Here is a 56,024-nt window from a genome sequence, read left to right as displayed (position 1 = left end):
TGAGAAATGGCATCCCGCGTCAGGATTTGCCCCGCATTTTGACAGAAAAACAGTAGCAATTGGGTGTCAGCCGGTGTCAATTTAGTGGGAACCGTTTCCCAACGGATTAACAATTCACGCTCAGGGTCAAACAGGCAGGAACCAATCATGAAAGTCTTTTTGCCATTGTTTAAGTAAAGACGCAAGATGTTGCGCACCCGTATGAGCAATTCTCTGGGGTGGAATGGTTTAGTCAAGTAATCTTCCGCCCCCAGTTCCAGCCCTTGAATCCGCTCTTGGTCACTGGATTGCGAAGACAGGATCAGCACCGGCATGTGGGGGCAGTTTTCCTTAATCCATTGCAGCCAATACAAGCCATTTTTGCCCGGCATAATGATGTCGAGAATGATTAAAGCAGGGGTATGTTGGGGGAGGATTCTGCTTGCCTCTTCTCCATTTTTAGCGTGGGTTACTTGAAAACCTTGCTGATGCAGAAATTGCCCAAGCAGCTCTTGAAGGACTAAATCATCATCCACAATTAGGATGCTGTGACCCTCGCATGTTGTTAAGCCATTGTTGCTCATACTTCTTCTTTATGTCGGTGATTAGCCCTAAGCCAGCGTCTAGATATTACAGGTAGTTTAGCTGCTGGAACGGAAAATACTAAATTAAAATATCCCAAATGGCTATTTTCTCTGCTATTGAGTGATTATTATTCGCTGCGTAGTGCATCGACGGGCGGCAAAGCAGATGCCCGCTGTGCTGGGGCAAAGCCTGCCAGCAAGCCCGTGACTATCGCCACGCTTTCCGCCAATAGCACGTATAGCCAGTCGATTTTCACCGGCATTGAGGGCATAGCCGCGTGTAATAGCCACGCAATACTGATTCCGACCACCATTCCCGCAATCCCCCCTAGACCTGCCAATGCCGCTGCTTCCAGCAAGAACAGGCGTGTCACTTGCTGGCGTGATGCGCCTAAGGCGCGTAATAGCCCAATTTCTCCGGTACGTTCGTTGACTGCAATACTCATGATCGTGAGGATGCCCACGCCGCCGACCAACAGCGAAATGCTCCCAATCCCCGCCACCACGGCTTTGAGGATGGTGAGGATAGAACCCAGTGTTTTGAGCATATCGCTTTGGCTGGTTATGGTTATGTCTTCAGCACCGTGGCGTTGGTTCAAGATTATTTTTATTTGTTTGATTATATTCGTTTCATCCGCACCCGGCTGGTAGAGCACGTCGACTTCCATCAGCCCTTCGCGGTTGAATAGCGCAAGGGCGCGGGCAGTCGGGATGTAGACCGCATCATCCATGTCGAACCCCAAGATTTGCCCTTTCGATTCCATCACCCCGATGACGCGGAAACGTTCTTGCCCGATGCGGATGTGTTGCCCCAAAGGATTGCTGTTGGGGAACAATTCGGAGCGTATTTTCGCCCCAATCACCGCAAGGTTACGTGCTTGGCGGGCGGCATCGTCGGGCAGGAATTGCCCGCTGGCAACGGGGAGCTGCCACGTTTGCGGGGTTTCGTGGTTGACGCCGAGCACGGTTGTCCAGCGGGTACGTTCGCCTGCCTCCACCGGGGAGTTGCCTTGCACCACTGGCACGGAAGTTTGGACGCCTTGGATGCGCCGTAAGCTATCCGCATCTTCAATCGACAGCGGGCGGACGCTGCTGATCATTGCGCCCGAAACCCCCAATGTTGAACTTTTGCCAGGGTTGATGGCAATGATGTGTGCGCCGAATTGGGTAAATTGGTTAAGGATGTACTGTTGCACCCCGCTGCCCAAGGCGGTCAGCAACACCACGGCGGTAATCCCGACCGCGATCCCCAAAGCGGTGAGGAAACTGCGCATCCGGCTGAAACGGATGCTTGTGGTGGCAAGGTGCAGGTAGTCGGCGAGCAGCATGGCTACCTCCCCGACAGCGCCGCGACTGGATCAAGCCGCGCTGCCTGTTTCGCCGGAATGCTGCCAAATACCAAGCCAGTAATGAAAGTAATCAGCACCGAGGCAATCAGCGCCCACAGCGGTGGTTGCGCGGTGAAATCCGGCACGGCTTGGTTAAGCACGAATACCCCGCCCAAGCCCAGCAGCAAACCAATCATGCCGCCCGCACTTGCCAGTAAGGTTGCTTCGGTGAGGAACAGGCGTAAAACTTGCGAAGTCGGTGCGCCCAAAGCTTTGAGCAGGCCGATTTCCGCCTTGCGTTGGCTGACCGCGACCAGCATCACGTTCATGATCAGGATGCCCGCGACAATCAGGCTGACCGCCGCAATGCCGCCGAGTGCCCACGTCAGCGCGGTGAGGATATTGTCGAAAGTGCCGATCAGCGAATCTTGGGTAATGATGGTGATGTCATTGTCCCCGTCGTGGCGTTGGCTGATGGTGTGTTCGATGTCTTGTTTGGCTTGTTCCAGTTGCCCTTTGCTTTCGGCGGTGACGATGATGCGGAACAGCGAGGGGGCGTTGAATAAGTTCCGGGCACTGGCAACCGGGATCACCACCATGTCGCTCATGTCACTGCCCATGGATTGCCCCTTGCCCGCGAGTATCCCGATCACGCGGAAACGGGTTTGTCCGATGCGTACCCATTCACCCAAGGCATTGCGGTTGGCGAACAGTTCTTTCCACACCGTTTCCCCCAGCAAGCACACGGCAGTGGCGACACGCGGGTTGCCGTCAGGCAGCGATTGCCCAATGGCAAGCTCCAGTTGGCGGGCGCTGAGCAAAGCGGGGGTGGAACCCATGATGGTTACTTCGCGTTCACGGGCATCAAACGAAACAGGTGCTGCGCCGAGGATAATGGGGGCAACGTCTTTGATGGCGGTGCTGCGTTGCAGGGCAAGTGCATCGTCCAGCGTCAGGTCACGTGGGGTCGTGCCTACGAGCGGCGGCGCACCGCCGGTGGTTTCCGAACGCCCCGGCAATACGATCAGCAGGTTAGACCCCAAACCTTGGAACTGCCCGATCACGTACAGGCGAGCGCCTTCCCCCAATGAAGTGAGCAAGATGATGGCAGCGACACCGATACACATTGCCAGCAGGATCAGTGCAGTACGCCCCGGATAGGCACGTAAAGCGCGGTAGCTGAAATGGAGGGTGTCTTGCGGTTTCATGCTTTAAGTATAGCGGGGTATAGGCTAGGCTGTTACTTGTCAGTGTATTGGGTCAGCAGGGTATGTAATGCCTCAAGCCCAAACGGTTTGCCCAGATAACCATCCATTCCTGAGGCTTGGCAGCGTTCGGGTTCCCCTTCGATCACATGGGCAGTCACGGCAATGATGGGCAACGCGGTGAATCCGGCAGCGCGGATGTGGCGGGTGGTGGTGTAGCCATCCATGTCCGGCATACTGACATCCATCATCACCAAGTCGAAGGTTTGGTGTTGCAATTGCTGGAGTGCGGCTTGCCCGCTTTCTACCACCGTCGCTTTGACCCCGAGCTTATCCAGCATCTGTTCGCCGAGATAGCGGTTGAGTATGTCGTCATCCACCAGCAGCACGTGCAAACCTTTCCCCGCCAAACTGTTCAGTGCACTTGGGGTGTTTGCCATTGGATTGGGCTGTTCTTGTATGAGCGGGAATGTGAGGGTGAAAAAGAAACGGCTGCCTTTGTTTGGTTCGCTCTCTAATTCCAACTCACCGCCCATTAGCTTTACCAACTTGCGGCTGATTACCAAACCCAAGCCGGAACCACCGTAGCGGCGTGCGGTAGAACTGTCCGCTTGGGAAAACGCTTGGAACAAGTACTGCTGCTGGTTGCTGCTGATGCCAATGCCAGTATCGTTCACTTCAAAATAGAGGTGGATATGCCCGCCCGCATCGCCTGTCATTTGCCGCACTGTCAAAGTAATGCTGCCTTGCTCGGTAAATTTCAGGGCATTTCCCAGCAAATTGACCAGCACTTGTTTCAGGCGTACCAAATCGCCCAGCAACTGCAAACCGGGAGGCATGGCTTTCGTGACGGATAACACCAAGCTCTTTTGTTGGGCAGCGAGGCTGAACATCTGGTGCAGCTTGTCCAGTTCTTCGTCTAACCGGAAAGCGGTGGTTTCCAGTTCCAGCTTTCCAGCACCGATCCGCGACAGGTCAAGGACATCATCCACCAGCCCCTGTAAATGGTGTGATGAGGACAGCAGTTTTTCCAGATACACCGCTTGCGCTTCTGGGCAGGGCGTTTTGCGCAGCAGATCAGCCAACCCAATGATTGCGTGGATGGGCGTGCGTAACTCATGGCTCATGGTGGTGAGGAAGGTGTCTTTGGCCTTGTCAGTGGCTTCCGCCCGTTCCTTTGCCTCGCGCAACCAACGGGTCTGTTCCGCCTGAACAAAGGACAGTAACAAAGCCGTTAGCAAAAATCCGCTTGCAGCAAGGTAGACAAAGGGTTTGTCATGCGTGAACCAGCCAGCTTGCATGGCGGAATAAGGTGCGGTAGCAATAATCAGGGTAATTAAAGCCCCGTATGCAACGCGGCTGGGACGATGCCCTTGCCACACAATTAAACTGGTAAGGACGAAAATAACAGGCATTAAGGACAAGCCAATGCCAAAAATGACTTGTTCCCCCCGGTATGCTAGTCCCATAAAAGGGATTGCCATCACTGATAGGCGTGGTATCCAGCGACACAAATGCCCCATGATCTTGCTTGCCCCTTGATTGACATAGCCCCAATACTGGAAGCCCGTAATAAACATCAATAGCAAAGGTGTGGTGTAAAAATACTGTGTTGGGTTATTCAGCCATGCCAAGGTAGGAAATAGGTTGGTTTCACGCAAAATGAACAGGTCGCTGGCAAACAACAGTAGGGTCAAACTCAGGTAGCTGTATTCCCGTAAACTGGAAAATAGCAATAAGTTATACACTGCTAGGATTGCCATTCCCGCAAACAGGGCGGTGAACAAAATCTCTTCCCTGCTGTTGGTTTTTAGCAAGGTTTCTGCACCCAGCAATTTGAGGGGTAAAGTCAATAATGCCTGCCCATTGTTTGCCCGAAGGTATACCGTGACAGAATCCCCTGCCGCCATAGTCAAATGCCACACGGGCAAACGGAAGTCGTCCAAACGGTGCAAATGGCTTTGCGTTCCCGGCGCTAAGAAGGCTTCCGTGATTCCGCCGATGGGGCGGTCAAGCAGCAAATACCATTCCTGTGTGTGTTCAGAATGCAGTTGGAAACGTACCCACCATACCGAACGGCTACGCCCGAAATCAGGCACAGCAGCGGTATTCGGTACAAAACGATGGGAATACGCTGCGGAACTGACTTGGGTAATGCCCAGTTGCTGGGTCGGGTCTTCCAGCAGTTCGAGATAGGGGGAAAGGCTGACGCTTTGCGTGATTTGTTCGTTAGGGACAAGCAAGGTTGGGGTGGCCTGCGAGGCGCTAGAAATGACCATCCCCAGCAAGATCATGATTATTTGCTGTATGAAGGAAAAACGTGCCGCCATTTAGCCGATGCGCCAATCGGGGGAGAGTTTTTGCCAGTGCATCCGCAAGTTAGCTTGATGCGCTTCCAGCATGGGGAGTTCCCGCAAGGCTTTAGGCCATTGGTCACGGGCGCGTTGCAGGGTGTCTTGTAATGCTGTTTCAATGACAGGCCAGGCTACGCCAATTTTATTTGCCCAGCGTTGGAAATGTTGCCAGCCCAGTGTGTGCCAAGCTTTTTCGTCACCCATGTTGAGGGCGATTTGTGTTTCATTGGCGATGTAGGCTTGGGTGTGGAGGATGTCATAAGCGGGGGCAAGTTGTGGGGTGATACCGTTGGGATAGTGTACCGTCCAGTTTTTCAAATGGGCATCGCCATTACCGAGCAGGATGTTGACCAGCAGGCGGCGTGCCAGTTGTTGCAGGTCGCTGATGTTGTCATGGCTGTATTGGTGGAGGATGCGCCCCAGCATTTCATAGTTGCTGTCGCGGTATTTTTCATGCGGGTATTTTTGCAGGATTTGGGCGAAATCTTCGCTGTGGATGCGTCCCCCCGCCTCATCACGGTCAAAGCGGCGGATAGCGTAGGCATGGGTTTCGGCTGGCAAGGCAATATTCGGCAAGCCGTTTAGTGATGCCATTGGCAGCAAACGGATTTCGGGGATTTCGACCCCCGCCAGTTTTGCCAGTTGCATACTGCTGTATTCATTGAGTGGTACGCCGGGGTACAGGGTCGAGGGTGTTTTGATAATCCAATCTCCCAATTCTCCGGCTTGGGTAACGTGGTAACGCCCGTCTTGGTGTTTGCCAGAAAATTTCATTTGCACGCCAGCGAGTGAAAAGCGTTGCCCGTAATGGCTAACGGGGATGAGTACGGGTGTGCTTTGGGCGCGTCTTGCCAATGCCCACGTGGGGACATGCGCAGGCTCTACCGGGCTGGCAATCAGTGCGCCGGGCAAATCATTGCCGAGCCACGCCAGCAGCGGGAATTCATTATCTGGATGAATTTTCAATTGATGCGCTGCCCATGCACGCAACGCTCCTTCCGGCAATAAGTTGGAAAGCACGGGGTGTAAGCGCTGGCGGGTATGCCACGGTTTTTCCAGCAGTTGGGGCTTGCCCAATTGGGTCAGGGTAAGTGTTGGGCGTTCACTGGCGTGTAGGTAATCGGGTGTGAAGGTTACAATGTTCTGCCCATTGGCAAAGCCGACCACATAGGCGATGTGCGTACCGTACAGGTGTAGGGCTAGGGTGCTTGCTTGTTCGGGGGGTGTCATTGCTTTGCCCCTTCGTATAAATCACCCAATAGGTCTTGCCACGGGTTTTCCGCATCTGTTTCTACGCCGTTTAGCATTTCCAGCACAGCTTGGACTTGGTTACGCGGGATCAGCAGCAAGTCAGCATTTAACCCATCAGCGATCAATTTGAGGGTATCGAGATTGGCATTGCCGCCCGCTTCAATGCGTTGGTATTGCTGTTGCCCCATGCCGATGCGGGTTTTCATGTCAGATTGGGTCAAACCCAAGGCGCGGCGGCGGGCGCGGATTTGTTCGTGGAGATTCATGGTTAACTCCCACTGGATAATTACAGTATTATAGTTGTAATTATGCCATTAAAACAGTAATTATGATGTTTTATGGGGCTTCAGCCTGCCTTGGTTTTCCTTGACGCCTTGCGCCGCCGGAACTGTACATACCCCAAGTACAGCAATGTTATCAGTGACACCACCGCATACGGCAGCTTGTCTTTGTGCTGCATAACCAGCGCGTAAAGCCGGTCTACCCAGTCTTGGGCTTCGGCAGTTTTTCCAAGGGGTGTACTGGGGCTGTCGGCGTTGTCGCCTAGCTTGCGGTAGTGAGTGACGTAAGGGTTGTCGTTGCCCTGCAATTGCGTGATCAGGCGGTTGCGTTGCTGTTCCCACTGATCTACCGGGTCGAGGTTATTCCACGCGCGGAACAGTTTTTCCTGCGCGTCGCCCAGCTTGAGGCCGTAGCGGTCACGCATGTAAAGGCTGGCACGCGCCGCATCGCCCCACACGTTATCGGGCGGTTCGGCAGTGCGTTGCGGGAAGTCGATTTCCATATTGACCTTGTTGCCATACATACGCGCTTCGCCGGGGATCATTTGGTAGCGGAAATTGCTGCGGTCGCCGTTGATCTCACCAATCGCAGGTACAAGGTTGTGCAGGTCAGCTTCCATCTGGCGGAAGGCTTTGCTGGTGTCGCGGCAATGCGCCCGCCCGCCGTTTTGCCAGCATTGCAATTGATGCCCGAAAACCCATGCAGGGACAATGTGTTCCCATTCGATACGATTGGCGCGGACGGCACTCTTGCGCGGCGTGTAACCGCATGAAGACAGCAGCGGAACCAGCAGTTTTTGTTGCTGCTTAAACTGGCAACCGCCGTAAAACTCGGTCTTGTAATCTTTGTACACCTGCGTTGCCAACAGGTATTTGGAACGGCTGAAGGAATAATCCCCACTGCGCACGCTTTGCGCCTGTTGCGGTTCGACGATGGCGACATCTTCATCCACGAGATCGCCATCTTGCACCATGTAAACGCTGTAATAATCCACCACGGGCATCAGAACAAGCCTTTTAACTTGCCCTTCAAGTCATCTTCCAGTTTTTTCTTAAGTTGGTCTTGCACGCTGCCATCTGCCGGATTGCCTGAACCGCCCAATTGCTTCTGCACTTGGTCTTGCAGGCGTTGTTGCAACTTATCCTTTTCAGTTTGCAATTGCTGTTGCAGGCGGGCTTTTTCTTCATCGGCCTTTTGTTTGAGGGCATCCAACTGCTTTTGCTTTTCGGCGTCGAGCTTTTCTTTCAGGTCGGCTTTTTGCTTGTCGATTTCCTGTTTCGCCAACTCCTTGAGCAATACATCGAGTTCCAATTCGTAACTCAGGTTTTTCCACGGGCCTTGGATGTGCAGCGGGGCAAACAGACCTTCGGGTTTGTCAGGTTTGGGCTTTTCGCCAATACGCAGTTTGAAATCCAGTGATTCGTTGACGGTGTTCACATCGCCGCTGCCTTTGACTTGGAAGTAGGGCGCAAGCAACACGTTTTCATCGGTATGGAATGTGCCTTGATGCACCTGCCACTGCCCGCCTAAGCTGGTAAAAGCCACTTCCTTTTCGCCCATCGCATTGGTGCTTTCTTTCTCAAATAGCTTCACTACCTGCTTGGTTTTTTGCGCAAAACTGGAATCGCGGATCGTGCCGTCTTTCAGCGCAACATCAACCGTGCCATTGAGGTGTTGTTTGAAAGCCGCCGCGTCGCCCGCCACCGAAGTCAGGTTGGCAGTCAGGTTGAGTGCGCCGGTAATGGTTTTGTCTTGGGTGAGGGCGAAAAACAGGTCTTCGGTGCGCAACGCGCTGGTTTTGTGGGTCATTTGCAGCGTGGGCGGTGACTGCTTGGTATTGATCTGGATATTGCCCTGATAACCGCCTTTGAACAGTGTGCCTTGCGGGGCAAGCGTGAGGATGCCATCCGCCATTTGCACTCCCAGTGTGGCTTTTTGTAATTGGAAGGGCGGGTAATTGAGCGCGTCGGCCTTGAATTCGCCACTCATACTCAGCGCCGCTATTGGGTCGCGGATTTGCAGCTTGCCGTTGAGTTGCTGCCCCATGAGTTTCAGGCTGGTTTGGAACAGGTCGATTACGCCTTTGCCGCTACCCCAATTGAGGTCAAGTTCGCCTTTGCCTTGCTGTTGTAAGCTGCCGCCGGGGAGTTTGTCGCCTTGCAAATTGGTGGTGAGTTGCAGACCGCCGATAGTGAGTTGCTGTTGCGCTAGCTGCACGCGGGTGCTGCCGCTGGCTTGCACATCTGCCGTTTGCATGGGCAGGTTGCCGCCTTGGGTTTTGGCTTGCAGTTGCATCCCGTCGATTTTCAGGAGCTGTTCTGCCATGCCCAGATGCATGTTACCGCTGAGGTTGGCATCAACCTTTCCAGCTTTCGGATTATTCAACTGCGCCTGCACGCGCAAACCGCCGATGCTGACTTCCTCGCGGGCAAGGTTGGCTTGCATCCGCCCGCTCAATTGCGCATTACCCACCTGCGGCAGTTGCACCTGTGCTTGCAAGTCGGGCATGAAATACTGCTGGGCATCGGTTTCGCCGCGCAACGTGCCTTTCACATCGGCGTGGATATTGCCCTGTGCTTTGCTGGCAATGTCGATCGCTGCCACCAAACCGCTGAATGCCAGCACTTTGGTTTGCAAGTTGCCATCCACCCCCGCGCTCAAGTTGGCATTCAAGCTATCACCTGCACTGGGCTTATTGGGCATTTGCACCTTGAGCTTGAGGTCAGAAAGTTTGAAATCCTGCTGGTTTTCCGCTAACCGCGCAGTTGCAGAACCATCCAGCGTGACATCCAGCGCCGGGGAGTTCTGCTGCAAATGGGTGGCAAGGTTAATGTCCACGGGCTTGCCGGGGCGCAATACGCCAGTTTTCAGGTTGAGCGGGGAAATATTCAGGTTTTGCCCGCTTTGCGCATCCTGCCAATGGATTTGCGAGTCCTGCACGCTGATCCCGGCAACCATGAAATTACCCAGCAAACGGGCGATGACTTGCCCGACCTGATCATCTTTCTGGCTGGAATTCGCTGGCAGTAAGTCCGCCCAGTTGGTGACACCGCTTTTATTGCGTTGTAAGTTCAGGCTCATGCCTTGCAGGGTCACGTCGTTGACACGCAATTGCTGTTGCAGCAAGGGCATGAGTTGCACAGAAACCCGCGCATGGTCGGCGCTGGCAAAGGTTTCCCCGCTAAATCCGGCGGCATTGCCGAGTTTCACCTGTTCCAGTTTCAGCGCAATGTCGGGGTATACCGATAGGCCGATTTCACCGCCGATTGCGAGGTCACGTCCGGTTTGCTGCTTGACCAAGGCCACAAGGTCAGGCTTGTAGCGGTTCGCGTCGAAGGTCAGGATGAAAATGGATGCTGCTGCCACAACCACCAGCAGTGCAGCAAACAACCAAGCGAAGGGGCGCAACATAAACATAAGACTTTCCTTTCGAGCCTACGTATCTTGCCCCCAACTATAGACTACTGTGCAGGCGGCAGGTAATAAGCTTGCGGGTAGTAGTACTGTGGGTAATAGCTTTGCATATACGGCTGCTGCGTGTACGGCGCGTAATAATTGTAATAGGCGTAAGGGTAAGCGTAGCTGTAATTGTACGGCGCGGCGTTCACGGCACTGTTGGCGTTGTTATAGCCTGTCCCGTAAGCATTGAGCTGGCTGGCCTGATATTGGGCAACGTCGCCCCGGCTTTGTACTTGGTTTTGCGTGCGGCCTTGCCCCTTGCTGGCAGCATCCGCCAAGCCGGAAGCTTTGGCACGGAAATTCAGGTCGAAATCCATATTGATGTCGGCTTCGCCGCGCCCGCGTGAATGCCCGTTGCCTTTGCCCGCGCCGTTTTGGCTGGCTTGCCCCGTACCTGCCGCTTGGTGGTTCTGGTCATTACGGTTGTTGCCGAAGAAATCGCCCATGTCGAAGAAATCGAAGAAGTCAGCCGATGCACTGCCCGCAAACAGCGCCAAAGCGAAAAAAATGGTGATACGTGATGTCATGATGTGTTCCCCTAGTGGTCTTACGTGACGTTTTACACCCATTCATAAGCATTTGCTAATTTTACTGATGGGGCGTGGTTTTAAGAAGGCTTTAATTATCCGCTCCCTAAAATGACCGCAATGTACCGCAGGGGTGTTGCTCTCTTGCGTTGTACCGGATGATAAGCTAGCTTAGCCGACCGGCTTCACCCCGAAGTTGGCATAACTCATGATGGATATTATGGTTTCTTCAAGATATTACTTGTTTCAAGTCCCGCTGCTGGCGGTTGTTTGTGTTGCCTTGTTAAGCGCTTGCCAGAAGGAAGACACCCATCCGGGGCAACCTGTCACCAAGCGTGAGCGCATTTTCAAAGAAAATATCCGCACCTTTGAAGCAATGGGGCTGATGATACGCGACAAAGAGCCTTACTCCGCCAAAGAGTTTCTCGGTTATGCGCAACAACTCAAAGCCTTAAGCACCCAGCCGTGGGCTTACTTCCCGCCCGGTAGCGATTATGCGCCTAGCCGCGCCCTGCCTGCGGTCTGGCAACAGCCGGAAGCGTTCAAACAGGCTCAAGAAAAATTCACTGTTGCCGCCGCGCAATTGGCTGATGTCGCCCAAACTGGGAAGCTCGACCAAATCAAGCCCATCTACAATCAAGTGAAAGAGAGTTGCGCCTCCTGCCATCACGATTTCCGCGCCGCGTATAGCCTCTTGTAGGAAGCTGTCACCAGTTCTGTTTGAACTGCTCGATCATCCGCCGCTCGCGCTTGTCCGGCTTATGCACTTTGATGTTCACGCCATGCAAGCGGCGTTCTTCGATCACGGCTTCGCGCTGCTCGCGGTGGTGTTCGGATTCCTCGTAGAGCAAGCGTGCCTCGGGGGCAGGGCGGCGCTGTTCGTTGATGCCCTTGACCGTGATTACCCACGTTTCAAAGCCCTTGGTAATGCGGACTTTATCGCCGGGGCGCACATTCCGCGCTGGTTTCACGCGCTCATCATTGACGTGGACGTGCCCGCCATTGATGGCATCGACTGCCAATGGGCGGGTCTTGAAGAACCGCGCTGCCCACAGCCAACGGTCGAGGCGTTGGCTTACATTTTCCGCTTCAACGGCCATGTGACGACCCGTTCCTCCCAGTCTTCTTCGTTAACATCTGCGGCGTAAGTGAAACGCCCGACCACCGATTGTTTCATGCGGTGGATGCTTTCTTTGTCGCCGGACAGCAAATGATGCCATGACGGCAGGTTTTTGCCTTCATACAACAAGCGGTAGGCGCAACTCGGCGGCATCCAGTAAAGCTGTTCGAGGTTATCCGGCGTCAGGCGCAGGCAATCAGGAACCAGCGTTTCGCGGTTGGGATAATCCTTGCACTGGCAAGTCTTGCCATCCAACAGGTCGCAGGCAATGTCGGTGTAATACACCGTGCCATCTTCTTCATCTTCCAGCTTGATCAGGCAGCATTTGGCGCAGTGGTCGCACAAGCTTTCCCACTCTTCCATCGACATTTCAGTGAGGGGCTTTTGTTTCCACCACGGCGGGGTACGGGCATCACTCATCTTTCGGTTTTGCCTCCAACAACTCTTGTTTCAATGCGGCAAAGTTTTGCGGCGGTGTGTAGTAAAGGATTTCACCACCGTCATTACTCAGCACAATCGCCAAGCCTTTGTTCGGATAGAACCAGTATTCAATCCCTGCTTTCGCCGATGGCAAGCGCTCATCAGGTGCACCAAAACGGGCAGTGACAATATCTGGCTCGTAATTGATGGCAGGCATGTAAACCAGTTTCTTCACCAATAAGGCATTGACGCTGGGCATATCCTTTTCCGCCACGGGGAATTTCCACTGCCCACTCGCCATGCCTTCACGCTTGCCACCATCGTTTTGGAGCTTGTCAAAGGTCGTTGCATCGGCTTGTAATTCCGCAATGATTTTGGCATCAAACAAGCCCATGCGTTGCGTGCCGAAATACGCCTCCAGCTTGCGCTTACCGCTTTCGTGCGAAAATACAGCCAGTTCCGGGAAACTGTGCAGGCGCTCAATCACATCTTTGAGGGTGGCTTTGCCCATTTCCAAACGGAACACCTGTGGGTTGCCCGCTGGGGTGGTGGTAATTTGCCACGGTAAATCATCCGGTGTCACCGCAGTTTGGTCGCAGCCCGCCATGCCAAGGGTCAGGGCAAGCAAGCTGCCGATTAATGCCTGTTTCATGTCAACGCCTTTTAAGGGAATATCACGCGCATGATAACGCAGTCAGGGGAGGCAGGTTCCACGTTATTTGCACAATCTAGGCATATTTGTTGCTGAATTGGCGCGTATTGTTACTCCTACCGAAAGGGCAAATATCTGAAACAAATTGAAGGAGCGATACCGTGAAAAAGACAACATTGATTTCAACCGCACTGGTTGCTGGCGTACTGTTTGCGTCCTCTGCTGCAATGGCAGCCCCATTCCATGGTGGCTACACTGGCGTCAACGTCGGTAAATTGGAACAGCGCATTGATATGGGTGTACGTAGCGGCGACCTGACCCGTGGCGAAGAAAGCCAACTGCGCGGTGAATTGCGCCGTTTAGTTGAAGCCGTCCGCCAAGCCAAGCGTGATCATCGGGTAACAGCAGGTGAACGCAACCGTCTGGATCGTCAAGAAGCTAGCTTGAACCGCCACATCTTCAAACTCAGCAATAACCGTGATGTTGCCCGCCGTCATGATCGCCGTGACGACCGCAACAATAACTGGTCACAACCGAATGGCCCGCAACCCGGTCATTTTGGCAACCTGCAACCGAACAACTCGCAGCCTGTGCTGGTAGCACCATTACAGCCACTGCCACAACCGCACAACAACCACCGTTAATGCGGGCGCATAGATAAAAAGGGCTAAAGGGGCTAATCAAGGCCAACCTGTTTCGGCGGGTTGGCCTTTTTACTGTCAGTTATTGGCGTACTAAACGCACGTAATTGTAAATGCGGATCGCATCCCCCTGTGGCCCGTGCCCAGTTGGGTAGCTGCTGGGGCTGCCCGATTTAGGATCGCTGCGTTGCGCTCCTGCCCCGTGCACATCCAGCCAGATGCCATTCATGTAACCCATTGCCCGCCCGAATGCGACATAAGCCGCATACACCCCGCTGGTTTTGCTTGCATGGGTCGTGCTGCTCCAATAAGTGGGTGCATCCGTTTGCCCCGCCTCATTGATAATGCCAGTAACGCTGAACACGGGGTTGATCGCCGCCGAACCTGTGGTATTGGGAGAGCGGGTGTAATCGACGATACTTTGCAATTCCTTCGTATTGGGCAAGCGCCAATCGCTGTAACCCAAGTATTTTGCGGTGTTCATTTGTGCAACCCAAGCCAATGCATCTTTCCAATTCATGCCCTTGGCGCTGTCGGCTTGCGCCCACATTAGCCCGGTTGCTGCGTCTGTAACTGTGCCATTACGGTTATTGGTGAAACTGTTTGCCCCGTAAGCGGTGTTTCCCCGCACGCAGCGGACATATTGGGCGGGTGCTCCAAACGGTGACTTGTCGCGGGGGTAGCCTTTGATACGCCCATCCGCAAAGTTAACACCAAACACGGTTGCATCCCCGACCATCGTGGTGCTGACATATTGCGTATTTGACCAGTATTGGGCATCAATGATACGTTCCCCCGCGCTGGTGTCACCGTAACCAAACTTGAAATAGCTGGTATTAATGAAAGGGGTCTGCCCAGCAGAACTGTTGCCTGCACCGCTAGGGTCAGTTCCCCGGAAGTCAATCAGGGAGTACAGCGTCTTGATGTCCGGCAAGCGCCAGTCGCTGTAACCGCCTAGCACCAAGTCTTGGCAATAGGTTTGCGCACGGCTGAAAGCCAATTTATCACTTGCTTTGATTTGCCCGTCGTTGGTGGTGTCAGGGCTTTGCTGCCACATCAGTCCCGTTACTTTGTCCGTGACCGTGCCATTAGCGTTGTTAGTGTAGCTGGGGGCATTGCGGATAGTTTGGGCATCCTGACCGTAAAACGTTTTGCTTTTCAGTGGGCAAGTGGTTGCAGCCGTATCGCTGTAGCAGCTTGCCTGTCCCGTATCCACTACAGGATAGCTGACGGCTGCTCCTGCCGATTGGCTTAAGAAGACGCCGACTAAAGTGGTGGCGCTGATGGAAAGGGTAACTGGCTTTTTCATGGTATGTCCTCCGTTGCAGGTTGTTAACAAGAAGGTTAATGGCCTAATTGGGAGGAATAATGGAGCAACTGTGTAGATTGCTTTTTGCGCTACAGTTCCAGTTTGTAACCGATACCGTAGATGGATTTGATTAGTTCACGCTCAGGCATGGCATCGTGAATTTTACGCCGCAGGTTCTTGATGTGGCTATCCACCGCCCGGTCGGTAACGATGCGGTGGTCATCGTAGATGCAATCCAGTAATTGCGCCCGTGAGAACACTTGGGCAGGGCGGGAAAACAATTGGTTAAACAAACGGAATTCAACCGGGGTCAAATCCAGTTTACGGTGGTTAAGGCAGACTTCCATACAAGCCACATCAACCTCAATGCCACTGCCAGACACCTGTTCCGCCAACGGCAATGACACACGCCTCAGAATATTTTTTACCCGTGCCACCACTTCGCGCGGGCTATATGGCTTGCAGACGTAATCATCCGCACCTAATTCCAGCCCCAGCAAACGGTCGATTTCATCCACTTTTGCGGTTGCCATAATGACAGGAAGTGTGGAAAAAGTGCGCAGTTCGCGGAAGATGTCGATACCGTCACGTCCGGGTAACATCAAATCCAAGATCAGCAAATCTGGGGTGTTTTCCCGTATCCATGGGATTACCTTCAAGCCGTGGTCGATCCAATGCGACAGGAAGCCCGCTTGTTGCAGGTATTCGCCCAGCACTTCCGCCAGCTTTGGCTCGTCTTCCACGATCAATATGCATTTCTGCCTAGCGTTCATCGCATTCCCACTCCCCGCATCACGTCAGGCAGAGGGTAGCGGAAATTCCATACGGATGGATAGCCCTCCCAAGGCAGAATGTCCGGCTGTTATCGTGCCGTGATGCGCTTCGACGATGTTCTTGCAAATCGACAGACCCAGCCCAGAACCGCCAAGAGCACGGCTACGGGATTTGTCCACCCGAAACAGGCGCTCGAACAGATGTGGTAAAGCCTCATCCGGTACGCCCGGCGCAGTATCCTGAACTTCCACAACCACCTTGTCGCCCTGTTGCTGCGCAAAAACTTCGACCCGTCCACCTTCATCCGTGTAACGCTGGCTGTTTGCCAATAAATTCGAGAAAAGCTGGTGCAAACGTTTGGCATCGCCCCGCACTGCCAGTGTTACGGTGTCATCTATGCGCCTGAACAAACCGATATGCTTTTCCTGCAAGTTTGCTTCTGCGGCGCTCATGGTGTCATCCAGAATTGCGGCTAAGTCAACGGTTTCATCTGGCAATTCCATATCCCCGGCATCCGATAGCGATAATTGGTAAAGGTCATCCACCAACTTACCCAGCGATAACACATCAACATGCAGGGAACGGATGCGCTCCACCGTTGGTTGCCGGATGCCATCCAGCAACGCCTCAATTTCACTGCGAAGAATGGCTATCGGGGTACGCAATTCATGGGAAATATCTGCCAACCACTGCCGCCGAATTTCCTCGTTACGCTGCAAAGCCGTCGCCAGCAAGTTAAAGTCATTTGCCAGCACGCCCAACTCATCCTGCGTTGCCACTTCAATGCGTGTATCAAAACGTCCTGCCGTCAGTAGCTTTGCCCCCGCTGTCAGCGAACGTACCGGGCGGATCAAATGCCGCACTAATAACAGTGCCAGCAACAGCGATAATGCGGCAGCGAACAACGCAATCAGGTAGGAATTACGCAATTGTTGATCCAGAAAGGCTTTCGCCAGCACATCGGTCGCCAATTTACCTTGCCGTACTGCTAACCAGCCGACCACTTGTCCTTGTGACTTGATTTCTAGCCGGGTCAAAATGCTGCCTTGATGGGGGTGCAAGTTTTCCGGTGGGCCAATTACTGCTTGCTGGTTAGCGTCCAGCAAATTCAGCCGCCCACCCAAGGGTTGCGGTGATCTTTCCTGCCTTCTAGGGGATATTGGTGCTTGCGGCCCCGGCAACGGCGGATTTTCCCCAATCTGTACCAAAGCACGGTTCCAGTTGTGTGGCTCATAACGGATAAAGTCCCAACTGCCCTGTTGCCCGAAACCTTCGCCTAACACTCCTGCCAACTGCCGCGCCTTATCCAATTCCCCGCCATGTTGGTAGGCTTCAAAGCCAGTGCGGAAACTCCAGTTCATGAAAACCGCCATGACCGCTACCACCAACACCATTCCCGCCAACATCGCCAAAAACAACTTGGAAAAAATGTTTAACTGCATAACCATGCCTCCTGCCGTTAGCATACAGGTAAAATCGGCAGAAATTATGGAGAGCCGCCACAAAACGGTTAGCTAATAGCCATCATCCAAATACGCCCAATCAAGGAGAACCCCATGCCCCAACCCCACAAACTCGAACTGGTCAGTTTCAAAATCTGCCCCTTCGTGCAACGTTCCGTGATCGCGCTCAATTACAAAGGAGTGGCATACACCCTGACCCACCTCAACCCCAGCGAGCAACCCGACTGGTTCAAGGCCATTTCCCCGCTGGGCAAAGTGCCAGTATTGCTGGTGGATGGCACGCCGTTGTTTGAATCTGCGGTGATCCTCGAATACCTCGATGAAGTTTACCCGCCGCAGCTCCACCCCGCTGATCCGCTGGAAAAAGCCCAACAGCGGGCGTGGATCGAATTCGGTTCCGAACTGAACATGCGCCAATACCGTATGCTCACCGCGAAAGATGAAACGGCTTTCACCGAAGCCCGTGACTCACTTAAGCAGGGTGTACAACGGTTGGATGGGATTTTGGCGGCGGAAACACCGTTTTTTACCGGCAAGGATTTCAAACTGGTGGATACCGTCTATGCGCCACTGTTCATGCGCTTAGCATTACTGAAAAAGAACTTTGGCCTTGATTTGGAACTGAGCACTCGGATGCAGGCGTGGAGTGATGCGTTGCTTGCATTGGATGCAGTGAAAACGTCGGTGGTGGAAGATTTTGAAGCGGTGTTTATGAATTTCCTGAAAATGCAGGGCGGTTATCTGCTGACGCTGGCTTAACCCGCGCCTGCAATCCGCCGCAACAGATGGCTGGTATGCGCATGACACAGCGCCACTGCCAGCGCATCGGCACTGTCCGCTTGCAAACGCCCGTGCAGCCCTAGCATGAATTTCACCATGTGCTGCACTTGCGCCTTATCCGCGCCGCCTTTACCGACGGTGGCTTGCTTGATTTCCTTGGGGCTGTATTCCGCGATGGGCAAACCGGAGACGACGCCCGCGCAAATTGCCGCACCCCGCGCTTGCCCCAATTTCAACGCCGATGCGGCATTGTTGGAAACGAACACGTTTTCAATCGCCATTTCAACGGGTTGGTATTCGCGGATAATCGCGGTGATTTCGGTGAAAATTTTGCCTAAGCGTTCGGGAAATGCCGCATCCCCCAAACGTAAGCAAGTGCTGAAAATATGGCGGGTGTGTTGCCCATCGGTTTCAATCACCCCGATACCCGTCTGGCGGGAACCGGGGTCGACACCGAGGATGCGGCGCAGTGTCACTTAACCGTGTGCCGCCAAATCATCATCGTTGAAGTCAGCGTTGGTGAAAACTTCTTGCACGTCGTCAAGGTCTTCCAACATATCAATCATTTTCAGCAGCTTGAGGGCAACGTCGCCTTCTACCAGCGTGTTGTTTTCTGCCCGCATGGTGACTTCATCGTGGTCGGGGGTAAAACCAGCGGCGATTAAGGCCATTTTCACAGCAGCGAAATCTTCCGGGGAAGTAACGATTTCAGCGGAGCCGTCGTCGTCCATTTGGATGTCTTCCGCCCCGGCTTCGAGGGCAGCTTCCATCAGCTTGTCTTCGTCAATGCCGGGGGCGAAGTTCATTACGCCGATTTTTTTGAATTGGAACGCGACAGAGCCGTTTGTGCCGAGGTTGCCGCCGTGTTTGGTGAGGGCATGGCGCACTTCGCCGACTGTGCGGTTGACGTTATCGGTCATGGTTTCCACGATCACGGCGATACCGCCGGGGCCGTAACCTTCGTAACGCACTTCGGCGTAATTATCCATGCTCGTTTCACCCGCGCCGCGCTTGCACGCTTTCTCGATGGTGTCTTTTGTCATGTTCGCGCCGAGTGCCTTATCCACTGCCAGCCGTAAACGCGGGTGCGTGTTCGGGTCAGAGGTTTTGCCTTCCCGTGCTGCCACGGTGATTTCACGGATTATTTTTGTCCAAATCTTGCCGCGCTTCTTATCGACTGCGGCTTTTTGGTGCTTGATATTCGCCCATTTGCTATGACCAGCCATGTCAAACTCTCGTCGTTAGGTCTTGAAAAATGGGGCGTAGTTTAGCATAGCTGACCGGCATCAGTAACGCTCACCCTATCGCTAGATGCAGATTGTTTGTTAGCTAAAACTCAAATCCACCGTCAGCGGATCGGGCATGGCTTCAAAGGCGTCTTGCACAACGTCTGCGCTCACACCTTCCGGCAAGCCCAGTTTGAGGTGGGCGTAGAACAGCAACTCGCTGGACATTGGCGCGGCACGTTGTTCCGTTTCCAGCTCTTCAATATTGACATTCAGCGCCGCTAATTGGCGGGTAATGTCATGGATGATGCCGGGGCGGTCGTGGCCTAGTAGTTCCAGCGTCAGTGGCGTAATAGTGCGCGGGCTAGCGGCGTCGCTGTGTTGCACAAGGATTTGCAGGCCATTGGCTTGCAAGGTTTGCAGTGCTTGCCGCAGGGATGCGACCTGATCTTGCGGCAGGGTGACGTGGGCAAGTCCGGCAAATTGTCCGGCGAGGTGCACCATGCGGCTTTCCTGCCAGTTGCCGTGGTGGGCTTTGACGGCTTCGGCGATGGATTTGACCAGCCCTGCACGGTCAGGGCCAAGAACAGTCAGTACCAGTGAGGATTGCATGGGGACTCCTTGTTTGCTGTTTTGATGGGCTGGATTGTAGCAGTAACACACCTTTACGGCTGCACCATCAGCAAAATCTGAGCCGCACCCCTGTTATCGTCGACTTCCAGCTTCAATTCAAACTTGTACGGTTCACTTACCGGCGTTTGCGTCTGGATGGGGGCAAGCCATTCCCCAATCCCCGAACCTTGGTGGAAAACCGCCCCAGAAACGGGTGTTCCGGTTTCACTGCGCGAGTCGTACACCCACAACTGGTAAAACGTGCCGTTGGCAGGTTCCGGTAGATTGAGGAAACGCATCACCCCTTGCTGTTTGGCGGCATTCCACACCAAATCGCCTTGCACGTCTTGTACGCTTGGGTTGAGGGTGCGCAACCAATTACCGCGCACGCTGTTAGGCTCTGCCAATAAGCTTGACCGTAATTGGGGTAAGTCGCCCATAGCGCTGTCAGTTTGCGCATGGGCAAAATAGCGGGGCACGAAACCGACTGCCAGTAATAGCACCAGTAACAGCACGACGGCAAGACCAGCAGGCCAGTACTGCCAATGACCAACACTCCGTAACTTCAAGCTTCCCTCGCTATTTATTGTTATGGGGTTAAACAACGGTTCCGACATAAATATTCCCGATTATAACGGATATACAGGCGTATGCTTGTGCACTGCGCTAAAATAATTCATCTTTTCGACGTATAGCCACCTTACGAGTTCCCTAATGCAAGTACAACAAACCTTTATTCCCGGCAAAGATGCAGCGCTGGAAACCTCCATTGATACCCTGCAAGCCAAGCTGCAAGCCATCGGATTCCACATTGAAGAAGCCTCATGGTTGAATCCGATTGCCAATGTCTGGTCGGTGCACATCCATGACCGCGATTGCCCGATGCTGTTTACCAATGGCAAAGGTTCGTCACGCAAAGCGGCCTTGGCAAGTGCGCTGGGGGAATATTTCGAACGCCTCAGCACCAATTATTTCTGGGCGGATTTTTATTTGGGCAAAACTATCGCCAACAGTAATTTTGTCCATTACCCACAAGAAAAGTGGTTTGCACTGGACGAAAGCGGCAGCTTACCCGACGGTTTGCTGGATGCTGACACTATCGCTTTTTACGACCCCGAAACCGCGTTGGATGCTACCCGTTTGGTTGACCTGAATTCCGGCAATGAGGAACGCGGCATCTGCGCCCTGCCTTATGTGCGCCAACGTGATGGCGAAACTGTGTGGTTTCCGGTCAATGTCATCGGCAACCTTTACGTCAGCAACGGCATGTCGGCAGGCAACACCAAAACCGAAGCCCGCACCCAAGCCTTGTCGGAAATTTTCGAGCGCCACATCAAGTTCCGCATCATTGCCGAGGGGATTTGCTTGCCCGATGTGCCGGAAGCGGTGATTGCCCGTTACCCCAGCATTCAAGCCGGGATTGCGGAATTACGTGAAGCCGGATTCGGCATTTTGGTGAAAGATGCTTCACTCGGCGGCGAATACCCGGTCATGTGTGTGACTCTGCTGAACCCGGATGATCAAGGCTGTTATGCCAGTTTCGGTGCACACCCGCGCTTTGAAGTGGCGTTGGAACGCGCCCTCACTGAATTGCTGCAAGGCCGCGCTTTGGATCGGCTTGCGGGTTTTTCCGAACCCAGTTTCGACCAAGAAGAAGTCGCTTCCCCGCAAAATCTGGAAACCCATTTCATCGACTCCAGTGGCCCGATCCACTGGGATTTTCTGTGGAACACGCCAGACCATGAGTTTGTGGCATGGAATTTCGAGGGCACGACCGAAGAAGAGTGCCAGTACCTGATGGATCGCGTCCACGCTGCCGATTTCGACGTTTATATCATGGATTATGATCATCTGGGCGTGTATGCCTGCCGTATCATCGTGCCGGAAATGTCAGAAATCTATCAGGCCGAAGATTTGGAGTGGGACAATAACAGCACTGGCAACGCAGTCCGCGAAGCCATCCTGCACTTGCCGGAACTGGAAGATGACGAATGCGCCGATCTGTTCGATACTATCGAAGAACTGGGTTTGGATGAACACCAACCCGTTGCCGCGCTGATTGGGCTTGCCCCCGATGCCGGTTCCTTGTGGGCAGATTTGCGCGTGGGCGAACTCAAAACCTTGCTGGCATTGGCGATGGATGACGAAGAGGCGATCCGCGAAGGTTGCCAATGGATTCGCCATTTCGAGCAAATTAACGACGACCGCCGCCGCGTGTACCGCTGCATCGAAGCGCTGCTGGAAATGGATGATCCTAACGATTACGCGCCTAACCTTGCCTTGCTGTACGGTGAAACAGCGCTACAACAGGCGCAGGGCTTGCTGGACGGAAGCTTACGCTTCTGGGGAATCACTGCGCCGACACTGGAATTGCACGGGTGCGATATGCACCAGCGCTTACTGGATGCGTATCGGAAAGTGCACCCGAGCTTACTCAGCGCGTAAAGCGTTGCGGGAAATGGTTTGTAATTCAATCTAAATTGAAACCCTGTAAGTCAAATTGGTGAATGGGGTTTCAATTTCTGGTATTTGTGCTAGGCTGTCAGTACTTTTGTATTAAAGTGGGCATTTGCTAATGAGTGCGTCAAGACAAGATATTGAAGATTTTAATGATGTTTTTAGTGAAATGGTGAGGTTGCAAAATCTATTAAATGAATCTCCTCAAGCCTATACAAGTGACTTTGCTAGACCCATAGATATGCTTGGGGCAACCTTAAACGCACCAAAGGATATTTTTGAAAAAGACAAAGACTCTAGGAGGTTTCAACTTCATTTGTCATTAAAAGCCCAGAATAAAATTAGAGATATTGCAGTAAGGCATATTGATGCTAACAAATTAAGAGGTTTTGTGTCGCTAGGTGAATTCTATGGTGACGTGAGAGATGCTATATATATTCATATTAGACGTGGAAAATCTTTTGATGACAAGGGGTGTTCGCAGATAGTTGCACTTGCTATTAAGCGTTCTAAGTTTAAAATGAAGAAAAAAAGGTATTTCTTTCCGTTTAATATTCCCGGCATGGAGGGTAGATGTGCCTTCGATATTGGAAGTGTTAGTATTTATGAGAAGGATGCCATTCTGTCAAAGGTTAGAAAAGAAAATAAAGAAGTTATCTTGGGAGGGGATGTTAATTTTTATAATGCTTTTGTATCTTTTGAAATTTCCGATTGTTCGGATAAAATTAGCTATGAGCGTGCATTGAATATCTCAAGCTTTATTTTTGGTTTGATTCAAGTTTTTACATATGCATATAAGTTGCCAAGTCCTCATATTACGCTTGGGTGTAATCCAAGAAGTAATACGACTAAACACTATGTGTGGTTCACTGAAAAATCCGGTTATTACTTGTCAAGTTCATGGAAATTGCCGATTGAGTTTGATGTGTTTTGGAATAATCTTGTGGAAGACTTGGATTCTGAATGTGGTCTGGTTATAAAGAAGCTTGTAGATTATGCTATCTCGCCAATAAATTCTGAATGTTTGGCTGATAGGCTAATTGATTCTATTACTTGGTTTGGTGATGCGACGCGAGATGATAATCATCATGCACAAGTAGTTAAGTTGGTGACATCTATGGAAAGGTTGGTTACATTTTCGGATGAAAAAAAGGATGCTCATATAACAAAGAAGTTTTGTGATAGAGTGTCGTCTTTAATTGCTATTTATTATGGGGATGTGAATGGGTGGATGGAGAATGCAAGGCAAATTTATAAATTAAGGTCAGAGCTTGTTCATGGCTCAATGGCAATTCATAAGTCATATCGGTCGTCATTAAACTTTAATTCTTTTGAAATGGTGTCGCATGTTATTTTCTCTGCATGTATTGGCTTCTCTAAAATTGGATTGCAAACAACAAAGTATGAGAAACAATTGGAGGAAATGTATAAGGCGATAAAGGAATGCTGTTTGGAAAAAGAGAATTTGGTTTAAAATTGCGACTTATCTATATATCAAATGATAAGTCGCAATTTATGTAAATTACAACACTGACAAATCAGCCACGCGCAGGAACAACCCGCGCAGGTGGTTCAACAGTGCCAGACGGTTATTTTTCAATGCAACATCCTCTGCCATGACCATGACATCGGTGAAGAACTGATCGACAGGTTCGCGTAAGGAAGCGAGAGACAGCAACGCTGCTTCGTAGTCACCGACCGCAAACAAGGGCAACACCTTATTTTCTTGGGTAAACACCGCGTCTGCCAGCGCTTTTTCCGCCGGTTCCTGCAACAAGCCCAATTCCACGCGGGTGGGCAGTTCGCCTTCGACTTTCTTGAGGATATTGCTGATACGTTTGTTGGCAGCGGCAAGGCTTTCAGAAGCAGTCAACTGGCGGAACGCGGCAACGGCTTTCACGCGGCGGTCAAAGTCCAGCGGTTGGCTGGGTTTGAGCGCGGCAACGGCTTCGACCACATCCGCACCGATACCTTGTTCTTGGTAGTAACCGCGCAGGCGGTCGAGGATATAATCCAGCGTTTCGCCCGTGGCTGGTTTGCTGCCGAGTTGGGTGGTAAGGTTGATGGCTGCTTGGTCGAGCAAATCAGCCAAATCCAGTGCCAAACCGTTTTCGATCAGCAGGCGCAGCGCACCCAAGGCGGCACGGCGTAAGCCAAACGGGTCTTTCGCGCCAGTAGGTTTTTGCCCGATGCCGAAAATGCCCGCGAGGGTGTCGAGGCGTTCTGCCAGCGCGAGGATTTGCCCGGTTTTGCTTTGCGGCAATTCATCGCCTGCGAAACGTGGCATGTATTGCTCATCGAGTGCGGCGGCGACTTCGGCGGCTTCGCCATCGTGGGCAGCGTAGTAACGCCCCATGATGCCCTGCAATTCGGTGAACTCGAACACCATATTGGTGATCAGGTCACACTTGCCCAGTTCGGCAGCGCGGACAGCCAGTGTTGCATCAGCATCCAGTTGTTGCGCGATGTAACCGGCGAGTTTGGCAACACGCGCGGATTTGTCGTACAGCGACCCCAGCTTTTGCTGGAATACCATCGTTTTCAGCCCTTCGCGGCGGCTTTCCAATGTCTGCTTTTTGTCTTGCGTCCAAAAGAATTCGGCATCGCTGAAACGCGGACGGATCACGCGCTCATTACCGGAAGAAATTTGTGTGACATCGCGGCTTTCGATATTGGCAATGGTGACGAAATTCGGCATCAGTTTGCCGCTAGCATCGACCAGCGCGAAGTATTTCTGGTTATCCTGCATGGTGGAAATCAGCGCTTCTTGCGGTACGTCGAGGAAGCGTTCCTCAAAACGTCCGGCAACCGGCACAGGCCATTCGACCAGCGCGGTGACTTCATCCAGCAAGCCCTCGGGCATGATGGCTTTACCGCCGAGTTCGGCAGCCAAGGCTTCCACTTTGCTGCGGATCATGTCGCGGCGGGCTTCAAAACGGGCAATAACAAATGCTTCGCTCAATTGCACTGCGTAATCAGCCGGTGTGTTGATGCTGATGGCATCTGGCGCGTGGAAACGGTGTCCGCGTGATTCGCGCCCGGTTTTGATGCCGAGGATTTCCGCATCAATTACCTCGCTACCGTTGAGCATCACGATCCAATGTACCGGACGCACGAATTCTGCCGTGCCGCTACCCCAACGCATCCGTTTGGGGATGGGTAAGGCCGCGAGGGATTTTTCCACGATAGCAGGCAATAGTGCCGCAGTGGCTTGTCCGGCTTGTTGTTGGCGGAATACCAGCCATGCACCTTTGTCGGTTTCCATGCGACCCAAATCCGCGACTTCCATGCCACAGGAGTTGGCGAAAGCAAGGGCGGCTTTGGTCGGGTTGCCATCAGCGTCAAATGCGCCTTTGATGGCGGGGCCACGCTTTTCAATGATCTGGTCTGCTTGTTGCGCATCCACGCCTTTGACCCACACGGCAAGGCGGCGTGGTGCTGCGTAAGGCAAAATCGCTTCTGGAGTCAGACCTGCATCTGCCAAACCTTTGGCAATGCCATCGGTGAAGGCGGCGGACAAGGTGGGCAGGGCTTTCGGTGGCAGTTCTTCTGTGCCGATTTCTACGAGTAAGTCGATCATGTTCAGGCCACCTTGTCTTCTTGTTGCAGCATCGGGAAGCCCAGTGCTTCACGGGCGTTGTAATAAGCTTCGGCAACGGCGCGTGCCAGTGTGCGTACCCGCAGGATAAAACGTTGGCGTTCCGTCACGGAAATGGCGCGGCGGGCATCCAGCAGGTTAAAGGTGTGCGAAGCTTTGAGCATCTGTTCGTAAGCAGGCAAGGGCAAACCGGCTTCGATCATGCGCTGGCTTTCGCTTTCGCACACGTCGAATTGGTGGAACAGCGCGTCAACATTGGCGTGTTCAAAGTTATAAGTGGATTGTTCCACTTCATTTTGGTGATAAACGTCACCGTAAGTCACCACGCCTTGCGGGCCTTTCGTCCACACCAGATCGTACACGCTTTGCACGTTTTGCATGTACATGGCGAGGCGTTCCAGACCGTAGGTGATTTCACCGCTGACTGGGCGGCAATCCAACCCGCCGACTTGTTGGAAATAGGTGAACTGGGTCACTTCCATGCCGTTGAGCCACACTTCCCAACCCAAGCCCCATGCACCCAAGGTGGGGGATTCCCAGTTGTCTTCGACGAAGCGGATGTCATGCACCAGCGGGTCAAAGCCCAACAGCTTGAGTGAGCCGAGGTACAGCTCTTGGATGTTGTTTGGTGACGGCTTCAGCAACACTTGGAATTGGTAATAGTGCTGCAAACGGTTCGGGTTTTCGCCATAACGCCCGTCAGTGGGGCGGCGCGAAGGCTGCACGTAAGCGGCACGCCACGGCTCAGGGCCAATGGAACGCAAGAAGGTCGCTGGGTGGAACGTTCCCGCGCCCATTTCCATGTCATACGGTTGCAGGATGACGCAACCCTGTTGCGCCCAGTAGTCTTGCAGGGCGAGGATCAGCCCCTGAAATGTGGATAAGTCGTAGTTAGCCATTGTTCGTTTTGCGTGCTTCCAGAAAGGGCTGAGTATACTGCAAGCTGTGGGCGCATTCAGCATTTGTAGGCGTTCTGGCGGATGTGCGTCGCCAACGGGATGACGTTCGTGATTACTTGCCAGCGATTGCACATAAATTTGACTTAAATTAAGAAAAATCGAAACGTTGCCAACATCCGTTTCTATACTTTCCTCTTAAGGATGAAATGCTAGACATCGGAGTGTCGCTGAGCGTGAGCAAATACAAGGTTATTTTTGCTGGGCCCGTGGGGGCTGGTAAAACGGCTGCCGTGAGGGCAGTTACAGATTCTAAACACCTGTCAACTGATGCGGTTGTCAGCGACATCACTAGCCTGCGCAAGACAACCACCACCGTCGCGATGGATTACGGCGTCGTTTCCCTCTCGGAACATGAGCAAGCGCACATCTACGGCACGCCGGGGCAAGAACGCTTTGATTTCATGTGGGACATCCTGCTCAAAGGCGGTGATGCGCTGGTTATCTTGCTGGATAACAGCCGCAATAACCCTTACCGCGATTTGAAACACTATGCGGAAGCCTTTGCAGGGTTCATCCGCCCCGGTAATACCGTGATTGGTGTTACCCATTGTGACAAGCCGGGGCCTGTTTCCCTCGAAGCCTATCGCCAATGGGCAAGTGATTTAGGGGTGACGGACGATGTGTTTCAAGTTGATGCCCGCAAAAAAGACGATATTTTGTTTTTGATCACCAAAGCACTACAACCACTGAGGAGTCAATCTATGCCAACTCCTGACCAGCCTATTACCACAGTCCCCGAATTACCTGCCACCACTATCGAAGAAACCGCTCCCCCTGCCAACTACGAAGCCGAAGAACGCCAGACACTAAACGAATCGGTTATCGGGGATGTCAATGCCCTGCAAGGTGTTGCTGGTGTGAGCCTGACCAATGCGATGGGGGAATTGCTGCATTCCAATATCCATGATGAAGCCTTAAATGAATTCATCGCGTTTTTATCGGGGCTTACCCCCAGTATTGAAGAAGAGGCGGGGATGGGGCGTATCCGGCGCATTACACTTAAAAGCCCGCAAGCGGAGAATCTAACGGTGTTTGTGGAAAATGGGCAGTCATTGGGGATTTTATCCATGCCCAAGGCGTCAATCCCTGCGCTTAGCCAACAGGTAGAAGACATCCTGCAATGGGTTTAATGCTAACTATACAACAATAGGTGAGAATGACATGGAAGGTATTCTACGGAAAATTCAATCCCTTAACGGCGTGCATGAGGTGTGCATTTACCGCGATGGCGAATCGGTGGCTTCCACCTTGCCGGAACACCAAGTGGGTGCTGTGGGCGGGGTTTTTCATTTGGTTGAACAGATATTTGCGGCCTTGGAGAGCATTGGCAAAGACCATAATGAGCTGTATTTTTCGTTTGCCGATAAGTTGATTGCGGTTTATGCGCTCAGTGATTGCGGCATCGTAATGCTCGTGACTGATAAGAAAATAAACCTTCCGCTGATCCACATGGGGGTTAAGGCCGCAGCCAGTAAAATCCGTACTGTATTGTCAGTGCCATCCGTGAGTTCCCCAGCTTCTGCGCCTGCAATTCAGGTAGAGCCAGTATTAACTGCCCCAACCATTTCCGCGCCACCACCTGCGCCCGTGCTATCAACGCAGCCAGCAGAGCCACCACGGATTGATAATGTCACCCAAATCATGCTGGGACAGTTGGAAACCTTATTGACCAGCTATTTTGGCCCTGCCGCCCATTTTATTTTTAGTGAGGCACAGGAAGAATGGATGCAAAAGCATTCGCCCAACCGCTACAACACCAATTACTTGGTTAATGCCTTACTGGTTGAGTTTGATTCAGAAGCCGAACGGGTAGCATTTCAACAGCGGGCGAAAAACATTATTAGCCCCTGATGGGCAGGAGCCAATAAAAAATAATTGAAAGGAATCAACATCACAGCAGGAGAGCTACCCATGTTGAAGAACGTTATCCACAATAAACTATTGCCCGTGTTATTGCTGTTCGCAGTCTTGCCAGTATTGCTGTTGGGCGGGTATGGCTATTTCTCCCTATCCAGCACCTTACGTGAGCACAATGTTGCCCAGCAGGAAAACCGGGTTACGTTGACGGGGGAACGCATGGATGTCTTTTTGCAAGGCGTGCATAGCGACTTGTTTTACCTGCGGGACTCCAGTGCCATGAGCCTGTACCTGTCGGCGCTCAAATTGGGTGATGAAAACTCCCAAGCCTTGATGCTGAAAAATTTGCAAACTAGCTTGCTGGATTTTTCTGATAAAAAGGGTATTTACCACCAAATCCGATTTATTGATAAGGCGGGAAAGGAACTGGTCAGTATCGAACGTTCAACCGATGCCAGTAGGATTGTTGAGGACGGCAAGCTACAAAACCGTAAAGGCAGTTTCTATTTTGATGATGCGATTGGCCTAGCCAAAGATGGCCTGTTTGTCTCTTCCTTGGATTTGAACCAAGAAAAAGGGAAGGTTGAATTGCCGATACGCCCTGCGATCCGCTATGCCACCCCGGTTTTTGCCGAAAATAATGAGTTGAAAGGTTTGGTTATCCTCAATGTGTCGGCAGCTAACTTACTCAAGCTGATTTCTGGGCAGGATAATGCCAATGAAAGCATGATGTTCATTGATAAAGGCGGATTTTATTATTACCACCCCGATGAAAATAAAGCATGGGGTGGGAAAAATGATCTGAATAGCGGTAGCAACTTCTACAAGGATTACCCCGAGCTGATTAATGGGATTGAAAATAACATCAGCCTTGCTTCCTTTGAGGCAGGTGGGCACTTCATCAGCGTGCAGCCGGTGATGGTGGGTAATGGGCATCAAAAACTCGGCACGTTAGTCAGCATGAGTAATGCCCGTAGCGTTTATGCCAAGTCCAACTATTTTGCATTGGTGGCGTTGGGCTTGTTGGCGCTGACAATCGTGCTGGCGGTGGTGTTTGCCAAGCGTTTAAGCAATACGGTTTCCAGCGTTTCCAGTAAAGAATGAGATAACATGGCGAGGATATTTTATGGATATGAAAAAAAGTATACGGACACTCTTTAATGTCGTGTTGATTGCACTGTATGTGGTTTCCCTGCTGATTACCGTGCCATCGGTGTATTTCTTTACCCGGCAGGAAGTTTACGATAATGCCAGCCAGAAATTGACACTGCTGGTGGATATGGTGACATCCTTGCGTAAATACGTTTCTGATGATGTGCGTCCCGAATTGCTGGAAAAGAATGTGCTGTTTCCACCCGCGATTTCTTCGACCGTAGCGACGGGGCATGTCGCGGCTTATTTTAAGAAACTGCAACCCGATTATTACATCCGTGTGGTTTCCGATAATCCGCTGAATGCCGCAAACCGCCCCGAAGCGGTGGAACAGGAGTTCCTGACCTTTTTCCGCGATAACCGTAATGAAAAAGAGTTGATCAGTACGGGTGTGGTGCGTAACCAGCAATATTTGTTTTCTTCACGCCCGTCCATCAGTAAGGCGGATTGTATGATTTGCCACAGCACCCCAGAAGCCGCGCCGGAAATCATCAGGAAAGAATATGGCACGCAAAGTGGTTTTGGTTACAAGCTGGATTCCGTGGTGGGAGCCAGCGTGGTGGGCGTGCCTCTATCCGACGTGCAAAGTTTGGTGATGAAACGCAGCCTGATTGCCATTGGGATATTGACCGTGCTGTTTGCGCTGATTTTTGTGGTGATCAATTTGGTGGTGAAACGCCGCATCCTTAATCCGTTGGAAACCATTGCGGCAACCGCAGACATTATCAGCAAAGGCAATCTCGATACCCCACTGACGTTTGAGCGCGATGATGAAATCGGCAAGTTGGCGCATTCCATTGAATTGATGCGCCGCAGCCTTGCCAAAATCATGGAGCGCATGAGCCGTAAATAGGAGCAACACCATGAAAATTGGACTCCGTGTGTGTGTAGTACTGCTGTTGTTAGGGCAGGGTGCTGTTCACGCTGAAAACAAGGACGCTGGGATTGATGATATTCGTCAAGCCGCCGAAGCCTTGATGACGGGGAAGCCCGCCAGCAAGCCTGAAGCACCGCCCGAAACTAGCAAAGCACCAGCGGATACACCTGCTGCTGCTACCACGGCTGCGAAACCTGCTGAACCGTCGCAGCCCAAGCCTGAAAGTAAAGTAACGGTGGAAAAAGACAAGGATGGTAACACGGTTACATCCGTCACCATTGCGGAAGGCGATTCGCTTAGCGCCATTGCTGCTCGTTTGTATGGCAATGCGGATAACTACGTGCTGATTTACGAAGCAAACCGGGAGCGCTTGCATCTGGAATCGCCCGATCAGGTCAAGGCAGGCATGGTGTTGCAGGTTCCGCCTTTGCCCCCTGAACCTGTGCCAGCCGAGCCGCCCGCAACTACGGGTGCGCAATAACTGGCCTGATCGTTCCCTGCGTCTTTTTGATTTGTTTGGGTCAGGGTTTTCGTGCAGGATACAGGTCTTGTGTGTAAGAGACTTTTTCTGACAATGCAAACCAAACAGGATCGGGTGTTCGACGGGCTTGCGCAGCGTTTCCAGCAACAAATTTACGATGACCCTCGCGGCGCAATCCGCTTGGCGATTTTGCAGGATGACCTTGCCGCCCTCGTAACCACAACGGAAGCGCAAGGATCGCGCCCCTTACAAATACTGGATGCAGGTGGCGGGCTGGGGCAAATGGCCATTTGGCTCGCGCAGCAAGGCCATCATGTGGTGCTGGCGGAGCCTTCCGCTGAAATGCTGCAACGTGCCGCAACCGGCATCCAACAAGCCGGGTTGGAAGATTCCATCCATCTGGTGCAAGCCAGCGTGCAGGAGTTGGCGAGCAAAGGCTGCGGCTCGTTTGACCTGATTACCTTCCACGCGGTGCTGGAATGGCTAGCGGAACCCCGTGCGGTCTTGGAACAATTGCTAAGCTGCCTGAAACCGGGCGGCTGGCTGTCACTGATGTTCTTCAATTACCACTCCACCGTGATGCGCCGCTTGATTGCTGGTGATCTGGGAACTGTGCGCCGGGGCGAAATCGCCAGTGACGGGCGCAAAGGGCTTGCCCCGATTTCCCCGCTGAAACCAGAAGAAGTGCAAAGCTGGCTGCAACCCTTGGGGCTGGAATTGGAAACTTGGTCGGGCATCCGCTGTTTCTACGACTATATGTACCGCGACGTGCGCAAACTCGCCAAGCTGGAAGAAGTGATCCCGCTGGAGCGGGCGTATTCGCGGGTCGAGCCGTGGCGTTCACTGGCACGTTACCAGCATATGTTGTGCCGGAAAGTGTGATTCACCCGCTGTTGTCTGCATTTCGTCCGTCCGATTAGGTGCATCTATGCGCAGGTATGCCTATACTTGGGCATCATTTACTGACGATAAAGACTTTATGTTCAATTACCTATGCAAGTATCCGGCTTATCTGCCGCTGTTGTTGGCGCTGTTCCTTACGGTCGGTTGCGCCGAGAATGTGGCTTACCGTACCCATGAGGTAAGCACGGATTGCCCCGCCAGTGGTTGCCCCAACAGCGTGTTGGAAAAGCATTCGGATTATGACATTGGCTTTGTCGAGTTTACCGACCGTGGCAATGTGTTTGACCGCGAGCGCATGAACGCTGTCTTGCGGCACGTTGCAGCCCAAGCGGCTTCCCCCAAGGGGGCTGCGGTGGTGGTGTTTATCCACGGCTGGAAACACAATGCTGCCCCTGCTGACCGTAACCTGCAAAGTTTCCGTAAAATGCTGGAAGATGCCGCACGTATTAAAGTGAATGGCGAGCGGCGGCTCATTGGCATTTACGTGGGCTGGCGTGGTCAGACTTTCAAGATGCCGGTGGCGGAAAACTTGACGTATTGGGCACGCAAAAATACCGCCCATGATGTGGGTAAGGGCGGTGTTACGGAGCTTTTATTGCGTTTGGAACGTGAGTTGTCTACGCAGAATACGGCTACTGAGCCGAACCATAATGTGTTTGTGACGCTCGGTCATAGTTTTGGTGGTTCGGTGCTGCTTTCAGCGATGAACGATGTATTGCTTGACCGCGCAATCCGTACTCATGCCGTCGGCTTACAGTTTTGTCGCAGTGGTTGCCAACGTTGTGTACAAACAGAACCGTTTGGGCATGGCATCATTCTGTTGAATCCTGCGGTGGAAGCCAACGAAATCTTGCAACTGAAAGAAGTGGTCGCAGAGGAACAGTGTTACGCCAAAACCCAGCCCAAACTGTTGCATGTGCTCAGCTCCCAAGCAGATATTGCCACCAGCATTGCTTTCCGGGCGGGGCAGTACCTTGGGGTCAGCATCGGCAGCAGTGAAATGCCGCTAGAACGTGTGTACAAGGGCAAGAAAGTCACCTTACATGAGCATGAGTTGGATACCAATACGATTGGTAATTACTTGCCGTTCCGTAGCGGGCTTAGCGTTAAGCAGAACAGTAATAACAGTGAAGCGTGCAAAAACCGCAATAAGGAGCGCCGCGAGTGTTACATCAGTTACGAGGGTGACAAGGAAAAGTTATTGCCGGAACAGCTTCAGAAGCATCATATTCCAGCAAATTCTGATGAACCGTTACATTTTTTGTATACCGATGCGGATTTTGTTAAAGACCATAATGATGTGTTTAATGCCCGTGTGGCGGCTTATATCGTGGCGGTGGTGAAGGAGGCTGGTTTTCAGCGGATGAGCAATATCAGTGGCGGGTTAAATGCGGTTAATTTAGCGGATATTGATACTAACTGTGCGGGTAAAACGGGTGGTGGGTTTAGTTTTTCTAACTGTTTTGACCACTACACCCGTGAGTTTGAAGCACAGAAGAAATAACCGTTGGGCGCAGGGTATCACCCAAAAAATCAGGGCCGGAAAATCCGGCCCCTGCTTTATCCACCAGCTTGCGTAGCTGGCGTTTGTCTTCCTGCCGTTTGGCAGAATTGCTTTTTTCATGAACACCTCCCCGATGAATAAACAGGTGGTGCGCGACGGGATTGCGGCTACGCCGCTGCTTGTTTTTTGCCATGAGATTTCTCCTGTGTTGGCAGTTTGAACCATTGCGCCTTACCGTGCCGTTGCAGGTAATGCAGATACCGGACAGGTTTCAAAAAGTCCGGTGCTTCGCTGGTTTTGGCGAAGCAAAATTTTTTCGGCAGTTCCGTGTATAGGTAACGCGGTGGCTTGCCGTAGTGGTAATAACGCTCGATACCTTTGAGGCGGTTGCCGGTATCGAAGCTGTGATAGAACACGTCACGGATGCCGAGTTCCCGACGGATGAAACACAGTGCAGCGGTCAAGATAGCCTCATCCCATACCCGTGCGTAAGGGCGTAACACCTGGCGGTACTGCTGCATATTCTCCGCGCCGTAATCCCAGTTTTTATCCTGATCTGCCGCACCTTTCACCCAGTCGGACTGGATTTCTTCGATCAATGCCTGATTGCTGGCGAAATCGAGGTCGATCCGCGCCCACGCCAGCGTTTCCAGCCCGCCATCTTTGCGTACCGGGTGTCCGTGGTAGGAAAACGGTGCGACTTCATCGGTCTTGATCAGCGTCTTGAAGTGCTGCTGGTGGTCGCTGGCGAAGTTGAGTTGCAGCACTAGGTCGTAACCGGTGCGGCAAATCTGCTTCCAGTGGCGGTCACCCTTGTCCTCCGTGCCCCACTCATCCAGCGTGAGGATGAAATTGAGCGGCTTGTGGTCGCGGTATTGCGCCAGCACTGCCTCCAGATGCCACGGTTCCAGCACACCCGCGCTCGCCAGCGCCAGTGCTTCCATCACAATCGGCTTAGTCAGCAAGCGGGCGTAAGGGGAACGGCGCAAAGCCGCCACCCCCATACCGTTGCCGATGTAGTCCTTGAGCAGTTGCAGGGCATAGCTGTCAGGCGCGTAACGGAACACCGTGCGGCTACCGCTCAGGCACTCGCGGATCAGTTCAACTTGTGTTTTTTCCATGTTTCACCTCCGTTTAACCTTTCACGCAAATCACTTGGCGCAATGTATGTACGACCTCAACCAGATCACTCTGGTTCTGCATTACCACGTCGATGTCCTTGTACGCGCCGGGAATTTCATCGACCACACCTTTATCCTTGCGGCATTCGATGCCTTTGGTTTGGGCTTCCAAATCCAAGGTATTGAAACGCCGTTTAGCCTCAGAGCGGCTCATGCGCCGCCCCGCCCCGTGCGAACATGAGCAGAATGATTGCGCATTACCCAAGCCACGCACGATGTACGATTTCGCACCCATGCTACCGGGAATAATCCCTAACTGGCCTTGCTGCGCACTGATCGCACCCTTGCGGGTCAAATAAACTTCCGCGCCAAAGTGCGTTTCCTTTTGCACGTAATTGTGGTGGCAGTTGATCGCTTCGCGGGTGGTGGTGAAAGCAGGCAAGGCTTTGCTGGCTTGCAAGGCATCCAACACCAAGCGCATCATTTCGCGGCGGTTGATCATGGCGTAATCCTGCGCCCAACCGACCGCTTCCACATAGTCGTCGAAATGTTTTGTGCCTTCGGTGAAATAGGCCAAGTCCTTGTCAGGGAGTTGACCCAGTTCCCGACCCACATCCTTTTTGGCCTTTTCGATGAAATAACGCCCGATGGCATTGCCGACACCCCGGCTACCGGAATGCAGCATCACCCACACGTCATCACTTTCGTCGATACACAGTTCGATGAAATGGTTGCCGCCGCCGAGTGTGCCGAGTTGCTTTCCCCATTGATGGTGAAAGTTTTTCAGCATTTTCACCAAGCCGGGATGCTTGTCGGTAATCACATCCAGATGCGTTTCCATGTTTTTCAAGGTAGCGCCTTGGATGCTGGGGCGGAGGTGTTCATCGAAACCCGTCGGCACACGTTTTTCAATTGCACTGCGGATGTTGTACAGGTTATCCGGCAAATCGCTGGCCTTGAGGGACAAGCGCACCGCATTCATCCCGCAACCGATATCCACACCCACCGCCGCCGGGATAATCGCCCCGCGTGTTGGAATGACTGAACCCACAGTTGCGCCAATGCCATGATGAACATCCGGCATCGCTGCAATGTGGGAATGGATAAAGGGCAGTTGCGACAGGTTTCCTAATTGCGTGAGGGAAGCACTGTCCACATCGTCGGTAAAAATCTTGACCGGCACTTTGCCCTTATTGAGCATAAAACTGATAGGCATAAAAAAACCCCGTTGGTTTTTTAGGCCATCCGGGGTTTTCGACATGCTGCAAACGAAGCGCCGCATTCCTCCACCGGATGACTGAAAATCAGTCTCCCGGCACAGTGCGGGAGACACTAGTTAATTGAATTGCTCCGTCTATGTTTATTCAGCATGGTCAGTGTCTCCGTAAAATAAGGTTGATGATGGTGGAAAAGTGTAGCGTAAAAACAACAGTTGTCAACAGCTTTTTGCGTATCCGGTTTACCCTTCATCCAGCCCGTATTTTTGGATCCGGTAACGCAATTGCCGGAACGTCATGCCGAGCAATTCCGCCGCTTTCGTCCGGTTCCAGCGGGTTTGTTCCAGCGCCCGCACGATCAGGTTGCGTTCTTCGTCTTCGTTAATTGGGTTCCACGCGGGCAATTTGTCGGTAACGGTGGGAATTTTGTCCACTTCGGGGGCTTCACCCGCCCATTGGGGAATACTTAGCGGGGGCGGAACCGGAGCCGTTTGCGACGTTGCCGATAGCTGTAAGTCGTCAGGTTGGATGGTGTTGTTGTCGCAAAGTGTACTTGCCCGTTCCAGCACATTTTCCAGTTCGCGCACATTGCCGGGGAAGCTGTATGCCTGTAATTCCCCGCGAGCTGCAACGGATAGGCGGATCGGCGGCATTTGCCAGCGCTCGGCAATCTTTTGCAGGAAAAAGTCAGCGAGCAACAAGATGTCGTCTTGGCGTTCGCGCAAGGGGGGCACTTTCAACTTGATAACGTTCAAGCGGTAATACAAGTCTTGGCGGAAATGCCCGGCAGCGACTTCGTGTTCGAGGCTTTTGTGGGTGGCGCTGAGGATGCGCACATCCACCGGGATTTCTTCCAAGCCACCGACGGGTTTGACTGCGCCTTCTTGGATGGCACGCAGTAATTTCACCTGCATGGTCAGCGGCAGGTCGGCGACTTCATCCAGAAACAGCGTGCCCCGGTGGGCAGCTTGGAACAGCCCTTGTTTGTCGACGACCGCGCCGGTAAAGCTGCCTTTCTTGTGCCCAAAGAATTCGCTTTCCATCAGGGTTTCAGGAATTGCGCCGCAGTTGACTGGGATGAACGGGCCTTTAGAGCGGGAACCTTGCAGGTGGATTTGGTGTGCCACCAGTTCCTTACCGCTGCCAGATTCACCGTGGATGTAAACCGGCGCTTGGCTGCGGGCGAGTTTGCTGATGGTTCCTTTGAGTTGCTGCATCGCGGGCGAATGTCCGAGGATGCTGTTGCCGTGGGGATCATCGCTATTGTCGCTGGAGGCGTGTTTGTTGCCCCGGCTGGCGGAAAGTTTCAGTGCCGTTTGGATGAGTTCGCGCAGTTTGGGCAGGTCAACGGGTTTGGAAACAAAATCATACGCCCCAGCTTTGAGCGCTTCCACGGCGGTATCCATGCTGCCGAACGCGGTGATTACAGCGACAGGAATATGCGGGTATTTTTTTTGCAGGTAACGCACGATGTCAATGCCGTTGCCGTCCGGTAGCTTCATGTCGGTCAGGCACAGGTTCGGCTGGTATTCTTCGATTTTGCTCAGCGCATCCTGTACGTTGCCTGCGGTGACGGTATCCAGCCCCATGCGCAACAGGGTAATTTCCAGCAGTTCGCGGATGTCTGGTTCGTCGTCGATGATCAGTACAGTTTGTTCGGTCATGTTGTTACTTTTTGTTATCCATTAGCGGTTGCGCGAGAAAACGATGCGGAAGCAGCTTCCCCCGCTCGGCAGGGCAACGTATTCGAGGCTTGCGCCATTGCTTAGGCACAATTCCCGCGACATGAACAAACCCAGCCCTGTGCCTTGGGTACTGGTGGTGAAAAATGGCTCAAATAGGCGCTGGCGTTGTGCTTCTGTCATACCTCGCCCATTGTCGATGATGTTGAGCATGATGTCACGGGTATGGGTGGGGTTGCCGCCTTGAATGTCCAATTGCAGCTTGCGCGGGTCATCGTGGGCATACTTGAGCGCATTGCGGCACAGGTTCCAGATAATTTGGTGCAAGTGTGCGGGGTCAAATTCAATCACGGTGTCGGCAGGTTCGATGAATAGGCTAACTTGCTCTTCGCGCAATTTGTTTTGCAGGATGAAGTCTTTGCGGAATTCATGCAGCCATAGCTTGAGTGCCAAGCGTTCGCGGTTGGGTGTTTTCTTGCGGGAAAGGTTGAGCACGCTTTCGATGGTCAAATTCATGCGCCGCGCATTGGACTGGATGATCTGTAACAGGCGCGTGTCGGCCTTGTCCATATTTTGCGATTCCGTGAGCAATTGGGCAGCATGGCTGATGGCCCCCAATGGATTACGGATTTCGTGGGCAATGCTGGCGGTCAATTGGCCTAGGGATGCCAGTTTTACGCTTTGTAATTTTTCGCGCTGCTCGGTGGTGTCTTCCAGATTGATCATGGTGGCGCGGCGGGCTTGCGTGCCCAATTGTGAGAAACGCGCCCGCACTTCGGTAGTCCCTTGGTGGCGGATGTCGAAACTGGCGAGGCGTGGGCTGACTTTATGTAACCAATGCTGCAAGTGCTGGTCGAGTTCCGGGGCGAATTGCTGCAAGGGTTTGCTGCGCCAGTTGCCGGGTTGGCCGAGCATATCCCACGCAGCTTGGTTCATGTGGCGGATTGCGCCGGAACCTTCCACCACCAGAATGCCGGATTCCAGCCGGTCAAGGATCGACTGGTTGAGTTGCGACATATTGGCAAGGTCGATGCCGCGCCGTTGGGCAAGGGAGGCCATCGCGCTGGCTTTGCGTATCCAACGGTTGCTCGCCCAACTGACCAGCATGATGAACAAGGCAATCAGCCCGCCGTGCATGACACTGACTTGCTCCGCCACGCCTTTGGACTGCAACCAGATTTGCATGGCAACCAGCGTCATGCCCGTTAAGGCCGCCAGCATCAGTGAAACGTGACCGGGGTTGCCAAGGTAGGGGATCAGGATCGGGATCAGCAGCAAGATGCCGAAGCCGCCTTCAATCCCACCGCTGGAATAGATCAGCCCGAGCAGGATGGCGATGTCCAGCAGCACGAAAAAGACCGTTTGCACCGACAAATCCGGCCATTGGAAATAAGACGACAGGTTGCTGAGAACGGCAATGAACAGGTAAGTGCCCGTTAACCACTGGAACATTTCCGGTTGGTATTCCCCCAGCCGTACTTGCCCATGTTCCATCACCAGCGCCACCAGCAATGCCCCGGCAAGGGTCAGGCGGTAGACGTGATAGAGGCGCAGTAGGTTCCACGGGTCTTCGTGCAGGAATACAGGGACTAGCTTTTGGTCAAATGTTGTTTCGCGTGTTCCAGGCTGCAAAAGTGTTTTCCCCCCTGGGAAATGGCTTCGTCTTCCGGTACATGTAAGCCGCAGTGCTGGCAACGTAGCACGCGGGTATTTTTTAGGATTCGACCGGACGAAGATTTCTGTTGTTTATGTTGTTGTTGCAAATGTTTCTTGCGCTGATGCGATTTTAGCAGAAGAAACCCGACTAGCAGCAAAACAAGGATAAAAAGAATACGGGACATGATGTATTGCACCCTTTTCAGGTATAGTCTTTGGCTGGTAACAATACAGTTTTATGACACCGTGCAAAAGAAAAATCAGACATTACGCATCGCATTGGCGCAGTTGAACGTGTGTGTTGGGGATGTGCAGGCGAATCTCCGCCACGTCAAAGACGCCATCACCCAAGCCAAACAGCAACAGGCTGATTTGATTGTGTTCCCCGAACTGGTGCTGGCAGGCTATCCGCCGGAAGATTTGGTGTTCCGCCCCGATTTCCTCAAGCAGATGGAAGCGGGTGTGGCTGACATCGCGGCAGCAACCCACGGCATCACCGTTGTCCTCGGCGCACCCTTGCGACGAGCGGGAAAGCTGCAAAACATGGCTTGTGTCCTGCGTGACGGGCAAGTGCTGGCAGAATACGCTAAGCAATGTTTGCCCAATTACCGGGTGTTCGACGAAAAGCGCTATTTCACACCGGGCAGCGAATCCTTAGTGGTTGAGGTGGCAGGCGTGCGTGTCGGTATCCTGATCTGCGAAGACATTTGGGAAGATGCCCCAGCGAAAGCCGCCGTCGCCGCTGGTGCGCAAGCCTTGTGCGTGTTGAATGCTTCCCCGTTTAGCTATGATAAGCAAGAGCAACGTACCGCATTGCTACAACGGCAAGCCGCCAGTAACCAGTGCCCCTTGGCGTATGTCAATCTGGTCGGTGGGCAAGATGAACTGGTGTTCGATGGCGATTCGATGCTGGTGGATGCGGCGGGCAATATCGTGTTCCGGGCGCAAGCGTTTACCGAAGGGGTGTTTGTACAGGATTGGGAAATGGATTGTTGTAGGGGGAGCGTATTGCATACGCCCGCTGACCTTACCGCGTTAATCTACCAAGCCCTCGTCACCGGCGTGCGTGATTACGTCCACAAGAACGGTTTTTCCGGCATATTGCTGGGGCTTTCCGGCGGCATTGATTCGGCGCTGACATTGGCGATTGCAGTCGATGCTTTGGGTGCGGAAAATGTCGAAGCGGTGATGATGCCGTTCCATTACACCTCCGGCATGAGTTTGGAGGATGCACACCAGCAAGCCGCATGGCTGGGGGTGAATTACCGTAACTTGCCGATTGCTTCCATTTACGACAGTTTCATGCAAACTTTGACGCCCGAATTTGAAGACCGTGCGGTGGACGTGACTGAGCAGAATTTGCAGGCGCGTATCCGGGGCGTGTTGCTGATGTCGCTGTCCAATAAACTCGGTAAGTTGTTGCTTTCCACCAGCAATAAGAGCGAAAGCGCGGTGGGTTATGCGACACTTTACGGCGACATGGCGGGGGCGTTTTCTCCCTTGAAAGATGTGTACAAAACGTGGGTGTACAAGTTGGCGGAATACCGTAACACCTTGGGGTTGGCGATTCCGCAGCGGGTGATTGAGCGTCCGCCATCGGCAGAGTTAGCGCCGGGGCAGGTGGATCAGGATTCCTTGCCGCCTTATGATGTGCTGGATGCGATTTTGCAGTGTTTCATTGAAGGCGATGAGGCATTGGATGCTATCGTTGCCAACGGTTTTGAGGTTGCCACAGTCCAACGTGTGGTGAATCTGGTATTATTGAGCGAATACAAACGGCGGCAGGCTGCCCCCGGCGTGCGCATCAGCGGACGTGGGTTTGGCAAGGACTGGCGTTACCCAATCACGTCGGCATGGCGTAAAAATTTACCTTTTCACAATCCAAAGGAGCAAGCATGAAGCTGATTCAGGCCATCATCAAACCTTTCAAGCTGGATGACGTGCGCGAAGCACTGATGGAAATCGGCATCACCGGGATGACGGTGGTGGAAGTACGCGGTTTCGGGCGTACCAAAGGCCACACCGAACTGTACCGGGGTGCGGAATACGTGGTCGATTTCCTGCCAAAAGTGAAGCTGGAAATCGTGGTTAAGGAAGAGCAACTGGACATCGCACTGGAAACCATCCAGAAGACGGCCTATACCGGCAAAATCGGCGACGGTAAGATTTTCGTCATTCCGGTGGAACAAGCGATCCGTATCCGTACCGGCGAAGAAGGACGGGATGCGGTATAAGCAACCTGCCGCGTAAACTGGAGGTCATTGCCGGTTCGCAGGCGGAATGTTTGCAGCGGGTGCAATGCCTGCTGCCTGCGGGTTCGGACACTTTCTGGATTACCACGGCGGAGGTGGCGGGGGCGTTACCTGCCAAAAAAACACATACCTTGCTGGGGCAAGAATGCGCTGCGCTCGTGTTCGATGCCCACAGCGGTTTTGATGTGAATGCCTTCGCGGCGGTCAGCGGGACTTTGCGTGGGGGCGGGACGTTGTTCCTGCTTACTCCGCCGTTGGACGACTGGGCAGGGTTCGCTGACCCGGATTACCGGCGGTTTTTACCGTATCCATATACGGCGGCGGATGTGCGGGGAAGGTTTTTGGGGCGGTTTGTGCGGATGTTGAAAACCCTCACCCCCCGTCCCCCTCTCCCGCTAAGCGGGCGAGGGGGGGGGAGTCAAGCCAGTGCTGTCCAAAGCATTCTGCAATCTGAAGTTCCAGTGGTTTTAACGGCTGATCGGGGGCGTGGCAAGTCTGCGGCTCTCGGTATGGCGGCGAGCCAATTGATTGATGCAGGAAAGCGGGTGCTGCTGACCGCGCCTTCCCGCGCTACTGTCGAAACGGTTTTTAAGCACGCGGCAACAAACCCGCCGCAATTTTTTGCTCCCGATGATTTGCTGCAAACCTTGCCGGAAGGTGATGTGTTACTGGTGGATGAAGCGGCGGCGATTCCTGTGCCACTGCTGTTGCAAATGCTGGAACATTACCCCCGCTGTGTATTTTCGACGACTTTGCATGGCTATGAGGGGAGCGGGCGCGGCTTTGCGTTGCGTTTCCAGAAAGCATTGGATGAGCGGGTTCCGGGCTGGCAATCCTTGCGTTTGCACCAACCGATCCGTTGGGCGGAACATGATCCGTTGGAACAGTTCATAAACCAAACACTGTTACTCGATGCCGATCTTGCCCCCTTCCCCCCTAGCGGGGGAAGGGTTGGGGATGGGGGGGGATGTGCGGAGTACCACCATTTAAACCGCGATGAATTGGTAGAAAATGAACCCCTCCTACGCCAACTCTTTGGCCTACTGATCACTGCCCATTACCAAACTCGCCCCTCCGACCTGCGCCAGATGCTTGATGCCCCCGACATTTCCATCCACGTCCTTGAACAGCAAAGCACGATTGTTGCCGTCGCCCTGTTGTCCCGCGAAGGGGGACTTGACCCGGAACTAACTGCCGCAATCCATGCCGGAAAACGCCGTCCACACGGGCATCCCGTGCCGCAGACGCTGACATTTCACGCCAAAATTCCCGGCGCGGCAGAACTGCTGTGTGAACGGGTAATGCGCATCGCTGTCCACCCAAACTTACAAAACAGGGGATTGGGCGGGCAATTATTGGAACATCTGGTAGAATTCGCTGCCCAAGGTGGTGCGGATTATATTGGGGTCAGTTATGCCATGACCCCTGAGCTGCTGCGCTTTTGGGAACGTGCCGGTTTTGTGCTGGCGCGGGTGGGGTTCCGCAAGGATACGGCGAGTGGTAGCCGTTCCGTGGTGCAGGTCAAGGCGTTGAGCGCCAAAGGTAAGGCATTGTTCTAAAGGGTTATGTGTGTGGAAAAGGTTTCGGTAAGCGGGCAGCGTTTCTTGGCGTTGGATGCCCTGCGGGGTTTGGCGGCTTTATGGGTGGTGTATTTCCACGTCTACGGCGGTTTGGGCTATTTGGCGGTGGATTTCTTTTTGGTGCTGAGCGGTTTTATCTTGTCGCACCGCTACCTGTATGGTGGCAGGCAAGCGTCCCCGCTGGAATTTATTAATCACCGTATTGCCCGCTTGTATCCCTTGCACCTCTATACCTTGCTGATGTTTATGTTGGTGCATTGGCTGATCTACTGGACGATGCCCACGTTCCCGGATGGGGCGTTGTTCACCTTCATCCAGAACCTGACCATGACGCACAATATTGGCCTCAACCCACAGGGGCTGACGTGGAATTACCCCAGTTGGTCGGTAGCGGTGGAATTTTGGGTCAATGTCCTGTTCATTTTTCTGATTACCCGTGCTACCCGTAGCGGCATCCTGTTCCTGCTGGGGACATTGGGCGTGATGGTGCTATTTGTGCAGCACGGGCAGTTGAATACGCAGGCGGAAAACTATTTCGGTTTCCTCAATTCTGGGTTGTTGCGCGGGATGTCATCGTTCCTGTTGGGGATTGTGTCGTACCGGCTGTACTTGTTTTACCGGGGCGATTGGCGTGTGGAACGTTATGCCAAGTGGCTGGAAGTGCTCTGTGCATTGGCGGTACTGGGGATTATCTGGAGCCGCACTGGCTCGTCGATGGGTATGGATGTATTCGTGCCCTACCTTTCGCTGCTGATGGTCGCTATTTTTGCCTTTGAGCAAGGCTGGCTGTCTCGCGTGGTGCGTAAGCTGGCGTATCTGGGGGAAATTTCCTATTCGGTATACCTCAACCATTTGGTGGTGCTGATGGTGGTGCGTTACTTCGCCAAGCCGCAGGGTTGGGATAAGCCGGTGGTATTGGGGCTGACTTTAGTCACGGTGCTGATTTATTCGCACTTTACCCACCGTTATTTGGAAATCCCGCTGGGCAAGAAGATGCGCAGGGGGCTGGAATGGTTGACCTCCAAACCCCCATTGCCGTTATCAATCCACCCAGTTGACCAGCCCGCTGTAAGCCGTGATCAGTACGATTACCCCAAACGCAATCCGATACCACGCGAACACCGTGAAGTCGTGATGGCTGACGTAGCGGATTAATGCCCGCACCGCGACCATCGCACTGAGGAAGGAAACCACGAACCCGACCGCCCACGTGCCGAGGTCGCCGCCGCTGAACAGGTCACGCGCCTTGTACATCTCGTAAGCAGAAGCCAAGCCCAGTGTTGGTACGGCGAGGAAAAACGAAAATTCCGCTGCTGCTTGGCGCGACAGGCCAAAGAACAGCCCACCGATGATGGTTGCCCCGGAACGCGATGTGCCGGGAATCAATGCTGCTGCTTGCGCCAGCCCCAGTTTCAACGCATCCATTGGGCGGATGTCATCGACCGTGGGAATGGTGACGGTGTGCTGTCGCTTTTCCGCCCATAAAATCACGAATGCCCCAACGATGAACGCAATCGCTACTGGCACAGGCGCGAATAGGTGTGCCTTGATGATTTTGCCAAAGGCCAAACCGAGAATCGCTAGCGGCAGGAAGGCAATCGCCAAATTGATGATCAGGCGGTTAGCAATCGGGTCACGCCCAATGCCTGCGAAAGTGCTGACGAAACGGGCACGGTATTCCCACACCACCGCGAGGATTGCCCCCAACTGGATGGCAATTTCAAACACGCTACGGCGGTCGTGATCCATAAAATTGAGCAAATCGCCCGCCAGAATCAGATGCCCAGTGCTGGAAACTGGCAAAAATTCGGTAGCGCCCTCCACCAGACCCATGATGGCGGCTTTGAGAAGCAGGATAATATCCATGAGTGTCCTTTAAGCTGTGATTTTGTGGGAAGATTATAGGCGATGTCGCTGGTCGGCAAACCGAAATCCGACCAACTCCGCTGAAAATCCTTTGCTCAGGGCAATCACCTTGAAACGTTCGCCCATTTCCGACGGTAGGCTCAAAGTGCGCACTTGCTGCGCCAGTTTGTACTGGTTTGCCGGGTTGTCCTGTAAGGCTTGCACGAACAAGTCCTCCAGCCCGCTGCTGGCAAGGAACGCCGCTTGGGTGGTGTAACCGCCCAATTCTAGCCCCGCATCCACGCCCGCTTCAGCCACGGCAGTGAAATCCACGCTGGCAGTGATGTCCTGCAAACCGGGGTAAAGCAGCGGTTGGTTATGCACGCGGTGTTGGTAATGGCAAATCAGCGTGCCTTGGCTGCGGTCGGGGTGGTAATAATCGTCGTGCTCGTAACCGTAATCAATCAGTAGCAGCACACCCGCTTCCAACACTTCCGCCATGCTGCGCATCCAGCCGGGCAGGGCGGGGTTGAATTCGGAAGTGTATTCGCCACCAACCTCCACCAAACCGAAGCCATCACCTTGCATTGCGACCTGTCGGATGACCTTTTCCCCACCCACGAGGGAAAATAGCTCCACCGGCATCGCGTCTAGCACCTCATTCCCCACAATCACTCCGCGCATCGGCGTTTCAGGTAGGCGATCCAGCCATTCCACCCTTTCCAGCAAATGCGGAACCCTCGCTTGTAAGGTCTGGCGTTGCCGATCACGCAATTCCGGGCTAAGGTCAAGGATGCGGTAACGCTGCGGTAAGCAATTGAGCATTTCCAAGCGTTGCAATATATCCGCTGCCATCACGCCGCTGCCAGCACCCAGTTCCAGAATGTCACCGCCGCCGAGTTCCATCAGTACTTGCGCACACTGGTTGGCAAGGCAATGCGAAAACAGTGGGGAAATTTCCGGCGCGGTAATGAAGTCGCCTTCCTTGCCGATCTTGCGCGAGCCTGCCACGTAGTAGCCTAAGCCGGGTTCGTACAAGGCCATCTGCATGAATTCGCGGAACGGGATGCGGCCGCCATTGGCGGTGATTGCAGTGCGGATGCGGGTGGCAAGTTGTTCGCTGTGTGCCAAAGCCTCGGCGGGCGGTGTGGGTAATGTGTCGGTAAAGCGCATGTCGGGTTATGATGGGGTGCAAAAGGTGCAGCTTATAACGTAAAGGTAGGGTATGGCGACATTAGAAGGCAAAGTAGTGTTACTGACGGGTGCGGCGCGGCGTATCGGCGCAGTGATTGCCCGCACTTTACACTCGGCAGGGGCAACGGTGGTGATCCATTACCGCAGTTCTGTGGCGGCGGCGGAAAGTTTACAGGCGGAACTGAATGCGCAACGTGCGGGTTCCTGTTTCCTGCTGCAAGGCGATTTGCTGGACATTGCCAGTTTGTCACACCTGATTGCGCAAACCGTCACGCAAGCCGGAAAGTTGGATGTGTTGGTAAACAACGCTTCTTCCTTTTATCCCACGCCGATTGGCACGCTGACCGAACAGCAGTTTGACGACCTGATCGGAACTAACCTGAAAGCACCGTTGTTTCTGGCGCAAGCCGCTGCGCCGCAGTTACGCGCTAACCACGGCTGTATCATCAACATCGTGGACATCCACGGTTTCCGTCCCCTGAAAAATTACCCGGCGTATTGCGCGGCGAAAGCGGGCTTGCTGATGCTGACCCAATCACTGGCGCGGGAGTTGGGGCCGGAAGTGCGGGTGAACGGTGTTGCCCCCGGCGCAATCCTGTGGCCTGAAATGGCGGAAAACCACGCCATGCACCAAGATTTACTGGCCCGGACTGCCCTCAAACGTGAAGGCAGCCCGGAAGATATTGCGAAAACGGTATTATTTTTGGTGCGCGACGCCGATTACATCACCGGGCAAGTGATTCCGGTGGATGGCGGGCGGATGCTCAACCATTAAGCCGCTGCATACAAGTGGGCGGGCGAGATTACCATTTTGCTGGGGCGTTGCGTTTGCAAAATTTTCAACAGGATAAAAGCGCGATTTTCACCATCGTACTGTTGGAACACAGCTTCCAATCCTTTGAAAGGGCCTTCGGTGATGATGACCTTTTCACCCGTGTGGAAGCGGTCAAGGTCAATCGCTTTTTCCCCTAGCATGTCTTCTTGAGCTTTCAGGGTCAGGATCAAGGATTCAGGTACAGGGGTAGGCAAATTTGCCCTGCCGAAGCGCACCAAGGTATTGACCCCTAAGGTCGAACGGATCGGTGCCCAGTTGTCGTGAATGCCACCATCTAAATGGATAAACATGTAACGGGGAAACAGGGACTCAACGCGCGTCACCATTTTTCCCCGGCTTTTGTGCAGGCGTTTGGCAAGCGGACGGTAAACTTCATACCCCTGCCTGTCCAAATTTTCCTCTGCCACTTCATCTTTATGGGGTCTGCTAGTGAGCAGATACCATTCCCTTTGTAGTAACTTGATCATTTGTTGTCCGTTCTCCAGCATTTTGTCAGTACTAACCCACTCCGTCACGCCCTAACCTTTGCACCTATCGGTTGTTGCTGGCGGATACTATTCCCTGTCTTTACTGACTCCCTCTGTATAAGCCTAATGCGTTCGGCACGCCGCCGTCAATCCAGCTTGGCGGATTGTTCACATTTGGGACAGCAGTCCTTATACTCGCAGCAGGCAAAATCAAACGTCATAAGCCATTACACAGGCATGGGAAGCATGATAAATAATCAGCAAGAACTATTGGTGGTAGCATCGGGGCTGTCACGTTACTACAGTGACCACTGCGCTGTCGACAATCTGGAGGTACAACTGCGCAAGGGCGAAGTGTTAGGGTTGCTCGGCCCCAATGGTGCAGGCAAATCTACCACCATGCAGATGTTGACCGGCAACCTTGCCCCCACGATGGGCGAAATCCTTATCAATGGCATCGACCTGCTGGACGAACCGCGCAAAGCCAAACAGCAAATCGGCTACTTGCCGGAACAGCCGCCCGTTTACCGCGACCTGACCGTGGGTGAATACCTGCACTACTGCGCCCGTTTGCGTAACGTTCCTGTCAAGGAGCGCAAGGCGGCGGTGGATCGCGCCACGGAGCGTTGTGGGCTGGAAAGCGTCGGCAAGCGCCTGATCGGCAATCTCTCTAAGGGCTTCCGCCAGCGCGTCGGGATTGCCCAAGCGATCTTGCATAACCCCGCTGTGGTCATCCTCGACGAACCTACGGTTGGCCTCGACCCGATCCAAATCCGCGAAATCCGCCGTCTGATCCGTGAGTTGGGGCAAGAGCACGGCATTATCCTTTCCACCCACATCTTGCCAGAAGTGCAAGCGGTGTGTGATCGGGTGCAAATTCTCAATCGGGGCAAAACGGTGTTCAATGATACCCTCGAAGGCGTGGAGTCGCTGGAACAGGTATTTTTCGACCTGATTTTCCGTGAAGCCGATGCCAATGAAGCGCACGCTGAGGAGGTTGCTGCATGAATGCGATTTTTGCCATTGGCCTGACCGAATTCCGCCGCATGTTCGTTTCACCGTTGGCGTGGAGCATTTTGGCGGTGGTGCAGTTTATCCTTGCGTGGATATTTTTGTTGGGGTTGAACGAATACCTGACGCAAATCCAACCGCAAGTGGCAGGTATGGAAGACCCGCCGGGGATCAGCGATTTGGTGGTTTCTGCACTGTACCTGTGGGCGGGGATCATCATGCTGGTGGTGATGCCGCTGATTACCATGCGCCAGTTTGCGGAAGAACGCATGAACCAGACCTTGGCATTGCTGACCGCTTCGCCGATTTCCAATACCCAAATTGTGCTGGGGAAATACCTCGGGGTGCTGCTGTTTGTGTTGCTGATGGTGGCACTGCTGAGTTTGATGCCGTTGTCGTTGAGCTTTGGCACGGGCTTGGATTGGGGTAAGTTTGCGGCCGCGGCCTTGGGGTTGGTGTTGTTGCTGGCTTCCTTTGCGGCAGCGGGTTTGTTCCTGTCGTCATTGACCCGGCAGCCTGTGATTGCGGCGGTGATGACCTTTGGTCTGTTGCTGTTTTTGGTGGTGCTGTACATCTCCGGTAGTTCGCAGGGAACCGGCAGCGAAGTGTTCGTCTACCTGTCGCATTTCGGGCATTTCCTGTCATTTCTGGAAGGCATGTTCGACAGCAGCGACTTGGTGTATTACCTGCTGTTCATCGTCGGCTTCCTGACGTTGACCATACGTAAACTCGATAATGACCGGCTGCAAGGGTAATAAAACATGAAAATGAGTAAAAATGCCCACCGCTGGATTGGCTTGCAAAACGGGATTTTCTACCTGCTGTTTTTGGTGGTGATTGGCTTGCTGGGTTTCTTGGGGCGCGAATTCAAATTTGAGGCGGATTGGACGTATGGTAGCCGTAATAGCCTGTCGCAGCCTACCCAATCTTTGCTGAAAACGCTGGATAAGCCGCTGAAATTCATTGCCTATGTGCCGGATGATCCCGCTTTGCAAGCGCAGGTCAACAAGCTGGTGGATAAGTACAAGCGGGTAAAGCCAGACACCAGCATTGAATTCGTCAACCCCGATCTTGATCCGGTGCGGGCAAAACAGGACAACATCCAATACAGCGGGCAGCTTGCCATCCATCTCGGTGAGCGCAGCGAAGTGGTGGAATCGACTGGCGAGCAGGTCATGCTCAATGCTATCCAACGCATGAGCAGGGGTGGGGAACGCTTGGTGGTGTTCATCGAAGGCCACAATGAGCGCAACCCGCTGGCAACCGAATCCACCGGCATGTCAAAGCTGGTGGAAAACCTGCAACGCAACGGTTTCAAGGTGCAACCACACAATCTGGTACGCACCCAATCCATCCCGGAAAATGCCAGTTTTGCGGTGATCGCTTCCCCGCAACAGGATTTATTACCCGGTGAAGTGGCGGTGCTGAAAAAGTATGCGGAGCAAGGTGGTAACTTGCTGTGGCTGCAAGACCCTGGCGGTTTGCACGGTTTGCAACCCTTGGAAGAATTATTGGGCTTGCAAATCCAAGATGGTACGGTGATTGACGCCAACCAAGCCTTACAAGAATTATTGGGTATCAAGCACCCGGCAGTGATTCCGGTGGTGGATTACGGCAAGTCTGAAATCGTGCGGAAGCTGGGCAATGTGCAAACCCTGTTCCCATTTGCCACGATGGTTGCCCGCGATCCGCAAGCCAACGAAAAGACTGGGGCGTTGGCGTGGCAAGTGGATGAATTCCTTAATACTTTGCCGACCAGTTGGCTGGAAACCAGTGGCGTGCTGACAGGTGCTGTGGCATTCGACGAAGGCAGCAATGACCTACCGGGGCCGTTGCCGATTGGGGTAAGTCTGACGCGCACCTTGGACGCCAAAGATAAAGCCAATGCCAAAGGCCGCCAGCAGCGCGTGGTGGTGGTCGGCGACAGCGATTTCATGCTCAATAATTTCGTCGGGCATGGGGCAAACCTCGATCTTGCCAGCAACATCTTCAATTGGCTCAGTGCTGACGACAAGCTGTTGGCAGTGCCGACGATCCGCGCCCCGGATACGCAACTGGCATGGGGCGAAACCAGCGGTTACGTCTTGGCAATCTTTTTCCTGTTCGTGCTGCCGATAGGCTTGGTGTTGACCGGAACGCTCATTTGGTGGCGGCGGAGGAAACGCTAATGGATCATACCCAATCACGCCGTTTATTACTCAACTTTGCGCTGCTGCTACTGGTGGTGGGGTTGGGGGCATTCGTCTGGTGGCAGTCCAATGCGCAGCATAAAGCGCCAGAAACTTTGTTGGGTTTGGGCAAGGCGGACGTTACCCGCGTTACCATTGCGCACCATCCGGGGACGGCAAAGCCGGAGTTTATGCTGTTGGAAAAACAGGCTGGCAAGTGGAAAATGCTTGTGCCCGAGAAATTCGATGTGGATTCAAATAAGTTGGCGCAACTGCTTACGCTTTTGGATGAAACCGTGGAGGCCAGCTACGACGCTACTGGCAAAGACCTTAAACAGTACGGGCTTGCCCCCGCTAATGTCGCACTGAGCTTTAACAACGAAACCTTGCTGTTGGGGGCGGAAAACCCGGTTTCCCATACACGCTATTTCTTGCATGGCGGCAAGATTAAGCTGGCGTCGGAGGCGGTTTATGGTTTGCTGACAGGCGGGGTAGAGGAGTGGCGGCAAGCGCCGCAGTGAGTATCTTAAGCCCGGCCTAAAGTGTGCTATAGGCCGGGCGTCTTATAACGGGCTTCTTAGATTTCCTTAATATTCGCGATCAATTCACTCGCTACTGCTTGCCCGTCGCCGTACAGCATCCGGCAGTTGTCCGCGAAGAACAGGTGGTTTTCAACGCCGGAGAAGCCAGCGCCTTGACCACGCTTGACCACGATCACGTTTTTGGCGTGATCGGCATTCAAGATCGGCATCCCGTAAATTGGGCTGTTCGGGTCAGTGCGTGCTACCGGGTTCACCACGTCGTTTGCACCGATTACCAGTGCTACATCGGCGGTGTTGAACTCTTCGTTGATTTCGTCGAGGTCATAGATGATGTCATACGGAACGCCCGCTTCCGCCAGCAGCACGTTCATGTGCCCCGGCATCCGTCCAGCGACAGGGTGGATGGCGAATTTGACGGTAACGCCGCGATCTTGCAGAAGTTTCACCAGTTCCCAGACCTTGTGCTGCGCTTGTGCGACTGCCATGCCGTAACCGGGGATGATGATGACCTTTTCCGCGAATGCCATCATGATGGCTGCGTCAGGGGCTTCCACTGCTTTCATCGCGCCAGTGACTTCCTGCGCTTCACCCGTGGTTTCGCCGAAGTTGCTGAACAAGACGTTGGTAATGGGGCGGTTCATGGCTTTGGCCATCAACTGCGTGAGCAACGTACCCGCAGAACCGACCACGATCCCGGCAATCATCATCGCAGGGTTTTCCAGCACGAAGCCTTCAAAACCGACTGCAAGGCCAGTGAAAGCGTTGTACAGTGAAATCACCACGGGCATATCCGCGCCACCAATCGGCAGCGTCATCATCACGCCGAACGCCAGCGCCAGTGCGAAGAACAGGAACAGCGTAAACATGCCGTAATCCGTGCCGCTGGTAGCGATGCCCAAGGCCATCCACGCAGTGACAACAAACAGCCCGGCATTGATGCGTTGCTGGTTTTTGAAACGGATTGCGCCGCGTAATTGCTTGATGCCTTGCAATTTGGCGAAAGCAATCAGCGAGCCGGAGAAGGCAATTGAGCCAATCAATGCACCGAAAATGGCAAGCATTTGCACGCTATCGGACATCGGTTCCTGCTTGATCAGTTCCACCGCAGCAATCGCCGCTGCTGCGCCGCCGCCCATGCCGTTGTAGAGCGCAATCATTTGCGGCATATCAGTCATGGCAACTTCTTTGCCCGTTTTCCATGCAATGCCTCCACCGATACCAATAGCCAGTAACATCAGGAGGTAGTTGCCGTGAACTTGTGGGTGGACAAACGTAATGACAGTTGCCAGCACCATGCCCACGCCAGCCCACACGATGCCGCGCCGCGCTGTAACGGGGGAGGCCATCTGTTTCAAGCCAAGGATGAACAGTACCGCTGCTGCGAAGTAAGAAATTTCAACAAGACTCATGGCTTACTTCCCTCCCTTGCTGCTTTTAAACATTTCTAGCATCCGTTCAGTGACGACGTAGCCGCCGACCGCATTCCCGGCTCCCAGTACCACGGCGATGAAACCGACTAACTGTTCCATAAAGCCTTGCGCTTGCCCTAGTGCCACCATTGCCCCAACCAGCACGATGCCGTGGACGAAGTTGGAGCCGGACATCAACGGCGTGTGCAAGATGACAGGAACTTTGGAAATGACTTCATAGCCGGTGAAAGCCGCCAGCATGAAGATGTAAACTGCGATAAAGCCGTCCATTGTTAAGCTCCTTCAACCAATTGGCGGATGGATTCGTTCATGATCTTACCTTCGTGCGTAAGCAATGCCCCTGCAATTACCTCATCATTGAAGTCGGGGGCGTAAGCGCCGTCTTTCAGCATTGGGGTGAGGAAATTCAGCAGGTTTTTGGCGTACATTTCCGAAGCATGTACCGGCACTTGGCTCGGCACGTTCAGCGGTGCGTGGATGACCACGCCGTTATGCACGATGGTTTTACCCGGTTGGGTCAGCGTGCAGTTGCCGCCGCCTTCTGCTGCAAGGTCAATGATGACCGCGCCCGATTTCATACCATCCACGGTGGATTCGGGGATGATTTTAGGGGAAGGGCGACCGGGAACCGCTGCGGTGGTGATCAATACATCTGCTGTGGCAATGTGTTTCGCCAATTCTTCCTGTTGTTTTTGCTTTTCTTCGGCAGTCAATTCGCGGGCGTAACCACCGGCGCCTTCGGCGGTGATGCCCAATTCGATGAATTTTGCACCTAAGGATTGTACCTGCTCTTTGGTGGCGGAGCGCACGTCATACGCTTCCACGACTGCCCCCAAACGCCGGGCTGTAGCGATGGCCTGTAAGCCAGCGACACCCACGCCAATGATGATGACTTTGGAAGGGCGGATAGTTCCCGCCGCCGTGGTCAGCATCGGGAAGAAGCGGCAAGCAAGGTCAGCGCCCATGATGGCAGCTTTGTAACCAGCAACCGCAGCCTGCGAGGACAGTACGTCCATTGCTTGAGCGCGGGAAATGCGTGGGATCAGTTCCATCGCATATGCGGTAATGTTTTTTGCCTTGAGTGCGGCGATCCGTTCCGGGTGTTTGTAAGGCTGTAATGTGCCAATCAACACGCAGCCGTCTTTCAGCAAAGCGATTTCGGCTTCATCAGGGGGTTGGACTTTCAGCACGATGTCCGCTTGCTGATACAATTCTGCCGCCGATGGGATGATGGTTGCGCCCGTAAAGGCAGAATCAGGGATGTGTGCAGCGCTGCCTGCGCCAGTTTCGACTAGGACTTCTGCACCCAGTTTGGCGAGTTTGGCGATGACGCTGGACTCGATAGCGACCCGGCGTTCACCTTCAGCCGTTTCCTTGGGTACTGCCACTTTGATTGACATATTGTTCTGTCTCCAGAAAAAGCACGATCCGACCAAAAATAAAAGCCAGCTATGATAGCTGAAGATAGCATGGGGGTGAAATATTCATTCTGGGCAGAAAAAAGAAAAGCCGGGATATACCCGGCTTTTCTCGCGAAAGCACTGTTGAATTACTTCACAGTGTTAGCTGTAACTTCTACACGACGGTTAGCAGCGCGGCCTGCTTTAGTACCGTTGTCAGCAACTGGCTGAGATTCGCCTTTGCCAGACGCTTGGATAGCAGCAGCAGGAACGCCTTTGCTAGACAGGTAGCCAGCAACGGAAGATGCACGACGTTCGGACAAGCCTTGGTTGTAAGCATCAGTACCTACGCTGTCAGTGTGACCAACAACAGTGATAGCAGAAACTTTAGCGCCGCCCATACCAGCCATGAACTGATCCAAGTTGGCTTTGCCAGCAGGTTTCAGGGTAGCTTTGTCAAAGTCAAAGTTCGCATCAGCGTTCAAAACCAACTTTTGAGGTGGTTGTGGTTTTGGTGGCTGTGGTTTTGGTGGTTCTGGTTTTGGCGGAGCAGCTTCGCAGCCTTCTGGCATACTGCCGAATTGGGCTTGGACGCAAGTGCCTTCATTGCTGTTTTTCACAGCTTCGCCAGCGCTGTTCTGGACGTATTTGCCGTTTTCTGCTGCTTGAGCAGTGGTGGCCATCATAACTGCCATCAGGGCAGCTATGCTGATGCCTGCAACTTTCTTCAGAGTCATTGTGATCTCCTTAAGCCTGGTTTTGAGTTCAAATTGTTGAGGTAATTAGTCAGTTGTGCTCGTCTGCTTTAACAGACTTCCGCACACGGATGTTTTGGTCAGCAATGTGCTAAATATACAACATTCGGGGAGATTATAGGTGAAACCACCCTGAACTGCCATATACATAGCACACTTTCTCCTACAAATGTAGCATTATTACCACATTGTGTATACTGCACGACAAGCCCACGATACGCCACAGGAAAATACGATGCAAGGCAAAACAGGATCAGCCCGTACTCCAGTCGATGAACTGTTGATGATTATGGCGCGATTGCGTGATCCCCAGCAGGGTTGCCCGTGGGACATCAAGCAGACTTGGCAAACGATCTTGCCGCATACGCTGGAAGAGGTTTACGAGGTAGCGGATGCGGTTGACCGCCAAGATGCGCCTGCCTTGTGTGATGAATTGGGTGATTTGCTGTTCCAGATCGTGTTTATGGCACAAATCGCGCAGGAACAAGGTTTGTTTGGCTTCAACGATGTGGTGGCGGGCATTTCCGCCAAGATGATCCGGCGGCATCCGCACGTGTTTGGGGATACGGTATTTTCTGACGAACGGTCGCAAAAACAGGCATGGGAAAGCATCAAGCAGGATGAGCGCAGCGCAAAATCCGAACCTGATAATTTCTTTGCAGGCATACCCACAGCAATGCCAGCCTTACGCCGTAGCCAAAAGGTGCAGCAGCGGGCAGCGCGGGTCGGTTTCGATTGGGACAATTGGGAACAAGTCATCCCTAAAATCCACGAAGAGTTGGATGAGGTAAGGGATGCGGTTGCCCAAGGTGAATCGTCTGCGCGGATTGAAGAAGAAGTCGGTGATGTGCTGATGGGGGCGACCAATATGGCGCGGTTGTTGGGGGTGAATGCGGAAAATGCTTTGCGCCTATCGAACCACAAATTCGAGCGGCGGTTTTTGCGGGTGGAAGCATTGTTGCAAGCGCAAGGGATTTCGCTGGAGGATGCCAATCTGGAACAGATGGAAAATGCTTGGAATCTTGCTAAACAGGAGGAGAGGCAGGTTGCAGCACCTGAATGAGTAATTGTTTTAGCACTTTGGGGTTAATGGGTTTGTAGCTGATGCGAACATC

At 53.3% G+C, this 56,024-nt stretch carries 57 protein-coding genes (2 of these 57 running past the window's edge); 22 read left to right on the top strand and 35 right to left on the bottom strand.

The window, feature by feature from the left end:
* From PHE17_RS00870 to PHE17_RS00830, 9 genes are all read right to left on the bottom strand, one after another.
* A protein-coding gene (locus tag PHE17_RS00870; protein WP_301013893.1) for a response regulator transcription factor crosses the window boundary here: on the bottom strand, positions 1–563 show its 5' portion. It extends 145 nt beyond the left edge of the window; 563 of the gene's 708 nt are visible here — the first part of the coding sequence; the start codon lies at positions 561–563; its stop codon lies beyond the left edge, outside the window.
* 128 nt (positions 564–691) lie between these two features.
* Positions 692–1,891, bottom strand: coding sequence for an ABC transporter permease (locus PHE17_RS00865; protein ID WP_301013892.1), 1,200 nt, complete (start codon positions 1,889–1,891; stop codon positions 692–694).
* Between the two features lie 2 nt (positions 1,892–1,893).
* Positions 1,894–3,099, bottom strand: a complete 1,206-nt coding sequence (locus PHE17_RS00860) for an ABC transporter permease (RefSeq protein WP_301013891.1) — start codon at positions 3,097–3,099, stop codon at positions 1,894–1,896.
* 32 nt (positions 3,100–3,131) lie between these two features.
* A complete protein-coding gene (locus PHE17_RS00855) occupies positions 3,132–5,426 on the bottom strand; it encodes a hybrid sensor histidine kinase/response regulator (RefSeq protein ID WP_301013890.1) in 2,295 nt (764 codons plus the stop codon).
* Complete coding sequence (locus PHE17_RS00850) at positions 5,427–6,680, bottom strand: type II toxin-antitoxin system HipA family toxin (RefSeq protein ID WP_301013889.1); 1,254 nt, start codon at positions 6,678–6,680, stop codon at positions 5,427–5,429.
* A complete protein-coding gene (locus PHE17_RS00845; RefSeq protein WP_301013888.1) occupies positions 6,677–6,967 on the bottom strand; it encodes a helix-turn-helix transcriptional regulator in 291 nt (96 codons plus the stop codon). The genes PHE17_RS00850 and PHE17_RS00845 overlap by 4 nt, the downstream gene beginning before the upstream one ends.
* An 80-nt stretch (positions 6,968–7,047) precedes the next feature.
* The gene (locus PHE17_RS00840; RefSeq protein WP_301013887.1) at positions 7,048–7,986 is read right to left on the bottom strand and encodes an endonuclease; all 939 of its coding nucleotides are present in this window, start codon (positions 7,984–7,986) and stop codon (positions 7,048–7,050) included.
* The gene (locus tag PHE17_RS00835; RefSeq protein WP_301013886.1) at positions 7,986–10,400 is read right to left on the bottom strand and encodes an AsmA family protein; all 2,415 of its coding nucleotides are present in this window, start codon (positions 10,398–10,400) and stop codon (positions 7,986–7,988) included. The genes PHE17_RS00840 and PHE17_RS00835 overlap by 1 nt, the downstream gene beginning before the upstream one ends.
* A gap of 44 nt (positions 10,401–10,444) precedes the next feature.
* Positions 10,445–10,969 carry a hypothetical protein gene (locus tag PHE17_RS00830; RefSeq protein ID WP_301013885.1) on the bottom strand — a complete coding sequence of 175 codons (525 nt, stop codon included), beginning with the start codon at positions 10,967–10,969 and terminating at the stop codon, positions 10,445–10,447.
* A gap of 220 nt (positions 10,970–11,189) precedes the next feature.
* Between PHE17_RS00830 and PHE17_RS00825 the strand changes: the two genes are divergently transcribed.
* Complete coding sequence (locus tag PHE17_RS00825) at positions 11,190–11,669, top strand: cytochrome c (RefSeq protein ID WP_301013884.1); 480 nt, start codon at positions 11,190–11,192, stop codon at positions 11,667–11,669.
* Positions 11,670–11,676: 7 nt separating this feature from the next.
* Here the strand turns inward: PHE17_RS00825 and PHE17_RS00820 are convergent, their stop codons facing one another.
* The 3 genes from PHE17_RS00820 to PHE17_RS00810 are packed head-to-tail and all read right to left on the bottom strand — an operon-like array spanning position 11,677 to position 13,161.
* A complete protein-coding gene (locus PHE17_RS00820; protein ID WP_301013883.1) occupies positions 11,677–12,069 on the bottom strand; it encodes an RNA-binding S4 domain-containing protein in 393 nt (130 codons plus the stop codon).
* Positions 12,045–12,509, bottom strand: coding sequence for a YcgN family cysteine cluster protein (locus PHE17_RS00815; RefSeq protein WP_301013882.1), 465 nt, complete (start codon positions 12,507–12,509; stop codon positions 12,045–12,047). Before PHE17_RS00815 ends, PHE17_RS00820 begins: the two co-directional genes overlap by 25 nt.
* Positions 12,502–13,161: a hypothetical protein gene (locus PHE17_RS00810; protein ID WP_301013881.1), complete on the bottom strand. Its 660-nt coding sequence runs from the start codon at positions 13,159–13,161 to the stop codon at positions 12,502–12,504. The genes PHE17_RS00815 and PHE17_RS00810 overlap by 8 nt, the downstream gene beginning before the upstream one ends.
* Positions 13,162–13,322: 161 nt before the next feature.
* Between PHE17_RS00810 and PHE17_RS00805 the strand changes: the two genes are divergently transcribed.
* A complete protein-coding gene (locus PHE17_RS00805) occupies positions 13,323–13,805 on the top strand; it encodes a hypothetical protein (RefSeq protein ID WP_301013880.1) in 483 nt (160 codons plus the stop codon).
* A 79-nt stretch (positions 13,806–13,884) separates the two neighbouring features.
* On the opposite strand, the gene PHE17_RS00800 is transcribed toward PHE17_RS00805, so the two are convergent.
* The 3 genes from PHE17_RS00800 to PHE17_RS00790 form a co-directional block, all read right to left on the bottom strand.
* Positions 13,885–15,111, bottom strand: coding sequence for a DUF1566 domain-containing protein (locus tag PHE17_RS00800; RefSeq protein WP_301013879.1), 1,227 nt, complete (start codon positions 15,109–15,111; stop codon positions 13,885–13,887).
* 89 nt (positions 15,112–15,200) lie between these two features.
* A complete protein-coding gene (locus PHE17_RS00795; RefSeq protein ID WP_301013878.1) occupies positions 15,201–15,884 on the bottom strand; it encodes a response regulator in 684 nt (227 codons plus the stop codon).
* Positions 15,885–15,908: 24 nt separating this feature from the next.
* The gene (locus tag PHE17_RS00790; protein WP_301013877.1) at positions 15,909–17,327 is read right to left on the bottom strand and encodes an ATP-binding protein; all 1,419 of its coding nucleotides are present in this window, start codon (positions 17,325–17,327) and stop codon (positions 15,909–15,911) included.
* Between the two features lie 114 nt (positions 17,328–17,441).
* Between PHE17_RS00790 and PHE17_RS00785 the strand changes: the two genes are divergently transcribed.
* Positions 17,442–18,107 (top strand): glutathione S-transferase family protein, encoded by a 666-nt coding sequence (locus tag PHE17_RS00785; RefSeq protein ID WP_301013876.1) that lies wholly within the window; start codon positions 17,442–17,444, stop codon positions 18,105–18,107.
* On the opposite strand, the gene ruvC is transcribed toward PHE17_RS00785, so the two are convergent.
* The 4 genes from ruvC to PHE17_RS00765 all read right to left on the bottom strand — a co-directional run bounded on the left by ruvC (position 18,104) and on the right by PHE17_RS00765 (position 20,535).
* Positions 18,104–18,598: a crossover junction endodeoxyribonuclease RuvC gene (gene ruvC, locus PHE17_RS00780; RefSeq protein WP_301014050.1), complete on the bottom strand. Its 495-nt coding sequence runs from the start codon at positions 18,596–18,598 to the stop codon at positions 18,104–18,106. The two genes, PHE17_RS00785 and ruvC, sit on opposite strands and share 4 nt — an antisense overlap.
* Before the next feature lie 6 nt (positions 18,599–18,604).
* A complete protein-coding gene (locus tag PHE17_RS00775) occupies positions 18,605–19,354 on the bottom strand; it encodes a YebC/PmpR family DNA-binding transcriptional regulator (protein ID WP_301013875.1) in 750 nt (249 codons plus the stop codon).
* 99 nt (positions 19,355–19,453) lie between these two features.
* On the bottom strand, positions 19,454–19,966 hold the full coding sequence (locus PHE17_RS00770; RefSeq protein ID WP_301013874.1) for an ACT domain-containing protein: 513 nt from the start codon (positions 19,964–19,966) through the stop codon (positions 19,454–19,456).
* Positions 19,967–20,019: 53 nt separating this feature from the next.
* Positions 20,020–20,535, bottom strand: coding sequence for an anti-sigma factor (locus PHE17_RS00765; RefSeq protein ID WP_301013873.1), 516 nt, complete (start codon positions 20,533–20,535; stop codon positions 20,020–20,022).
* Positions 20,536–20,680: 145 nt separating this feature from the next.
* On the opposite strand from PHE17_RS00765, the gene ycaO reads away from it, so the two are divergent.
* The gene (gene ycaO / locus PHE17_RS00760; RefSeq protein WP_301013872.1) at positions 20,681–22,411 is read left to right on the top strand and encodes a 30S ribosomal protein S12 methylthiotransferase accessory factor YcaO; all 1,731 of its coding nucleotides are present in this window, start codon (positions 20,681–20,683) and stop codon (positions 22,409–22,411) included.
* 130 nt (positions 22,412–22,541) lie between these two features.
* Positions 22,542–23,897, top strand: coding sequence for a HEPN domain-containing protein (locus tag PHE17_RS00755; RefSeq protein ID WP_301013871.1), 1,356 nt, complete (start codon positions 22,542–22,544; stop codon positions 23,895–23,897).
* 48 nt (positions 23,898–23,945) lie between these two features.
* Here the strand turns inward: PHE17_RS00755 and glyS are convergent, their stop codons facing one another.
* Entirely contained in the window at positions 23,946–26,003 is a 2,058-nt protein-coding gene (gene glyS, locus PHE17_RS00750; protein ID WP_301013870.1) for a glycine--tRNA ligase subunit beta, read from the bottom strand.
* Positions 26,004–26,005: 2 nt separating this feature from the next.
* Positions 26,006–26,920, bottom strand: a complete 915-nt coding sequence (glyQ, locus tag PHE17_RS00745; RefSeq protein WP_301013869.1) for a glycine--tRNA ligase subunit alpha — start codon at positions 26,918–26,920, stop codon at positions 26,006–26,008.
* Positions 26,921–27,126: 206 nt separating this feature from the next.
* Here glyQ and PHE17_RS00740 point away from each other — a divergent pair, with 206 nt between their 5' ends.
* From PHE17_RS00740 to PHE17_RS00710, 7 genes are all read left to right on the top strand, one after another.
* A complete protein-coding gene (locus PHE17_RS00740) occupies positions 27,127–28,110 on the top strand; it encodes an ATP/GTP-binding protein (protein WP_301013868.1) in 984 nt (327 codons plus the stop codon).
* 31 nt (positions 28,111–28,141) lie between these two features.
* Positions 28,142–28,831, top strand: coding sequence for a hypothetical protein (locus tag PHE17_RS00735; RefSeq protein WP_301013867.1), 690 nt, complete (start codon positions 28,142–28,144; stop codon positions 28,829–28,831).
* Positions 28,832–28,891: 60 nt separating this feature from the next.
* Positions 28,892–29,941 carry a cache domain-containing protein gene (locus tag PHE17_RS00730; protein WP_301013865.1) on the top strand — a complete coding sequence of 350 codons (1,050 nt, stop codon included), beginning with the start codon at positions 28,892–28,894 and terminating at the stop codon, positions 29,939–29,941.
* A gap of 28 nt (positions 29,942–29,969) precedes the next feature.
* Positions 29,970–30,842 carry a DUF3365 domain-containing protein gene (locus PHE17_RS00725; protein WP_301013864.1) on the top strand — a complete coding sequence of 291 codons (873 nt, stop codon included), beginning with the start codon at positions 29,970–29,972 and terminating at the stop codon, positions 30,840–30,842.
* Between the two features lie 10 nt (positions 30,843–30,852).
* Positions 30,853–31,347, top strand: coding sequence for a LysM peptidoglycan-binding domain-containing protein (locus tag PHE17_RS00720; RefSeq protein WP_301013863.1), 495 nt, complete (start codon positions 30,853–30,855; stop codon positions 31,345–31,347).
* Positions 31,348–31,440: 93 nt separating this feature from the next.
* Entirely contained in the window at positions 31,441–32,229 is a 789-nt protein-coding gene (locus PHE17_RS00715) for a methyltransferase domain-containing protein (protein WP_301013862.1), read from the top strand.
* Between the two features lie 97 nt (positions 32,230–32,326).
* Positions 32,327–33,754, top strand: a complete 1,428-nt coding sequence (locus tag PHE17_RS00710; RefSeq protein ID WP_301013861.1) for a hypothetical protein — start codon at positions 32,327–32,329, stop codon at positions 33,752–33,754.
* Here PHE17_RS00710 and PHE17_RS00705 read toward each other — a convergent pair.
* From PHE17_RS00705 to PHE17_RS21680, 6 genes are all read right to left on the bottom strand, one after another.
* A complete protein-coding gene (locus tag PHE17_RS00705; RefSeq protein WP_301013860.1) occupies positions 33,705–33,947 on the bottom strand; it encodes a hypothetical protein in 243 nt (80 codons plus the stop codon). The two genes, PHE17_RS00710 and PHE17_RS00705, sit on opposite strands and share 50 nt — an antisense overlap.
* A complete protein-coding gene (locus tag PHE17_RS00700) occupies positions 33,922–34,875 on the bottom strand; it encodes a hypothetical protein (protein WP_301013859.1) in 954 nt (317 codons plus the stop codon). The genes PHE17_RS00705 and PHE17_RS00700 overlap by 26 nt, the downstream gene beginning before the upstream one ends.
* 13 nt (positions 34,876–34,888) lie before the next feature.
* Entirely contained in the window at positions 34,889–36,091 is a 1,203-nt protein-coding gene (locus tag PHE17_RS00695) for an RtcB family protein (protein WP_301013858.1), read from the bottom strand.
* 243 nt (positions 36,092–36,334) lie between these two features.
* Complete coding sequence (locus tag PHE17_RS00690; protein ID WP_301013857.1) at positions 36,335–37,756, bottom strand: sigma-54 dependent transcriptional regulator; 1,422 nt, start codon at positions 37,754–37,756, stop codon at positions 36,335–36,337.
* A 21-nt stretch (positions 37,757–37,777) separates the two neighbouring features.
* The gene (locus tag PHE17_RS00685; protein WP_301013856.1) at positions 37,778–39,406 is read right to left on the bottom strand and encodes an ATP-binding protein; all 1,629 of its coding nucleotides are present in this window, start codon (positions 39,404–39,406) and stop codon (positions 37,778–37,780) included.
* Positions 39,364–39,615: a PP0621 family protein gene (locus tag PHE17_RS21680; RefSeq protein WP_363320052.1), complete on the bottom strand. Its 252-nt coding sequence runs from the start codon at positions 39,613–39,615 to the stop codon at positions 39,364–39,366. The genes PHE17_RS00685 and PHE17_RS21680 overlap by 43 nt, the downstream gene beginning before the upstream one ends.
* Positions 39,616–39,676: 61 nt before the next feature.
* Between PHE17_RS21680 and PHE17_RS00680 the strand changes: the two genes are divergently transcribed.
* Genes PHE17_RS00680 through PHE17_RS00665 form a run of 4 tightly spaced genes read left to right on the top strand, consistent with a single transcriptional unit; the run spans position 39,677 to position 44,417 of the window.
* A complete protein-coding gene (locus tag PHE17_RS00680; protein WP_363320051.1) occupies positions 39,677–41,329 on the top strand; it encodes an NAD+ synthase in 1,653 nt (550 codons plus the stop codon).
* On the top strand, positions 41,326–41,664 hold the full coding sequence (locus PHE17_RS00675) for a P-II family nitrogen regulator (protein WP_301013855.1): 339 nt from the start codon (positions 41,326–41,328) through the stop codon (positions 41,662–41,664). The genes PHE17_RS00680 and PHE17_RS00675 overlap by 4 nt, the downstream gene beginning before the upstream one ends.
* A 59-nt stretch (positions 41,665–41,723) precedes the next feature.
* Complete coding sequence (locus PHE17_RS00670) at positions 41,724–43,241, top strand: GNAT family N-acetyltransferase (RefSeq protein WP_301014048.1); 1,518 nt, start codon at positions 41,724–41,726, stop codon at positions 43,239–43,241.
* Between the two features lie 12 nt (positions 43,242–43,253).
* Positions 43,254–44,417 carry an acyltransferase gene (locus tag PHE17_RS00665; RefSeq protein WP_301013854.1) on the top strand — a complete coding sequence of 388 codons (1,164 nt, stop codon included), beginning with the start codon at positions 43,254–43,256 and terminating at the stop codon, positions 44,415–44,417.
* Here PHE17_RS00665 and PHE17_RS00660 read toward each other — a convergent pair.
* Together PHE17_RS00660 and PHE17_RS00655 are read right to left on the bottom strand one after the other, a co-directional pair.
* Positions 44,304–45,128 carry an undecaprenyl-diphosphate phosphatase gene (locus tag PHE17_RS00660; protein ID WP_301013853.1) on the bottom strand — a complete coding sequence of 275 codons (825 nt, stop codon included), beginning with the start codon at positions 45,126–45,128 and terminating at the stop codon, positions 44,304–44,306. The genes PHE17_RS00665 and PHE17_RS00660 overlap by 114 nt on opposite strands.
* Before the next feature lie 33 nt (positions 45,129–45,161).
* The gene (locus PHE17_RS00655; RefSeq protein ID WP_301013852.1) at positions 45,162–46,280 is read right to left on the bottom strand and encodes an SAM-dependent methyltransferase; all 1,119 of its coding nucleotides are present in this window, start codon (positions 46,278–46,280) and stop codon (positions 45,162–45,164) included.
* A gap of 52 nt (positions 46,281–46,332) precedes the next feature.
* Between PHE17_RS00655 and PHE17_RS00650 the strand changes: the two genes are divergently transcribed.
* Positions 46,333–47,076, top strand: coding sequence for a pteridine reductase (locus tag PHE17_RS00650; RefSeq protein WP_301013851.1), 744 nt, complete (start codon positions 46,333–46,335; stop codon positions 47,074–47,076).
* On the opposite strand, the gene PHE17_RS00645 is transcribed toward PHE17_RS00650, so the two are convergent.
* Positions 47,073–47,603 (bottom strand): transcription termination/antitermination NusG family protein, encoded by a 531-nt coding sequence (locus PHE17_RS00645; protein WP_301013850.1) that lies wholly within the window; start codon positions 47,601–47,603, stop codon positions 47,073–47,075. The two genes, PHE17_RS00650 and PHE17_RS00645, sit on opposite strands and share 4 nt — an antisense overlap.
* A gap of 246 nt (positions 47,604–47,849) precedes the next feature.
* Between PHE17_RS00645 and PHE17_RS00640 the strand changes: the two genes are divergently transcribed.
* Genes PHE17_RS00640 through PHE17_RS00625 form a run of 4 tightly spaced genes read left to right on the top strand, consistent with a single transcriptional unit; the run spans position 47,850 to position 51,303 of the window.
* Positions 47,850–48,611 (top strand): ABC transporter ATP-binding protein, encoded by a 762-nt coding sequence (locus PHE17_RS00640; RefSeq protein WP_301013849.1) that lies wholly within the window; start codon positions 47,850–47,852, stop codon positions 48,609–48,611.
* Entirely contained in the window at positions 48,608–49,369 is a 762-nt protein-coding gene (locus PHE17_RS00635) for an ABC transporter permease subunit (protein WP_301013848.1), read from the top strand. Before PHE17_RS00640 ends, PHE17_RS00635 begins: the two co-directional genes overlap by 4 nt.
* 6 nt (positions 49,370–49,375) lie before the next feature.
* The gene (locus PHE17_RS00630; RefSeq protein WP_301013847.1) at positions 49,376–50,782 is read left to right on the top strand and encodes a Gldg family protein; all 1,407 of its coding nucleotides are present in this window, start codon (positions 49,376–49,378) and stop codon (positions 50,780–50,782) included.
* Positions 50,782–51,303 (top strand): DUF4340 domain-containing protein, encoded by a 522-nt coding sequence (locus tag PHE17_RS00625; protein ID WP_301013846.1) that lies wholly within the window; start codon positions 50,782–50,784, stop codon positions 51,301–51,303. Before PHE17_RS00630 ends, PHE17_RS00625 begins: the two co-directional genes overlap by 1 nt.
* Before the next feature lie 56 nt (positions 51,304–51,359).
* Here PHE17_RS00625 and PHE17_RS00620 read toward each other — a convergent pair whose 3' ends face one another.
* From PHE17_RS00620 to PHE17_RS00605, 4 genes are all read right to left on the bottom strand, one after another.
* Positions 51,360–52,733, bottom strand: coding sequence for an NAD(P)(+) transhydrogenase (Re/Si-specific) subunit beta (locus tag PHE17_RS00620; RefSeq protein WP_301013845.1), 1,374 nt, complete (start codon positions 52,731–52,733; stop codon positions 51,360–51,362).
* A 3-nt stretch (positions 52,734–52,736) separates the two neighbouring features.
* Entirely contained in the window at positions 52,737–53,024 is a 288-nt protein-coding gene (locus tag PHE17_RS00615; protein WP_301013844.1) for an NAD(P) transhydrogenase subunit alpha, read from the bottom strand.
* A gap of 2 nt (positions 53,025–53,026) precedes the next feature.
* On the bottom strand, positions 53,027–54,154 hold the full coding sequence (locus PHE17_RS00610; protein ID WP_301013843.1) for a Re/Si-specific NAD(P)(+) transhydrogenase subunit alpha: 1,128 nt from the start codon (positions 54,152–54,154) through the stop codon (positions 53,027–53,029).
* A gap of 149 nt (positions 54,155–54,303) precedes the next feature.
* Positions 54,304–54,891 carry an OmpA family protein gene (locus PHE17_RS00605; protein ID WP_301013842.1) on the bottom strand — a complete coding sequence of 196 codons (588 nt, stop codon included), beginning with the start codon at positions 54,889–54,891 and terminating at the stop codon, positions 54,304–54,306.
* A 253-nt stretch (positions 54,892–55,144) separates the two neighbouring features.
* On the opposite strand from PHE17_RS00605, the gene mazG reads away from it, so the two are divergent.
* Positions 55,145–55,972: a nucleoside triphosphate pyrophosphohydrolase gene (gene mazG, locus PHE17_RS00600; RefSeq protein ID WP_301013841.1), complete on the top strand. Its 828-nt coding sequence runs from the start codon at positions 55,145–55,147 to the stop codon at positions 55,970–55,972.
* Here mazG and PHE17_RS00595 read toward each other — a convergent pair.
* Positions 55,935–56,024, bottom strand: the final stretch of a protein-coding gene (locus PHE17_RS00595) for an ATP-binding protein (RefSeq protein ID WP_301013840.1). 1,650 nt of this gene lie beyond the right edge of the window; only the last 90 of its 1,740 coding nucleotides appear in the window; its start codon lies beyond the right edge, outside the window; it ends in the stop codon at positions 55,935–55,937. The genes mazG and PHE17_RS00595 overlap by 38 nt on opposite strands.

Source organism: Thiothrix sp. (assembly GCF_028714775.1).
Classification (GTDB): domain Bacteria; phylum Pseudomonadota; class Gammaproteobacteria; order Thiotrichales; family Thiotrichaceae; genus Thiothrix.
Note: the sequence above shows the minus strand (reverse complement) of the source record. Positions and strands in the feature narration are given on the sequence as shown.

Excerpts from the sequence above, each read along its gene's own strand:
- PHE17_RS00865 (WP_301013892.1), bottom strand. The coding sequence starts at position 1,891 with ATGCTGCTCGCCGACTACCTGCACCTTGCCACCACAAGCATCCGTTTC.
- PHE17_RS00860 (WP_301013891.1), bottom strand. The coding sequence starts at position 3,099 with ATGAAACCGCAAGACACCCTCCATTTCAGCTACCGCGCTTTACGTGCC.
- PHE17_RS00855 (WP_301013890.1), bottom strand. The coding sequence starts at position 5,426 with ATGGCGGCACGTTTTTCCTTCATACAGCAAATAATCATGATCTTGCTG.
- PHE17_RS00850 (WP_301013889.1), bottom strand. The coding sequence starts at position 6,680 with ATGACACCCCCCGAACAAGCAAGCACCCTAGCCCTACACCTGTACGGT.
- PHE17_RS00845 (WP_301013888.1), bottom strand. The coding sequence starts at position 6,967 with ATGAATCTCCACGAACAAATCCGCGCCCGCCGCCGCGCCTTGGGTTTG.
- PHE17_RS00840 (WP_301013887.1), bottom strand. The coding sequence starts at position 7,986 with ATGCCCGTGGTGGATTATTACAGCGTTTACATGGTGCAAGATGGCGAT.
- PHE17_RS00835 (WP_301013886.1), bottom strand. The coding sequence starts at position 10,400 with ATGTTTATGTTGCGCCCCTTCGCTTGGTTGTTTGCTGCACTGCTGGTG.
- PHE17_RS00830 (WP_301013885.1), bottom strand. The coding sequence starts at position 10,969 with ATGACATCACGTATCACCATTTTTTTCGCTTTGGCGCTGTTTGCGGGC.
- PHE17_RS00825 (WP_301013884.1), top strand. The coding sequence starts at position 11,190 with ATGGTTTCTTCAAGATATTACTTGTTTCAAGTCCCGCTGCTGGCGGTT.
- PHE17_RS00820 (WP_301013883.1), bottom strand. The coding sequence starts at position 12,069 with ATGGCCGTTGAAGCGGAAAATGTAAGCCAACGCCTCGACCGTTGGCTG.
- PHE17_RS00815 (WP_301013882.1), bottom strand. The coding sequence starts at position 12,509 with ATGAGTGATGCCCGTACCCCGCCGTGGTGGAAACAAAAGCCCCTCACT.
- PHE17_RS00810 (WP_301013881.1), bottom strand. The coding sequence starts at position 13,161 with ATGAAACAGGCATTAATCGGCAGCTTGCTTGCCCTGACCCTTGGCATG.
- PHE17_RS00800 (WP_301013879.1), bottom strand. The coding sequence starts at position 15,111 with ATGAAAAAGCCAGTTACCCTTTCCATCAGCGCCACCACTTTAGTCGGC.
- PHE17_RS00795 (WP_301013878.1), bottom strand. The coding sequence starts at position 15,884 with ATGAACGCTAGGCAGAAATGCATATTGATCGTGGAAGACGAGCCAAAG.
- PHE17_RS00790 (WP_301013877.1), bottom strand. The coding sequence starts at position 17,327 with ATGCAGTTAAACATTTTTTCCAAGTTGTTTTTGGCGATGTTGGCGGGA.
- PHE17_RS00785 (WP_301013876.1), top strand. The coding sequence starts at position 17,442 with ATGCCCCAACCCCACAAACTCGAACTGGTCAGTTTCAAAATCTGCCCC.
- PHE17_RS00775 (WP_301013875.1), bottom strand. The coding sequence starts at position 19,354 with ATGGCTGGTCATAGCAAATGGGCGAATATCAAGCACCAAAAAGCCGCA.
- PHE17_RS00770 (WP_301013874.1), bottom strand. The coding sequence starts at position 19,966 with ATGCAATCCTCACTGGTACTGACTGTTCTTGGCCCTGACCGTGCAGGG.
- ycaO (WP_301013872.1), top strand. The coding sequence starts at position 20,681 with ATGCAAGTACAACAAACCTTTATTCCCGGCAAAGATGCAGCGCTGGAA.
- PHE17_RS00755 (WP_301013871.1), top strand. The coding sequence starts at position 22,542 with ATGAGTGCGTCAAGACAAGATATTGAAGATTTTAATGATGTTTTTAGT.
- glyS (WP_301013870.1), bottom strand. The coding sequence starts at position 26,003 with ATGATCGACTTACTCGTAGAAATCGGCACAGAAGAACTGCCACCGAAA.
- glyQ (WP_301013869.1), bottom strand. The coding sequence starts at position 26,920 with ATGGCTAACTACGACTTATCCACATTTCAGGGGCTGATCCTCGCCCTG.
- PHE17_RS00740 (WP_301013868.1), top strand. The coding sequence starts at position 27,127 with ATGCTAGACATCGGAGTGTCGCTGAGCGTGAGCAAATACAAGGTTATT.
- PHE17_RS00735 (WP_301013867.1), top strand. The coding sequence starts at position 28,142 with ATGGAAGGTATTCTACGGAAAATTCAATCCCTTAACGGCGTGCATGAG.
- PHE17_RS00730 (WP_301013865.1), top strand. The coding sequence starts at position 28,892 with ATGTTGAAGAACGTTATCCACAATAAACTATTGCCCGTGTTATTGCTG.
- PHE17_RS00725 (WP_301013864.1), top strand. The coding sequence starts at position 29,970 with ATGAAAAAAAGTATACGGACACTCTTTAATGTCGTGTTGATTGCACTG.
- PHE17_RS00720 (WP_301013863.1), top strand. The coding sequence starts at position 30,853 with ATGAAAATTGGACTCCGTGTGTGTGTAGTACTGCTGTTGTTAGGGCAG.
- PHE17_RS00715 (WP_301013862.1), top strand. The coding sequence starts at position 31,441 with ATGCAAACCAAACAGGATCGGGTGTTCGACGGGCTTGCGCAGCGTTTC.
- PHE17_RS00710 (WP_301013861.1), top strand. The coding sequence starts at position 32,327 with ATGTTCAATTACCTATGCAAGTATCCGGCTTATCTGCCGCTGTTGTTG.
- PHE17_RS00705 (WP_301013860.1), bottom strand. The coding sequence starts at position 33,947 with ATGGCAAAAAACAAGCAGCGGCGTAGCCGCAATCCCGTCGCGCACCAC.
- PHE17_RS00700 (WP_301013859.1), bottom strand. The coding sequence starts at position 34,875 with ATGGAAAAAACACAAGTTGAACTGATCCGCGAGTGCCTGAGCGGTAGC.
- PHE17_RS00695 (WP_301013858.1), bottom strand. The coding sequence starts at position 36,091 with ATGCCTATCAGTTTTATGCTCAATAAGGGCAAAGTGCCGGTCAAGATT.
- PHE17_RS00690 (WP_301013857.1), bottom strand. The coding sequence starts at position 37,756 with ATGACCGAACAAACTGTACTGATCATCGACGACGAACCAGACATCCGC.
- PHE17_RS21680 (WP_363320052.1), bottom strand. The coding sequence starts at position 39,615 with ATGTCCCGTATTCTTTTTATCCTTGTTTTGCTGCTAGTCGGGTTTCTT.
- PHE17_RS00675 (WP_301013855.1), top strand. The coding sequence starts at position 41,326 with ATGAAGCTGATTCAGGCCATCATCAAACCTTTCAAGCTGGATGACGTG.
- PHE17_RS00660 (WP_301013853.1), bottom strand. The coding sequence starts at position 45,128 with ATGGATATTATCCTGCTTCTCAAAGCCGCCATCATGGGTCTGGTGGAG.
- PHE17_RS00655 (WP_301013852.1), bottom strand. The coding sequence starts at position 46,280 with ATGCGCTTTACCGACACATTACCCACACCGCCCGCCGAGGCTTTGGCA.
- PHE17_RS00650 (WP_301013851.1), top strand. The coding sequence starts at position 46,333 with ATGGCGACATTAGAAGGCAAAGTAGTGTTACTGACGGGTGCGGCGCGG.
- PHE17_RS00645 (WP_301013850.1), bottom strand. The coding sequence starts at position 47,603 with ATGATCAAGTTACTACAAAGGGAATGGTATCTGCTCACTAGCAGACCC.
- PHE17_RS00640 (WP_301013849.1), top strand. The coding sequence starts at position 47,850 with ATGATAAATAATCAGCAAGAACTATTGGTGGTAGCATCGGGGCTGTCA.
- PHE17_RS00635 (WP_301013848.1), top strand. The coding sequence starts at position 48,608 with ATGAATGCGATTTTTGCCATTGGCCTGACCGAATTCCGCCGCATGTTC.
- PHE17_RS00630 (WP_301013847.1), top strand. The coding sequence starts at position 49,376 with ATGAAAATGAGTAAAAATGCCCACCGCTGGATTGGCTTGCAAAACGGG.
- PHE17_RS00625 (WP_301013846.1), top strand. The coding sequence starts at position 50,782 with ATGGATCATACCCAATCACGCCGTTTATTACTCAACTTTGCGCTGCTG.
- PHE17_RS00620 (WP_301013845.1), bottom strand. The coding sequence starts at position 52,733 with ATGAGTCTTGTTGAAATTTCTTACTTCGCAGCAGCGGTACTGTTCATC.
- PHE17_RS00615 (WP_301013844.1), bottom strand. The coding sequence starts at position 53,024 with ATGGACGGCTTTATCGCAGTTTACATCTTCATGCTGGCGGCTTTCACC.
- PHE17_RS00610 (WP_301013843.1), bottom strand. The coding sequence starts at position 54,154 with ATGTCAATCAAAGTGGCAGTACCCAAGGAAACGGCTGAAGGTGAACGC.
- PHE17_RS00605 (WP_301013842.1), bottom strand. The coding sequence starts at position 54,891 with ATGACTCTGAAGAAAGTTGCAGGCATCAGCATAGCTGCCCTGATGGCA.
- mazG (WP_301013841.1), top strand. The coding sequence starts at position 55,145 with ATGCAAGGCAAAACAGGATCAGCCCGTACTCCAGTCGATGAACTGTTG.